The organism is Aeribacillus sp. FSL K6-3256 (assembly GCF_037965805.1).
Lineage (GTDB): Bacteria > Bacillota > Bacilli > Bacillales > Aeribacillaceae > Aeribacillus > Aeribacillus composti.
In genome coordinates, this window is record NZ_CP150188.1 from 37,501 (window position 1) to 92,500 (window position 55,000).

The 55,000-nt window shown below is 40.0% G+C and carries 54 protein-coding genes, 2 tRNA genes and 2 rRNA genes (2 of these 58 running past the window's edge); 57 read left to right on the top strand and 1 reads right to left on the bottom strand.

Annotated features, from left to right (window positions below; all coding sequences use genetic code 11):
* The 9 genes from NSQ84_RS00165 to rsmI all read left to right on the top strand — a co-directional run.
* Window positions 1-214, top strand: the end of a protein-coding gene (locus NSQ84_RS00165; protein ID WP_339212151.1) for an aminotransferase class I/II-fold pyridoxal phosphate-dependent enzyme. It extends 1,226 nt beyond the left edge of the window; the window shows 214 of its 1,440 coding nt (coding positions 1,227-1,440); its start codon lies beyond the left edge, outside the window; it ends in the stop codon at window positions 212-214.
* Window positions 215-219: 5 nt separating this feature from the next.
* Window positions 220-855, top strand: coding sequence for a dTMP kinase (gene tmk, locus NSQ84_RS00170; protein ID WP_063387600.1), 636 nt, complete (start codon window positions 220-222; stop codon window positions 853-855).
* 109 nt (window positions 856-964) lie between these two features.
* Window positions 965-1,294, top strand: a complete 330-nt coding sequence (locus NSQ84_RS00175) for a cyclic-di-AMP receptor (RefSeq protein ID WP_339212152.1) — start codon at window positions 965-967, stop codon at window positions 1,292-1,294.
* Window positions 1,295-1,306: 12 nt separating this feature from the next.
* A complete protein-coding gene (locus NSQ84_RS00180; RefSeq protein WP_327848307.1) occupies window positions 1,307-1,747 on the top strand; it encodes a YaaR family protein in 441 nt (146 codons plus the stop codon).
* A gap of 16 nt (window positions 1,748-1,763) precedes the next feature.
* Window positions 1,764-2,756, top strand: a complete 993-nt coding sequence (holB, locus tag NSQ84_RS00185) for a DNA polymerase III subunit delta' (protein ID WP_063387597.1) — start codon at window positions 1,764-1,766, stop codon at window positions 2,754-2,756.
* 2 nt (window positions 2,757-2,758) lie between these two features.
* A complete protein-coding gene (locus tag NSQ84_RS00190; RefSeq protein ID WP_063387596.1) occupies window positions 2,759-3,586 on the top strand; it encodes a stage 0 sporulation family protein in 828 nt (275 codons plus the stop codon).
* Window positions 3,587-3,599: 13 nt separating this feature from the next.
* Complete coding sequence (gene yabA, locus NSQ84_RS00195; protein WP_063387595.1) at window positions 3,600-3,965, top strand: DNA replication initiation control protein YabA; 366 nt, start codon at window positions 3,600-3,602, stop codon at window positions 3,963-3,965.
* 72 nt (window positions 3,966-4,037) lie between these two features.
* Window positions 4,038-4,775 (top strand): tRNA1(Val) (adenine(37)-N6)-methyltransferase, encoded by a 738-nt coding sequence (locus tag NSQ84_RS00200; RefSeq protein ID WP_066247199.1) that lies wholly within the window; start codon window positions 4,038-4,040, stop codon window positions 4,773-4,775.
* Between the two features lie 48 nt (window positions 4,776-4,823).
* Window positions 4,824-5,699 (top strand): 16S rRNA (cytidine(1402)-2'-O)-methyltransferase, encoded by an 876-nt coding sequence (gene rsmI / locus NSQ84_RS00205; protein WP_094244832.1) that lies wholly within the window; start codon window positions 4,824-4,826, stop codon window positions 5,697-5,699.
* Between the two features lie 31 nt (window positions 5,700-5,730).
* On the opposite strand, the gene NSQ84_RS00210 is transcribed toward rsmI, so the two are convergent.
* Complete coding sequence (locus NSQ84_RS00210) at window positions 5,731-6,015, bottom strand: AbrB/MazE/SpoVT family DNA-binding domain-containing protein (protein WP_063387592.1); 285 nt, start codon at window positions 6,013-6,015, stop codon at window positions 5,731-5,733.
* Between the two features lie 315 nt (window positions 6,016-6,330).
* Here NSQ84_RS00210 and metG point away from each other — a divergent pair, with 315 nt between their 5' ends.
* The 48 genes from metG to NSQ84_RS00450 form a co-directional block, all read left to right on the top strand.
* Window positions 6,331-8,274, top strand: coding sequence for a methionine--tRNA ligase (metG, locus tag NSQ84_RS00215; protein ID WP_339212153.1), 1,944 nt, complete (start codon window positions 6,331-6,333; stop codon window positions 8,272-8,274).
* Between the two features lie 96 nt (window positions 8,275-8,370).
* Entirely contained in the window at window positions 8,371-9,138 is a 768-nt protein-coding gene (locus tag NSQ84_RS00220; RefSeq protein WP_311066713.1) for a TatD family hydrolase, read from the top strand.
* A 223-nt stretch (window positions 9,139-9,361) separates the two neighbouring features.
* A complete protein-coding gene (locus tag NSQ84_RS00225; RefSeq protein ID WP_339212154.1) occupies window positions 9,362-10,561 on the top strand; it encodes a ubiquitin-like domain-containing protein in 1,200 nt (399 codons plus the stop codon).
* A gap of 129 nt (window positions 10,562-10,690) precedes the next feature.
* A complete protein-coding gene (gene rnmV / locus NSQ84_RS00230; protein WP_186439261.1) occupies window positions 10,691-11,299 on the top strand; it encodes a ribonuclease M5 in 609 nt (202 codons plus the stop codon).
* Complete coding sequence (gene rsmA / locus NSQ84_RS00235; RefSeq protein ID WP_327848306.1) at window positions 11,253-12,131, top strand: 16S rRNA (adenine(1518)-N(6)/adenine(1519)-N(6))-dimethyltransferase RsmA; 879 nt, start codon at window positions 11,253-11,255, stop codon at window positions 12,129-12,131. Before rnmV ends, rsmA begins: the two co-directional genes overlap by 47 nt.
* A 75-nt stretch (window positions 12,132-12,206) precedes the next feature.
* On the top strand, window positions 12,207-13,103 hold the full coding sequence (yabG, locus tag NSQ84_RS00240) for a sporulation peptidase YabG (protein ID WP_063387588.1): 897 nt from the start codon (window positions 12,207-12,209) through the stop codon (window positions 13,101-13,103).
* 191 nt (window positions 13,104-13,294) lie between these two features.
* Window positions 13,295-13,561, top strand: coding sequence for a Veg family protein (locus NSQ84_RS00245; RefSeq protein WP_063387587.1), 267 nt, complete (start codon window positions 13,295-13,297; stop codon window positions 13,559-13,561).
* Between the two features lie 136 nt (window positions 13,562-13,697).
* On the top strand, window positions 13,698-13,886 hold the full coding sequence (locus NSQ84_RS00250) for a small, acid-soluble spore protein, alpha/beta type (RefSeq protein WP_063387586.1): 189 nt from the start codon (window positions 13,698-13,700) through the stop codon (window positions 13,884-13,886).
* A 149-nt stretch (window positions 13,887-14,035) separates the two neighbouring features.
* Window positions 14,036-14,905 carry a 4-(cytidine 5'-diphospho)-2-C-methyl-D-erythritol kinase gene (ispE, locus tag NSQ84_RS00255; protein ID WP_063387585.1) on the top strand — a complete coding sequence of 290 codons (870 nt, stop codon included), beginning with the start codon at window positions 14,036-14,038 and terminating at the stop codon, window positions 14,903-14,905.
* Window positions 14,906-14,961: 56 nt separating this feature from the next.
* Window positions 14,962-15,783: a pur operon repressor gene (purR, locus tag NSQ84_RS00260; RefSeq protein WP_063387584.1), complete on the top strand. Its 822-nt coding sequence runs from the start codon at window positions 14,962-14,964 to the stop codon at window positions 15,781-15,783.
* Between the two features lie 35 nt (window positions 15,784-15,818).
* Window positions 15,819-16,193 carry a 2-iminobutanoate/2-iminopropanoate deaminase gene (gene ridA, locus NSQ84_RS00265; protein ID WP_063387583.1) on the top strand — a complete coding sequence of 125 codons (375 nt, stop codon included), beginning with the start codon at window positions 15,819-15,821 and terminating at the stop codon, window positions 16,191-16,193.
* Between the two features lie 152 nt (window positions 16,194-16,345).
* Window positions 16,346-16,639 (top strand): septation regulator SpoVG, encoded by a 294-nt coding sequence (spoVG, locus tag NSQ84_RS00270; protein ID WP_063387582.1) that lies wholly within the window; start codon window positions 16,346-16,348, stop codon window positions 16,637-16,639.
* Between the two features lie 663 nt (window positions 16,640-17,302).
* The gene (gene glmU, locus NSQ84_RS00275) at window positions 17,303-18,682 is read left to right on the top strand and encodes a bifunctional UDP-N-acetylglucosamine diphosphorylase/glucosamine-1-phosphate N-acetyltransferase GlmU (RefSeq protein WP_066247215.1); all 1,380 of its coding nucleotides are present in this window, start codon (window positions 17,303-17,305) and stop codon (window positions 18,680-18,682) included.
* A 19-nt stretch (window positions 18,683-18,701) separates the two neighbouring features.
* The gene (locus NSQ84_RS00280) at window positions 18,702-19,658 is read left to right on the top strand and encodes a ribose-phosphate diphosphokinase (protein ID WP_063387580.1); all 957 of its coding nucleotides are present in this window, start codon (window positions 18,702-18,704) and stop codon (window positions 19,656-19,658) included.
* A gap of 190 nt (window positions 19,659-19,848) precedes the next feature.
* A complete protein-coding gene (locus NSQ84_RS00285) occupies window positions 19,849-20,463 on the top strand; it encodes a 50S ribosomal protein L25/general stress protein Ctc (protein WP_339212155.1) in 615 nt (204 codons plus the stop codon).
* An 80-nt stretch (window positions 20,464-20,543) separates the two neighbouring features.
* Window positions 20,544-21,101: an aminoacyl-tRNA hydrolase gene (pth, locus tag NSQ84_RS00290; RefSeq protein ID WP_063387578.1), complete on the top strand. Its 558-nt coding sequence runs from the start codon at window positions 20,544-20,546 to the stop codon at window positions 21,099-21,101.
* Window positions 21,102-21,177: 76 nt separating this feature from the next.
* Window positions 21,178-21,405: an anti-sigma-F factor Fin family protein gene (locus NSQ84_RS00295; RefSeq protein ID WP_063387577.1), complete on the top strand. Its 228-nt coding sequence runs from the start codon at window positions 21,178-21,180 to the stop codon at window positions 21,403-21,405.
* A gap of 66 nt (window positions 21,406-21,471) precedes the next feature.
* Entirely contained in the window at window positions 21,472-24,999 is a 3,528-nt protein-coding gene (gene mfd, locus NSQ84_RS00300; protein ID WP_339212156.1) for a transcription-repair coupling factor, read from the top strand.
* A 191-nt stretch (window positions 25,000-25,190) separates the two neighbouring features.
* Window positions 25,191-25,727, top strand: coding sequence for a stage V sporulation protein T (spoVT, locus tag NSQ84_RS00305; protein ID WP_063387575.1), 537 nt, complete (start codon window positions 25,191-25,193; stop codon window positions 25,725-25,727).
* A gap of 700 nt (window positions 25,728-26,427) precedes the next feature.
* Window positions 26,428-28,047: a polysaccharide biosynthesis protein gene (locus tag NSQ84_RS00310; RefSeq protein WP_339212157.1), complete on the top strand. Its 1,620-nt coding sequence runs from the start codon at window positions 26,428-26,430 to the stop codon at window positions 28,045-28,047.
* Window positions 28,040-29,518, top strand: coding sequence for a nucleoside triphosphate pyrophosphohydrolase (gene mazG / locus NSQ84_RS00315; RefSeq protein ID WP_063387574.1), 1,479 nt, complete (start codon window positions 28,040-28,042; stop codon window positions 29,516-29,518). The genes NSQ84_RS00310 and mazG overlap by 8 nt, the downstream gene beginning before the upstream one ends.
* The gene (locus NSQ84_RS00320) at window positions 29,515-29,778 is read left to right on the top strand and encodes an RNA-binding S4 domain-containing protein (protein ID WP_063387573.1); all 264 of its coding nucleotides are present in this window, start codon (window positions 29,515-29,517) and stop codon (window positions 29,776-29,778) included. The genes mazG and NSQ84_RS00320 overlap by 4 nt, the downstream gene beginning before the upstream one ends.
* Window positions 29,779-29,889: 111 nt before the next feature.
* The gene (gene yabP / locus NSQ84_RS00325; RefSeq protein WP_063387572.1) at window positions 29,890-30,195 is read left to right on the top strand and encodes a sporulation protein YabP; all 306 of its coding nucleotides are present in this window, start codon (window positions 29,890-29,892) and stop codon (window positions 30,193-30,195) included.
* A 637-nt stretch (window positions 30,196-30,832) separates the two neighbouring features.
* Window positions 30,833-31,210, top strand: a complete 378-nt coding sequence (locus tag NSQ84_RS00330; protein WP_339212158.1) for a septum formation initiator family protein — start codon at window positions 30,833-30,835, stop codon at window positions 31,208-31,210.
* Window positions 31,211-31,292: 82 nt separating this feature from the next.
* On the top strand, window positions 31,293-31,670 hold the full coding sequence (locus tag NSQ84_RS00335) for a S1 domain-containing RNA-binding protein (RefSeq protein WP_063387569.1): 378 nt from the start codon (window positions 31,293-31,295) through the stop codon (window positions 31,668-31,670).
* 170 nt (window positions 31,671-31,840) lie between these two features.
* A tRNA-Met gene (locus NSQ84_RS00340) sits at window positions 31,841-31,917 on the top strand.
* A gap of 10 nt (window positions 31,918-31,927) precedes the next feature.
* Window positions 31,928-31,999 (top strand) — tRNA-Glu (locus tag NSQ84_RS00345).
* Window positions 32,000-32,348: 349 nt separating this feature from the next.
* Complete coding sequence (spoIIE, locus tag NSQ84_RS00350; protein ID WP_311066716.1) at window positions 32,349-34,832, top strand: stage II sporulation protein E; 2,484 nt, start codon at window positions 32,349-32,351, stop codon at window positions 34,830-34,832.
* A 76-nt stretch (window positions 34,833-34,908) separates the two neighbouring features.
* A complete protein-coding gene (locus tag NSQ84_RS00355) occupies window positions 34,909-35,640 on the top strand; it encodes a VWA domain-containing protein (RefSeq protein WP_339212159.1) in 732 nt (243 codons plus the stop codon).
* A complete protein-coding gene (locus tag NSQ84_RS00360) occupies window positions 35,609-36,583 on the top strand; it encodes a serine/threonine protein kinase (RefSeq protein WP_063387566.1) in 975 nt (324 codons plus the stop codon). The genes NSQ84_RS00355 and NSQ84_RS00360 overlap by 32 nt, the downstream gene beginning before the upstream one ends.
* Window positions 36,584-36,790: 207 nt before the next feature.
* Complete coding sequence (tilS, locus tag NSQ84_RS00365; protein WP_311067311.1) at window positions 36,791-38,167, top strand: tRNA lysidine(34) synthetase TilS; 1,377 nt, start codon at window positions 36,791-36,793, stop codon at window positions 38,165-38,167.
* Window positions 38,168-38,187: 20 nt separating this feature from the next.
* Window positions 38,188-38,730, top strand: a complete 543-nt coding sequence (gene hpt / locus NSQ84_RS00370) for a hypoxanthine phosphoribosyltransferase (RefSeq protein WP_066247237.1) — start codon at window positions 38,188-38,190, stop codon at window positions 38,728-38,730.
* Between the two features lie 93 nt (window positions 38,731-38,823).
* A complete protein-coding gene (ftsH, locus tag NSQ84_RS00375) occupies window positions 38,824-40,785 on the top strand; it encodes an ATP-dependent zinc metalloprotease FtsH (RefSeq protein ID WP_066247240.1) in 1,962 nt (653 codons plus the stop codon).
* 128 nt (window positions 40,786-40,913) lie between these two features.
* On the top strand, window positions 40,914-41,687 hold the full coding sequence (locus NSQ84_RS00380; protein ID WP_063387562.1) for a type III pantothenate kinase: 774 nt from the start codon (window positions 40,914-40,916) through the stop codon (window positions 41,685-41,687).
* Window positions 41,688-41,694: 7 nt separating this feature from the next.
* Window positions 41,695-42,579: an Hsp33 family molecular chaperone HslO gene (gene hslO / locus NSQ84_RS00385; protein WP_066247243.1), complete on the top strand. Its 885-nt coding sequence runs from the start codon at window positions 41,695-41,697 to the stop codon at window positions 42,577-42,579.
* A gap of 22 nt (window positions 42,580-42,601) precedes the next feature.
* Complete coding sequence (locus tag NSQ84_RS00390) at window positions 42,602-43,483, top strand: peptidyl-prolyl cis-trans isomerase (RefSeq protein WP_311066717.1); 882 nt, start codon at window positions 42,602-42,604, stop codon at window positions 43,481-43,483.
* An 85-nt stretch (window positions 43,484-43,568) separates the two neighbouring features.
* The gene (cysK, locus tag NSQ84_RS00395; protein ID WP_066247248.1) at window positions 43,569-44,498 is read left to right on the top strand and encodes a cysteine synthase A; all 930 of its coding nucleotides are present in this window, start codon (window positions 43,569-43,571) and stop codon (window positions 44,496-44,498) included.
* Between the two features lie 142 nt (window positions 44,499-44,640).
* The gene (pabB, locus tag NSQ84_RS00400) at window positions 44,641-46,071 is read left to right on the top strand and encodes an aminodeoxychorismate synthase component I (protein ID WP_311066718.1); all 1,431 of its coding nucleotides are present in this window, start codon (window positions 44,641-44,643) and stop codon (window positions 46,069-46,071) included.
* Window positions 46,068-46,655, top strand: coding sequence for an aminodeoxychorismate/anthranilate synthase component II (pabA, locus tag NSQ84_RS00405; protein WP_066247253.1), 588 nt, complete (start codon window positions 46,068-46,070; stop codon window positions 46,653-46,655). The genes pabB and pabA overlap by 4 nt, the downstream gene beginning before the upstream one ends.
* 2 nt (window positions 46,656-46,657) lie before the next feature.
* Entirely contained in the window at window positions 46,658-47,536 is an 879-nt protein-coding gene (gene pabC / locus NSQ84_RS00410) for an aminodeoxychorismate lyase (protein WP_066247256.1), read from the top strand.
* A complete protein-coding gene (gene folP / locus NSQ84_RS00415; protein ID WP_063387555.1) occupies window positions 47,527-48,375 on the top strand; it encodes a dihydropteroate synthase in 849 nt (282 codons plus the stop codon). The genes pabC and folP overlap by 10 nt, the downstream gene beginning before the upstream one ends.
* Window positions 48,371-48,733: a dihydroneopterin aldolase gene (folB, locus tag NSQ84_RS00420; protein ID WP_063387603.1), complete on the top strand. Its 363-nt coding sequence runs from the start codon at window positions 48,371-48,373 to the stop codon at window positions 48,731-48,733. The genes folP and folB overlap by 5 nt, the downstream gene beginning before the upstream one ends.
* Complete coding sequence (gene folK / locus NSQ84_RS00425; protein ID WP_066247258.1) at window positions 48,730-49,257, top strand: 2-amino-4-hydroxy-6-hydroxymethyldihydropteridine diphosphokinase; 528 nt, start codon at window positions 48,730-48,732, stop codon at window positions 49,255-49,257. The genes folB and folK overlap by 4 nt, the downstream gene beginning before the upstream one ends.
* Window positions 49,209-49,424: a helix-turn-helix transcriptional regulator gene (locus NSQ84_RS00430; protein WP_063387553.1), complete on the top strand. Its 216-nt coding sequence runs from the start codon at window positions 49,209-49,211 to the stop codon at window positions 49,422-49,424. Before folK ends, NSQ84_RS00430 begins: the two co-directional genes overlap by 49 nt.
* Before the next feature lie 15 nt (window positions 49,425-49,439).
* Entirely contained in the window at window positions 49,440-50,432 is a 993-nt protein-coding gene (gene dusB / locus NSQ84_RS00435; RefSeq protein ID WP_063387552.1) for a tRNA dihydrouridine synthase DusB, read from the top strand.
* 89 nt (window positions 50,433-50,521) lie between these two features.
* Window positions 50,522-52,024, top strand: coding sequence for a lysine--tRNA ligase (lysS, locus tag NSQ84_RS00440; protein ID WP_063387551.1), 1,503 nt, complete (start codon window positions 50,522-50,524; stop codon window positions 52,022-52,024).
* 296 nt (window positions 52,025-52,320) lie between these two features.
* Window positions 52,321-53,874, top strand: a 16S ribosomal RNA gene (locus NSQ84_RS00445).
* Window positions 53,875-54,012: 138 nt separating this feature from the next.
* Window positions 54,013-55,000: ribosomal RNA gene (locus NSQ84_RS00450) — 23S ribosomal RNA — on the top strand (it continues 1,944 nt past the right edge of the window).
* The 16S and 23S rRNA genes sit together here, the layout of an rRNA operon.

The following is a 55,000-nucleotide window of genomic DNA, read 5'->3' on the forward strand; positions in this document are numbered from 1 at the left end:
TACAAAAACATTTGTATCATTAGAAGAAGCGATAGGAGAGATCTCTGCTGAAATGATTATTCCTTATCCGCCGGGAATACCGTTTTTGATGAGGGGAGAAAAAATTACAAAAAATCAAATTGAAGCGTTGAAAAGGTTAATGAAGCTGCGTGCTAATTTTCAAGGAGGAAAGAAATTAGCAGAAGGCCTTATTTCTATTTTCAAGAAAAGGTGATCTTAATGAAAGGAATTTTTATTACGTTTGAAGGACCTGAAGGAGCGGGGAAAACGACAATTATTAAAAAGCTTGAAAAAAAGTTAGAAAAAGAAGGAAAAGACGTTGTCGTGACGCGCGAGCCAGGCGGTATTGTCATCAGCGAGAAAATTCGGGAAATTATTCTTCATAAAGAACATACAGAGATGGATGCAAGGACCGAGGCGCTTCTTTATGCTGCCGCGAGAAGACAGCATTTAGTCGAAAAAGTAATTCCCGCTCTTCATAAAGGAAAAATTGTACTTTGCGATCGATTCGTTGACAGTTCTTTAGCCTATCAAGGGTATGCAAGAGGTCTCGGGATTCAAGAGGTGCTTGAAATAAATCAATTTGCAATAACCGGCATGATGCCCAATCTTACGCTGTTTTTTGATATTTTGCCGGAAAAAGGATTAGCAAGAATAACTAGCAATCAAAATCGAGAAATCAATCGACTTGACTTGGAAAAATTGGATTTCCATCAAAAGGTTTATGAAGGATACAAGAAAATCATTGAAATGTTTCCGAATAGAATAAAAGTGATCAATGCAGATCAGCCTTTAGAAAAAGTTTTTTTTGAAGCGGAGAGTGCATTGGACTTATTTTGGAAGGAAACATTGTAGTCATATCGTTCTCAAGCTTGATATAATGAAGAAAAATTGATATTCGCTGCAAAATGTCCTGGCAAGATGTCCTGCTTTTCCGTTTTTATTAATAAGGAGGCTTTTCCGTATGAAATTGATTATGGCTGTTGTCCAGGATCAAGATAGCAACCGCTTATTAAAAGCCCTGACGGAACATAACTTTCGTGTGACAAAGCTTGCAAGCACCGGGGGATTTTTAAAGTCCGGCAACACTACTTTTATTATTGGAACAGAAGACATTCGTGTGCAAAAAGCGCTCGATATCATTAAAGCGAACTGCCAATCTCGCCAACAGCTTGTTGCTCCAGTTTCACCGATAGGCGGGAATACCGACTCTTACGTTCCCTATCCGCTTGAAATTGAGGTTGGCGGTGCAACTGTTTTTGTCCTTCCAGTTGAACAATTTCATCAATTTTAAAGGTGAGAGCAAATGAAAGTAAATGAAGATTTAAGAACAATACTGCCTAAACAAACAATTGAACAGAACGGAACACAAAACAGATCTAAAATATTTTCTCAAATGGTTGAAAAGCATGAATCCAAGCTCCATGAAGAACAATGGAAACAGCTTTTAAATGAACTGGAGGAAGCCGGAGAACGTCTAAGTAAATCGAGAAATATGTATGATTTGTCTAAGTTTAAAAGATTAGTAAAGCGGCTTATTCGTGAAACGATTGAATTCGGAATGGGTGTCAAAGAATCAAAGAGCTGGGATTTTTATGGGAACAGACGGAATTTAAAAATCGTTTCCCAAATTGACCAAAAGCTGGTGGAATTGACCGAAGAAATTTTAAATAAAGAAAAAGATGCCGTAAACATTTTAGGGAAAATAGGGGAAATAAAAGGGCTGATCGTGAATTTATATACGTAAGTGAGTGGTACAATAAATGAAAACATGGGAAGAACTCGAAAAACTTCAGCCAAAAGTATTGAAAATAATACAAAATTCTTTTAAGAAAAATAGATTGGCCCACGCCTATTTATTTCAAGGGAAAAAGGGCACAGGAAAAAAGGATGCTGCTTTTTTAACTGCAAAAAGTTATTTTTGCGAGCATTTGGAGAAAAATTATAAACCGTGCGGACAATGTTCAAACTGCAAGAGAGTTGAGAGCGGAAATCATCCTGATCTTCACTTTATAGAGCCTGATGGCTTATCAATCAAAAAAGAACAAATAGAAGCATTGCAGAAGGAATTTGCAAAAACGGGCGTTGAATCGAACCGGAAGCTTTATATCATATCTGGATGCGACCAGATGACTGTCAATGCGGCCAACAGTTTATTGAAATTTTTGGAGGAACCGACGGAAGGAACAATGGCAATATTAATAACAAATCAAGTTCATCGAGTGTTGCCGACAATTCTTTCTAGATGCCAAATATTAACCTTCCAACCCATTCCCCCAAAAATGATTCAGCAGGAACTTGAGAAAAAAGGAACTCCAAGTCATATAGCTGCCCTCGTCAGTCAAGTTACCAATAATATTGAAGAAGCATTTTCACTTAGCCGTGATGATTGGTTTGCGGAAGCAAGAACCAAAGTGATAAAATTATATGAAGTATTGGACTCCCGTCCCGACCATGCATTGCTTTTTATTCATAATCATTGGGTGCCTTTTTTTGCAGATAAAGAGCAAATGGAAATGGGACTGGATTTTCTCCTATTTTTATATAAAGATTTATTATCAATTCAAATCGGAAATGAAGATGACGTTGTTTATTTAGATATATTGCCAATGTTAAAACAGCAAGGGCTAAAGCTTGGCCAACGAACTGTTTTACACCAAATCGTCTCCATTTTGAATGCAAAAAAACGGTTAAATTTCAATGTTAATCCGCAGCTTCTTATGGAAGATTTGGTTTTAACATTGCAGGAGGGATAAGCTTGTATGATGTTGTAGGAGTTCGCTTTAAAAAGGCGGGAAAAATTTATTATTTTGATCCAAATGGTTTTGATATACAGCTTGATGATTATGTCATTGTTGAAACAATCAGAGGGATTGAATATGGAAAAGTAGTAGTCAGCAAAAAACAAGTGGAAGAGCATGATATTGTGCTTCCATTAAAGAAAGTCATTCGGAAAGCTGATGAAAAGGATCGGATGATTGTCCAGGAAAACAACAGGGCAGCAAAAGAAGCGATGGATATTTGTTTAAAAAAAGTAGAAGAACACGGTTTAGAGATGAAGCTTGTCGATGTAGAGTATACATTTGACCGCAACAAAGTCATTTTTTACTTTACTGCTGACGGGCGTATTGATTTTCGCGAGCTTGTAAAAGATTTGGCCTCTATTTTTAAAACGAGAATTGAACTTCGACAAATCGGGGTGCGAGACGAAGCGAAAATGCTTGGCGGAATCGGCCCCTGTGGAAGAATGCTATGCTGCTCCACATTTTTAGGGGATTTTGAGCCTGTTTCGATTAAGATGGCGAAAGATCAAAATTTGTCTTTGAATCCTACAAAGATTTCGGGGTTATGCGGAAGATTAATGTGCTGTTTAAAATATGAGAATGATGAATATGAAACAGCAAAAGAGCAACTTCCGGATATTGGAGATACTATAGAAACTCCGAATGGAACAGGAAAGGTTGTCGGACTAAATATTTTAGAACGTGTGCTGCAAGTCGAACTGATCAATCGCGATCGCGTCGTTGAATACACATGGGAAGAATTAATACAAGACGATGCTGTTTCTATGGAGTTCACAGATTAGAGGTGGAAAACCAGTGAACAAAAAAGAAATTTTTGATGCTGTGACATTGCTGGAGGAACAAATTGGTTATTTGTACCGCCAATTAGGAGAATTAAAGCAGCATATAGGAGAATTAATTGAAGAAAACCAACATTTAAAATTGGAAAACGACCACTTGCGCAAACGAATGTCTTCTTTTGATCAAATGAATTTGAAACAAGAAGAATTGAAAAGCGCTAAGAAGAAGGAAAAAAAGCTTGGACATATAGATATTGGCGAAGGGTATGATAACCTGGCAAGACTTTATCAGGAAGGATTTCATATTTGTAATCTGCATTATGGCAGTGTAAGGAAAGATGGAGATTGCCTGTTCTGCCTCTCATTTTTAAATAAAAAGTAAGTGCAGCTTCCTTTTCAGGAGGCTTTTCTTATGACTAGGACGAGTAAGTAATCTCAAGAAAGGGAAATTTACATGGTATATTTGCACGATGATGAAAGGCTGGATTATTTGTTAGCGGAAGATTTGCGCATCATTCAAAGTCCTTCAGTTTTTGCATTTTCTCTCGATGCAGTTCTTCTCGCAAAATTTGTGTATGTCCCGATCCAAAAAGGGAATTTGATTGACCTTTGTACAGGAAACGGGGTGATTCCACTTTTATTAAGCACAAGAACAAAAGGAACGATCACAGGAGTGGAAATACAGAAGCGGCTGTTTGATATGGCTGTCAGATCTGTCCAATATAATCACCTTGAACATCAAATAAAGATCATTCACGGCGACATTTTGGACATGCCGAAACAGCTTGGGTATGGGAAGTTCGATGTTGTAACATGCAATCCCCCTTATTTCAAAACGCCGGGACAAGAAGAGTTAAATAAAAACGAATATTTTGCGATTGCAAGGCATGAAATATTATGCACTCTTGAAGATGCTATACGTGTAAGCAGCCAATTGGTAAGGCCGGGGGGAAAAGTTGCCTTTGTCCATCGTCCAGGACGATTTTTAGAAATGATCGAACTCATGAAAAAATATCGAGTGGAACCGAAAAGAATTCGCTTTGTATATCCAAAGCTTGGAAAGGAAGCAAATACTTTATTAGTAGAAGGAATAAAAGATGGGAATCCTGATTTAAAAATTCTACCCCCATTGATCGTTTACGATGATCAAAACAATTATACGGATGAAGTTCAAAAAATATTGTACGGGTAAATAAAATGTGACCAAAGCGGAATGTATACATTATGGTGGTGAATAGGGATGTGGCAGCAAAAAAGCTATGCGGAAGATGTAGAGAAGGGCGCACTATATTTAGTGCCGACGCCGATCGGAAATTTAGAAGATATGACGTTCCGTTCAATCCGTGTGTTAAAAGAGTGTGACGTCATTGCAGCGGAGGACACGAGACAAACGAAAAAATTATGTCATTATTATCATATTGATACAAACATCATCAGCTATCATGAACATAATAAAAATTCGAGTGGAAGACAGATCATGAAAATGATTGAAGAAGGGAAAAAAGTTGCACTTGTCAGCGATGCCGGCATGCCAACCATTTCTGATCCAGGAAGTGAGCTTGTTCAGCTAGTTTTAGACCATCGTTATCCGGTTATACCGCTTCCGGGGGCTAATGCTGCATTAACGGCATTGATCGCTTCAGGAATTGCGCCTCAGCCTTTTTATTTTTTTGGATTTTTACATCACAAGAAAAAAGAAAAGAAAAAACAATTGGAGCAATTAAAAAATAAGAAAGAAACCATTATCCTTTATGAATCTCCTCATCGACTCGTTGAAACGTTAAAGGATATTCATGAATTTTTTGGCAATAGGAAAATAGCTGTTGCTCGAGAGTTAACAAAAATGTATGAGGAGTTTGTGAGGGGGACAGTTGATGAACTATTAGATTGGGCGGAAAATCATGAAATCAAAGGGGAGTTTTGTTTAATCATTGAAGGCAGTCAAGAAAATACTCCCGATGATAACAAAGAAACATGGTGGAGTAAATGGACGATTAAAGAACATGTTGAACATTATATAGAAAAAGGCTATCCATCAAAAGAAGCGATCAAATTGGCCGCATTGGATCGAAATTTGCCAAAACGGGAAGTGTATCAGGAGTATCATTTGAAATAAAAGTCCCTGAATAGTAGGGACTTTTAACTTTTTATTTAGAAGATTCCAAAATGGTTTGGATTTCTTTTAAAATTTGCTCTGCACCTTCGCGGCTAAGAACAATTTTTCCTCCTGCAAGCTGGAAGTTATCATCAGAAACTTCTCCAGTTACTTGACAAGTCATGCTAGGCTTATATTTTTTCAAAATGATGCGGTCGTCATCCACATAAATTTCTAAAGCATCTTTTTCAGCAATTCCTAATGTTCTGCGCAATTCAATCGGAATAACTACGCGTCCCAACTCATCAACTTTACGAACAATTCCAGTAGATTTCATAAAATTTGTCTCCTCCCATTTGTAAAATAAAGATTTATCACCTATATACTCCCTTTTTCGTCATTATTCGACATTTGCGATTGTCAATTAATAGAATAACAGTTTTTCCAATAAACGTCAATCCTTTTGATTCGAAATACTGTTCAATTTAAATAACTGTTCAAATCTTATAAGATGATGAAAGATTATGTATATTTTCTTGATAAAACAGGCTATGATGGTATCATAGAATATGTAATCAATGCTTGGTTTTGTCGCTCTCGTCCAACTGACGAGAGCTTTTCTGTAATGTAGTGGCAAAGGAGGATTAATATTGTGGAAAACAGAAAAAAAACATTTTATTTAACGACGCCCATTTACTATCCGAGCGATAAATTACATATCGGTCATGCGTATACAACGGTAGCCGGCGATGCCATGTCAAGATATAAACGCCTTCGCGGTTACGATGTCATGTATTTAACGGGAACTGACGAGCATGGGCAAAAAATCCAGCGAAAAGCGGAAGAAAAAGGAGTATCTCCTAAAAAGTATGTTGATGATATTGTTTCAGGGATTAAAGAATTATGGAAAAAATTAGATATTTCCTATGATGATTTTATAAGAACGACTGAAGAGCGACATAAGAAGGTAGTAGAAAAAATTTTCGACCGTCTAGTAAAGCAGGGAGATATTTATTTAGATGAGTATGAAGGATGGTACTGTACGCCTTGTGAATCGTTTTTTACAGAAAGACAGCTAGTGGACGGAAATTGCCCTGATTGCGGCCGCCCTGTTGAGAAGGTAAAAGAAGAGTCTTATTTCTTTAAAATGAGCAAATATGTCGACAGGCTTCTGCAATTTTATGAAGAAAATCCAGAGTTTATTCAGCCGGAATCAAGAAAAAACGAAATGATCAATAACTTTATAAAGCCTGGGCTGGAAGATTTGGCGGTATCCCGGACGACTTTTGACTGGGGCATTAAAGTTCCTGGTAATCCAAAACATGTTATTTATGTTTGGATTGACGCATTGACAAACTATATTACGGCGCTCGGCTACGGAACCGAGAATGAAGAAAAATTTAAAAAATATTGGCCTGCAGATGTTCATTTAGTAGGGAAAGAGATTGTCCGCTTTCACACGATATACTGGCCGATTATGCTCATGGCGCTTGATCTGCCTCTTCCTAAAAAAGTGTTTGGACATGGATGGCTGTTAATGAAGGACGGAAAAATGTCTAAATCAAAAGGAAATGTTGTGGATCCAGTTACATTGATTGACCGTTATGGGCTTGATGCTTTGCGCTATTATTTGCTGCGTGAAGTTCCGTTTGGAGCGGACGGAGTATTTACTCCTGAAGGCTTTGTGGAGCGCATTAACTATGATTTAGCTAATGACTTAGGAAACTTACTAAACCGAACGGTGGCCATGATCGATAAATATTTTGACGGCATTGTAAAAAAAGAACAAGCGGATGAAACCCCTTACGATGAGGCTCTTCGCTCATTCAGAACCGAAACAGTTAAAAAGTACGAAGAAGCCATGGATAAAATGGAGTTTTCCGTTGCGCTGACAGCCCTATGGCAATTTATTGGCCGGACAAATAAATACATTGATGAGACGGAGCCTTGGGTACTGGCAAAAGACGAGTCAAAAAGAAATCAGCTTGCATCCGTCATGTATCATTTGGCTGAGTCGCTTCGACATATAGCCGTTTTATTAAAACCATTTTTAACAAAAACACCGGATAAAATTTTTGCGCAAATAGGTGTAGAGGACGATCATTTGAAAAATTGGGAATCCATTCATAAGTTTGGACAGCTGGAAGAGGTTCGGGTGCAAAAAGGAGAGCCGCTGTTTCCGCGTTTAGATATCGAACAGGAAGTGAACTATATAAAAGAGCAGATGAAAGGAGCGGCACCTGAGGCTAAAAAAGAAACAGCAGATGATGAGAATGAAATTACAATTGATGATTTTATGAAAGTGGATTTACGCGTGGCGGAGGTTATTCAAGCGGAGAGAGTAGAAAAAGCAGACAAGCTGTTAAAACTTCAGTTGGATTTAGGATCTGAAAAACGCCAAGTTGTTTCTGGAATTGCTAAATATTATCAGCCTGAACAATTAATCGGCAAAAAAGTTATTTGTGCAATAAATTTAAAACCGGTAAAATTGCGTGGAGAATTGTCGCAAGGAATGATTTTGGCAGGGGAAGAAAACGGAACCTTGTCGCTTGCTACCGTCGATTCAGATTTACCGAATGGAACGAAAATCAAATAAATTTGTCGAAGAATGTTTTTTTGGGGTGTTTCACGTGGAACACCTCTTTCCCTTTTATCGAAAAAGGGAAAAAATGATTGGAAAGGATGTCAAAATATGCTGTTTGATACTCATGCACATTTAAATGCGGTGCAATTTGAGGAGGATTTAAACGAAGTAATTGACCGGGCACTTCAAGAAAAAGTGGAAACTATCGTTGTTGTCGGCTTTGACCGCGAAACAATTCCAAAGGCTATAGAGCTTTCTGAAAGGTATGACTTTATATATGCAGCTGTCGGCTGGCATCCGGTTGATGCCATTGATATGACGGATCACGATTTAGATTGGTTAAGAGAGCTTTCCAGCCATCCGAAAGTTGTCGCACTAGGTGAAATGGGCCTGGATTATCATTGGGATAAATCGCCTAAGGATGTGCAAAAAGAAGTGTTTCGCAAGCAAATTGCATTAGCAAAGGAAGTACAGCTGCCGATCATTATTCATAACAGAGAAGCAACTGCAGACATTGTTCAAATATTAAAAGAGGAAAATGCGAAGGAAGTAGGCGGAGTCATGCATTGCTTTTCCGGAAGCTTAGAGGTTGCCATGCAATGTATGGACATGAATTTCTATATTTCGTTCGGCGGTCCTGTTACATTTAAAAATGCAAAAAAACCAAAAGAAGTAGCTGCGGAAATTCCATTGGACCGATTATTAATTGAAACCGATTGTCCTTATTTAACCCCTCATCCATTCCGTGGCAAACGGAATGAACCAAGCTATGTCAAATATATCGCAGAAAAAATTGCAGAGCTGAAAGGACTCACCTTTGAAGAAATAGCAAAAATTACAACCAGAAATGGAAAAAAATTATTCGGCATTTCATGATAAAGATTTCTGTCGAAGCTTGTACAAGCTTGTCTGAAAAAAGAATGATTCAAAAAAGTTCTACACGTCTTCTTTTCCTCATAGGATAAACGTGTCGAGAAGTCTTTCTTCACTTTTTGTTCAAACTTCAAGATAATAGTTACAAAAAACGAGAAAAGTGCAGGAGGGTTGACAGGTTTAAAAATACTCTATATAATCTCACGGAGGAGAAGGAGGCGTTTTCGTGATTGAAAACATGAAAAATATGGTATCCAACCTTTCCAAGAGAAAAAAGTATGTCCTTTCTGCAGTCGGTGTATGTTTAATTGGCACAGGAGCAACGTATGGGGGCTATGAAGGAACAAAAGATACTGTTAGAGTCACTATTGATGGGAAAACAGAGGAAGTAAGGACCCATGCAGACCAAGTCAGTGATCTTTTGAAAGAATTAGATATAAAATTACAAGCTAATGATTATATTTCTCATGCGAAACATCGGGACATTCAAGATAACATGAATATAGTGATAAAATATGCCAAACCTGTCCAGCTGATTGTAGACAATGAGCGAAGGAAGATTTTCACAACTGCTGATACGGTAGAAGATGTTTTAAGGCAGCAAAAAATTTCCATTACCGAAAAAGATGAAGTTCTACCAGCATTAGATGCAAAAATTGAAAAAAACATGGAACTAAAGTTGAATAAAGCGCATCTTATCACTTTAAATATTGGTGGGAAAAACCAACAGATTTGGTCTACTTCGACTACTGTCGCTGACTTTTTAAAGGAACATAACGTAAAATTGAATCCAATGGATAAAGTAAAGCCTGGGCTAACAACAGTGTTAAATAAAAACACAAATGTAGAAATTACCAGAGTAGAAAAAGTCACCGATGTAGTGGAAGAACCAATTGTATTTAAAATCGTTCAACGTACAGATAAAAATTTAGCTGAAGGAACGAAAAAAGTGATTCAAGAAGGCGAAAAAGGAACACGCCAAAAACAGTTTGAAGTCATTTTGGAAAATGGAAAAGAAATTTCCCGTAAGCTTATAAAAACTGTAACAACGAAGGAAAGCAAAGATAAAATTGTTGTTGTCGGGACAAAAGCTTCTTCGCAGCCTGCACTAGCTTCAAGAGGAACTGGCAGCAAGTCTAAAGAATTTTATGTGACGGCTACTGCATATACAGCATCCTGCAATGGCTGTTCAGGCACAACAGCAACGGGGTACAATTTGCGCTCAAATCCAAATGCAAAGGTAATCGCAGTTGATCCGTCTGTCATTCCGCTCGGATCAAAGGTGTATGTTGAAGGATACGGATATGCAGTTGCCGCCGATACTGGTTCAGCAATTTCCGGAAATAAAATTGACGTATTTTTCCCAAATAAGTCTCAAGCATATCAATGGGGTCGAAAAAAGGTCAAAATAAGGGTTTTACGTTAATTTTATCGAGTGCTGTTTTGACAGAGGGTTTCGACCCTCTGTTTTTTTACGTTATAATTGGAAATCAGTAGCCTTTTATACAATTTGACGACAAATATTACAAAAAGGTTTCAAGTTTTGGAGGAAAAAATGAAAAAAAAAATAAAAGAAATTATTATCGTTGAAGGTAAAGATGATACGCTGGCAATAAAAAGAGCAGTGGATGCCGATACGATTGAAACGAACGGCTCTGCCATTAATCAATCGATTATTGAACAAATACGCCTTGCCCAAAACACGCGGGGAGTTATTATTTTTACGGATCCTGACGCTCCGGGAGAAAAAATTCGCAAAACAATAGCTGAACATGTTCCTGGATGCAAACATGCCTTTTTGCCACGCAATGAGGCCAGAGCAAAAAACGGGAGAGGAATTGGCGTTGAGCATGCCAGCGCAGAATCTATTCGGAAAGCGCTGCGTTCGGTGAGAGAGGAAATGAACGAATGGAAAAGCAGCATTTCCATGTTAGATTTGATTTTTTATGGTTTAATTGGCGGTCCAACGGCAAAAAAGCGGAGGGAAAAGCTTGGAGAGCGGCTAAAAATCGGCTATGCTAACGGAAAACAGCTAATGAAACGCTTGGCAATGTTTCATATAACGAAAGAAGCGTTTTTGGAGGCAATTGAGGCGATCTTAAAGGAGGAAGAGGCAGATGGAAAAAGAAATAGCAACGTTAAGCCGAACGAAACAAATTCTTGAAAAATACAGCTTTTCTTTTAAAAAAAGCTTAGGGCAAAACTTTATTGTGGAACCGAACATATTGCATCGAATGATTGAGCGTGCAGGTGTAACAGAAGAAACAGGAGTCATCGAAATAGGTCCAGGGATCGGCGCATTAACAGAACAATTAGCAAAAAATGCTAAGAAAGTTGTTGCCTTTGAAGTCGATGGCAGACTGCTTCCGATTCTTGAAGAAAATTTAGCTCCATATTCAAATATCGAAATCATTTATCAAGATGTATTAAAGACAAATCTCCACGAAATCATTGAAAAAAAATTGAACAATTGCCGTGAAGTCATGGTAGTCGCCAATTTGCCATACTATATCACCACGCCGATCATTATGAAGCTTTTGGAAAACCGTTTGCCACTAAAAGCGATCGTCGTCATGCTTCAAAAAGAGGTGGCAGAACGAATGACAGCCAAACCGTCAACAAAAGATTACGGCTCATTATCCATTGCCGTCCAATATTACACTGAAGCGAAAACGGTTATGTCGGTGCCGAAGACAGTATTCATCCCTCAGCCAAACGTGGATTCGTCTGTCATTCGCCTCGATTTGCGTCCAGAACCGCTTATTCATGTCAAAAATGAAGCATTTTTCTTTCAAGTAGTAAAAGCAAGTTTTGCTCAAAGAAGAAAAACGTTATTGAACAATTTACTCAACAACTTACCCAATGGGAAGGCGAATAAAAACATAATTGAAGAATGTTTGACATCAGCAGGAATCGATGGAAAGCGCAGGGGGGAATCATTGACCATTGAAGAATTTGCTTTATTGAGCGACAGACTTTACGAAATATTTAAATAGGGTAAATCACCATTTTGAAAAGCAAGACATACGTTAAAGAAGAAAAGAAAACTATTCCCGTTCGGAGTGAACATTATGCTAATAAAGCCGGGGATGATAGTGGCCAGAAAGTCTTATCAGTGCGATTTACTTTTTCGGATCTTAGAAATAAAAAAGGATCATACTGGCCGTCTGATTGCCCTTATTTCAGGACAGGACGTCCGTTTAATTGCTGATGCCCCGTATGACGACTTAGTCATCATGAATAAAGAAGAACAAAAAATACGTGAAAAACAAGAAAGGGAAAAAATAGAAAATACGCTTTATCTCCTGAAGCAAGATTATGATCTATCTCGTGAAAAACAAGAATTTTACGCTTCGTCCGAATTTGAATATCAAAATGAATGTTTTCATATTCCAGGCAGAGTATTACATGTAGATGGCGACCCCAATTATTTGGAAAAATGCTTAAATTTATACGAAAAAATTGGTGTTCCTGTTCACGGCATACATTTAAAAGAAAACGAAATGGCTGATCATATTGATGAGCTTTTAGAAAAATATCGGCCGGATATACTAGTCATTACTGGACATGATTCTTATTCGAAGCATAAAGGGACAATATTGGATTTGAATGCTTACCGACACTCGAAGGATTTTATTAAAACGGTCAGGAAGGCACGGAAAAAAATTCCCGGGCTTGATCAGCTGATTATTTTTGCCGGTGCATGCCAATCTCATTTTGAGTCATTAATAAGAGCTGGGGCCAATTTTGCAAGTTCACCGTCAAGAGTGAACATTCATGCTTTAGATCCTGTGTATATTGTTTCTAAAATCAGCTTTACTCCTTTTGTAGAACGTATTAATGTTTGGGATGTACTTCGAAACACCTTGTCGCGGGAAAAAGGATTAGGAGGCATTGAAACAAAGGGCGTCATGCGGTCAGGTTTACCATTTAACCGATATATTGAGGAAGCAGGTCAAAACGAATAAACGTTTGGACTGCTTTTTTTTTTTTGGATAAATCCATATAATTTTTGCAAAAACGGGAAAACTATGACAAGTATTAGAGAAATTTGTTGAAAAGAAAACGTTGACACAGATGTTTAAAGGCTGTTATAATAAAAAATTTATTTGACTTATTAGTCGATTCTGTGTATAATGAACTTTGTGAGGTGGTTCCAATGGCAAAAACGTTATCCGATATTAAACAAGCTCTCGATTCTAATCTAGGCCGTCGATTAACATTAAAAGCGAATGGCGGACGTAGAAAAACAATTGAACGTTCAGGCGTTTTAGCCGAGACGTATCCATCGGTTTTTGTGATTGAACTTGACCAGGAAGAAAATGCTTTTGAACGCGTTTCATACAGCTATGCAGATGTGTTAACGGAAACAGTCCAAATTACTTTTATAGATGAAAACAACAATGTTGCAATGGGCGGGCAGTAAACGAAATTTGTTTGCTGCTTTTATTTTTTTCTCTGGCATTTTTTTAAAAGCATAAATCAAGCTTTTCGCTTGAAACTAACAGTAAGCGGATAAAATCCGCGGGAATGTCTGTTTTTATTTAAGGGGGAGTCAAAGAATGGCTAGACGCCGAGGCATTATGTCAGAAAGCTTTAAGTATGAATTGGCTAAGGAATTGGGCTTTTATGAAACGGTCAAAAATGAAGGATGGGGAGCCATTCGGGCTCGTGATGCCGGAAACATGGTAAAACGGGCGATCGAGATTGCAGAAGAGCAATTGGCTAAGCAAAACGGCAAAACTTTTTAAAAGCAGACATTCGGGTGGCCGGCTCATAGTTTGGGCCGGCATTTTTTTATGTTTTCAATGGACGGATTTTGTCGAATTATGCTATTATATCCCTATTTATGGTACAATGTGAATACATTTTGTCAGAACGAAAAAGTAGGTGAATGTATTTGCGAGTATTGGAAAAAGCTCCGGCAAAAATTAATTTATCTTTAGATGTTTTACATAAAAGATCTGACGGATACCATGAAGTGAATATGGTCATGACGACCATAGATCTAGCTGATCGAATCGAGCTGAAGCTTCTTGATGAAAATAAAATACGTATCATATCGCATAATCGATTTGTGCCAGATGATGATCGGAATTTAGCTTACCAAGCGGCACAGCTTTTAAAGGACCGTTTCGGGATTCAAAAGGGTGTGGCAATCACGATTTCAAAGTGCATCCCTGTTGCTGCGGGCCTTGCAGGAGGGAGCAGTGATGCAGCAGCAACGTTAAGGGGATTAAATAAACTATGGAATTTGGATCTTTCCCTTGATGATCTTGCGAAACTTGGAGCAGAAATTGGTTCAGATGTTTCTTTTTGTGTTTACGGAGGCACAGCTGTGGCGACCGGAAGAGGCGAAAAAATTGAGCTGATTGATCCTCCTCCGCATTGCTGGGTCGTATTGGCGAAGCCTGATATCGGTGTGTCCACTGCTGAAATTTACCGACATTTGAAGATAAATGACATTGAGCATCCTGATGTTAGTGGAATGGTCAAAGCGATAAAGGATCAAAATTATCAAGAAATCTGTGCGAAGCTTGGAAATGTCCTTGAGTCGGTCACAATGAAGATGTATCCGGAAGTTGCTTTGATTAAAGAACAAATGAAACGTTTTGGAGCTGATGCTGTTTTAATGAGCGGAAGCGGACCGACAGTATATGGACTTGTTCAACACGAGTCGAGGCTTCATCGTGTTTATAACGGCTTGAGGGGATTTTGCGATCAAGTGTATGCAGTCAGAATGCTTGGGGATCGGATAGCCCTTGATTAAATGCGAATATTAAGTTATATTTACTTTAAAAACATTCGGGATTTGGAGGTTCGTCTATGAAATTTAGACGCAGTGGGAGACTTGTCGATATGACACACTATTTGCTTCATCATCCACATGCGCTCATCCCATTAACTTTTTTCTCTGAACGGTACGAATCAGCTAAATCCTCCATTAGCGAGGATTTAGTGATCATAAAGCAAACCTTTGAGCAACAAGGGATCGGAACTTTAATCACAACCCCAGGCGCAGCTGGCGGTGTCAAATTTATTCCGAAGGTGACGAGGGACGAAGCAAATGGAATTATTCAAAGACTGTGCGAGAAAGTCTCAGACCCCAGCCGGCTTTTACCTGGAGGTTATTTATATTTAACAGATTTACTGGGAAATCCAAAAATGATGAATCAAATCGGGCGTTTATTTGCTTCGGTTTTTGCGAATCGTACAATTGATGTCGTCATGACTGTAGCTACGAAAGGGATCCCAATTGCTTATGCAGTTGCCAGCTATTTGGATGTTCCCTTTGTCATCGTTCGCCGTGACAATAAAGTGACAGAAGGGCCGATGGTAAGCATTAATTATGTTTCAGGCTCTTCGAAAAGAATCCAAACTATGACGCTTGCAAAGAGGAGCTTAAAAGAAGGATCGAATGTGTTAATTGTTGACGACTTTATGAAGGCCGGAGGAACGATCAACGGCATGATCAGCATGCTGTCTGAATTTGGCGCAAATGTTTCAGGAATTGGGGTTCTTGTGGAATCAGAAAGCGTGGATGAACGGCTTGTAAATGAATATATTTCCATTTTAAAACTTTCCGATATGAATGAAAAGGAACGATCCATACAAGTTAGTAAAGGAAATTATTTCGATTTCCTCTAGCATAAAAATAATGAATCGTAAGGGAGTGTTTCAAAATGAAAGTCGTTTCAACAAAAAAGGCTCCGGCTGCAATCGGACCATACTCTCAAGGAATTATTGTGAATAACATGTTTTATAGCTCTGGACAAATTCCTTTAACCCCTGAAGGAAACTTGGTACAAGGAGATATTAAAGAACAGACTCACCAAGTTTTCGCAAATTTAAAGGGTGTATTGGAAGAAGCAGGCGCTTCGTTGGAAACTGTTGTCAAAGTAACCGCATTTTTAAAAGATATGAACGATTTCGCTGCTTTTAATGAAGTATATGGGGAATATTTTCAAACGCATAAGCCTGCTCGGTCATGTGTGGAAGTTGCAAGACTTCCGAAAGATGTCCTCGTTGAAATTGAAGTGATTGCTTTAGTTAAATAAAAGGTTGATTGTTCAGGATCCGTTTTGCGAATCGGATCCTTTTTTATTTTTCCCAAAAATTTTTTGTGTGAAAAGAAGGAAAATTTAAAAATCCGTTGAATTGTTGAATTATGGTTACTAAAGTTTTTGCGAAGAAAAAGGTGGTGAACAGGATGGAAGTGACAGATGTAAGATTGCGCCGCGTCAATACAGAAGGTCGGATGAGAGCGATTGCGTCCATAACATTGGATAATGAATTTGTCGTCCACGATATACGTGTAATTGACGGAAATAACGGCCTTTTTGTAGCAATGCCTAGTAAACGTACACCGGATGGAGAGTTTCGAGACATTGCACATCCTATTAATTCAAATACTCGCGGTAAAATTCAAGACGCTGTTCTAGCTGAATATCACCGTTTAGGTGAGACGGAAGATTTTGAATATGAAGAAGCAGGGGCTTCATAAAAATATGATGTAAAAGAAGGGGCTTAAAGCATTCAGCTTAAGACCCTTTCTTTTTTAAAGGATCTGTTCACTAATACGATTTAGTAAACGTTTGCAAAAGAATAGATGGCCTCCTTTGTTTTTCTTACATACTCAATTGTTATGCAGCTATTGATCATCAAGTCTGATGGTTGTATAGGAAATGGTATTTGTTTCAAAAATTAATGTTCATACATCGGCATTTGAAAAAACGAAGAAATGCAGAGCTGTAAATCGTAAATCAACTTCGTTGAACAACAATGCATCCAAGTATAACCTTCTACGTTCAGCCACCGTCAGAAAATCTGGTTCATCGAAAGGAAGCAATCGAATGAATCAAAAAAACTTTAGGCAATGTTGTTCTGCTGAAATGAATTTTTTTTTGTGTTAAGGCCTCCAATCAGGCGTTCTTTTCCTTCTTGTTTTTTCGTCAAAGTATCAAAACCGGCCTTTAGAGAAGAGGGAAGAAGCATAAAATTTAGGGCTTCCTCGTAGATTTTTAATAAAATTCCTATCCTATTTCTGTACCTTTTTCGAGAAAAATAGAGTGAAACGGAAATTTACGGAATCACACAAGATTTCTTGAAATAGAACATTATTTAAGATAAGATTTTTATGGATAAAAAGGGTATTGGAGGCCTATAAATGGAGAAATGTTTTGCAGTCATCTTAGCAGCCGGGCAAGGAACAAGAATGAAATCAAAGCTCTATAAAGTGCTGCATCCTGTTTGCGGTAAACCTATGGTACAGCATGTGATAGACAATGTTTCCAAGCTTCAAGTTGACGAAATCATTACCGTCGTCGGTCATGGTGCGGAAAAAGTAAAATCAGAGCTCGGCGAACAGACATTGTATGTTTTGCAGGAGCAGCAGCTTGGAACTGCTCACGCTGTTTTGCAGGCGGCTCAATATCTTGAGGGGAAAGAAGGAACGACAATTGTTGTTTGTGGCGATACGCCGCTGATCACCAGCGAGACGTTTGAAAAATTGTTAAAGCATCATCTGGAAACGAAAGCAAAAGCCACCATTCTGACAGCAGAAGCGGATGATCCGACTGGATATGGACGAGTGATCCGCAATGAAGAAGGGCTGGTTGAAAAAATAGTTGAGCATAAAGATGCTACAGAAAGTGAACGTCTTGTGACAGAAATTAATACGGGAACTTATTGCTTTGATAACGCTTCCTTATTTGAAGCTTTAAAGCATGTCAATAATGACAATGCGCAAGGCGAATATTATTTGCCGGATGTAATTGAGATTTTGAAGGAAAAAGGCGAAATCATTTCAGCGTTTCAAACAGATTCTTTTGAAGAAACGTTAGGGGTAAACGACCGCATAGCGCTTTCGCAAGCGGAGCTTATTATGAAAAGGCGAATCAATCAAAAGCATATGAAAAACGGAGTTACAATTGTCGATCCTGATAATACATATATATCAGCAGATGCAGAGATCGGACAAGATACTGTCATTTATCCGGGTACAGTCATTATCGGTAAAACGGTCATCGGAGAGGAATGTGAAATCGGTCCCAACTCCGAAATTAAAGATTGCCAAATTGGCCATAATACGAACATCCGTCATTCTGTTGTTCATGACAGTCAGATCGGAAATCAGGTTAACATCGGTCCGTTCGCACACATTCGCCCAGCCTCCGTTATTGACGATGGAGTAAAAATTGGGAATTTTGTCGAAGTCAAAAAATCTAAAATTGGAAAAGAATCGAAAGCATCCCATTTAAGCTATATTGGAGATGCAGAAGTTGGGAATGGGGTGAATCTTGGCTGCGGTTCGATAACAGTTAACTATGACGGGAAAAATAAATATTTAACGAAAATCGAAGACGGAGCCTTTATTGGATGTAATTCAAACCTTATTGCGCCGGTTACGATTGGCGAAGGAGCATATGTAGCAGCCGGATCAACTATTACAGATGACGTCCCTGGCAGCGCATTATCGATCGCAAGGGCTCGTCAAGTGAATAAAGAGAGATACGTCATCGAAAAAATGAATGGTAAAAAATCGTAATTTGGAGGGTCCCTTTACAATGACAAAAAATCGTTATAAAGACGAAAATTTAAAAATCTTTTCTTTAAACTCAAACGCAGCCCTTGCCAGGGAGATCGCGGATATAGTAGGAGTCGATTTGGGAAAAAGTTCGGTTACGAGATTTAGTGACGGGGAGATTCAAATTAATATTGAAGAAAGCATTCGCGGCTGCGATGTATACGTGATCCAATCGACAAGTGATCCAGTCAATGAGCATTTAATGGAATTGCTCATTATGATTGATGCGCTTAAACGTGCATCTGCCAAAACCATTAATATTGTTATGCCATACTATGGTTATGCGCGGCAGGATCGGAAAGCACGTGCAAGAGAACCTATTACTGCTAAGCTTGTTGCGAATTTATTGGAAACTGCAGGCGCGACAAGGATGATTACTCTTGATTTGCATGCTCCGCAAATCCAAGGTTTCTTTGACATTCCTATCGATCACTTAATGGGAGTGCCGATTTTAGCAGATTATTTCTTGGAAAAACGCTTTGATGATATTGTCATTGTTTCTCCTGATCATGGCGGTGTGACGAGAACACGAAAAATGGCAGATCGGCTGAAGGCGCCAATTGCCATAATCGATAAGCGCCGTCCTAAGCCAAATATGGTTGAAGTTATGAACATTGTTGGGAATGTCGAAGGCAAAACAGCCATTTTAATTGATGATATCATCGATACAGCAGGAACGATTACGCTTGCGGCAAATGCTCTAGTAGAGCATGGGGCAAGGGAAGTTTATGCCTGCTGTACACATCCGGTGTTGTCTGGACCTGCGATAGAACGAATTCAAAACTCGAAGATTAAAGAGTTAGTCGTAACGAATTCAATCGCTTTGCCGGAAGAGAAAAAAATTGAAAAGCTGATTCAGCTTTCTGTCGCTCCATTGCTAAGTGAAGCGATCATCCGTGTTCATGAAAAACAATCGGTCAGCGTGCTTTTTGACTAATATTTTGTCTTTGACTTTTAAACGATTTTAGCAGATTATAATATTATAGGGATCTTCCTTGCGAGTTGTGAGTTGATTATTTCTTTCATTAGCATGTTTAGACTTTGTGATGATGGGAAACCAATAGTAGTAAGAAGGCTTTTTTCGAATTGAGTTGTTAGAAAAAAAGTCTGAAAGAAAGGGGATTACCATGACAGCAGTCATACATGCAAAAGAAAGAAAATCATTTACCAATTCGTCAAGAAGAAAAGCTAGAAAGCAAGGACAAATTCCTGCCGTAATTTACGGAAAAAAACAAGAGAACAAAGCGATTTTAGTGAGCGAATCGGAATTGTTAAAAATTTTGCGCGAACAAGGGCGCAATGCGATGTTGAACATTCAGCTTGACGGCGAAAACCATCAAGCCCTCCTGTACGAACTGCAGCATGACCCAATGAAAAACACGATTATACATGCGGATTTTTATGTTGTCGATATGGATGATGAAGTAGATATCGAAGTACCAATTGTCTTAATTGGAGAAGCAAAAGGAGTAAGAGAGGGCGGTGTGCTGCAGCAGACAACACATGAGGTGGAAGTGAGAGCGAAACCTGCTCATATTCCTTCGGCGATTGAAGTCGATGTAACAAACTTAGAAATAGATGATACAATCCATGTACAAGATATTCAAACAGATGGACAGTTTAAAATTTTAGATGAGCCTGAAAGGGTTGTGGCAACCATCCTGCCGCCGGAAAATGAAGACTTGGATACGGCTGATGAGCAAAAAAGTGAAGAGAAGGAAGACGGAGCTGTAGAAGAATAAATTAGGCGTAACCTATTTTGGTTACGTCTTTTATGCTATTAATTGTCATCTCACTATCATAAAAAATTGGGGGACATTTCATGAAAGTAATAGCAGGGCTTGGCAATCCTGGAAAAAAATATGAACAAACTAGACATAACGTTGGGTTTATGGTAATTGATGAATTATCAAAGCGTTTAAACATATCTTTAAATGAAAGCAAATTTAACGGGATATACGGTATCGGTCATTTTTCAAATGAAAAGATATTATTGATAAAACCGCTTACATTTATGAATTTATCGGGTGAATGCATTCGTCCTTTACTGAATTATTACAATGTCCCAACTGAACAGTTGGTTGTAATATATGACGATTTAGATTTGCCTGTAGGCAAGATTCGCCTTAGAATGAAAGGGAGTGCTGGTGGTCACAACGGAATGAAATCTATCATTCAGCATTTAGGTTCGGAAGATTTTAAACGGATTCGAATTGGGATTGGCCGTCCGAAACACGCGATGGATATCGTCGACTATGTATTAGGAAAATTTACAGAAGAAGAAATGCACCATATTCAACATTCCGTTGATCGATCGGCTAGTGCATGTGAAAAATGGATACACACGCCATTCTTAGAAGTCATGAACGAATACAATTAACAAACGTATAAAAATGGCTCCTGCCGTTCATAATAATCATAAAACCTTTCATTCCACAAGTGCAGGAGGTTGGAGGATGCCGCTTCATTATTATTGCCGCCATTGCGGCGTCAAAATTGGTAGCATTGAAAAATCTGTTTTTAGCGTCGATTTAGGATTTCATCATTTAACGAACGAAGAGCGGAAAGAAATGATCGAGTATCTTCCAAACGGTGATATTCATGTCAAAAGTATTTGTGAAGATTGTCAGGAGGCGCTAGAGCGAAATCCCGATTTTCATCAATATGAAAATTTTATACAGTAAAAGCTTTGGAAACTTGATTTCAAAATTTCCAAAGCATTTTTATATTTGTCGAGAGGAGGCTGGAGATTGGAAAGCCTGTATCAATTTTTTTATGCGCAAAACGACTTTCAAGCAGTTGTAGACGGTATAAAAGAAGGTTTGAAAGAACAAATGGTAGCCGGACTTTCTGGCTCAGCAAGGTCTGTATTTATTTCCGCTTTTTACAAAGATATCAAACAACCGATGCTGGTTGTGACTCATAACCTTTATCAAGCTCAGATCATTTATGAAGATTTAAATAATTTACTAGGCGATTCCGTCTATTTGTATCCTGTAAATGAATTGATCGCATCTGAGATCGCAGTCGCAAGTCCAGAGCTAAAAGCACAAAGGATGGAAGTGTTGAATCGTTTATGTAAAGGTGAAAAAAGCATCGTTGTAGCCCCCGTTGCTGCATTAAGACGAATGCTCCCACCGAAAGAGTTATGGAAAAGCCATCAGCTTTCTATTTCTGTTGGAGGAACATTTGAATTAAACGAGAAGCTTCCGCATCTTCACTCAATGGGATATGAACGTGTTTCCATGGTGTCTGCTCCTGGGGAATTCAGCGTGCGCGGTGGAATTATTGATATTTATCCTTTAACGGAGGAACATCCTATTCGCATCGAACTATTTGATACGGAAGTAGATTCAATCCGAACGTTCAGTCTTGAAGACCAAAGATCGATTGAAATGATTCAAGAAGTGACAATCGGACCGGCAGAGGAAATCATTTTAACGGACAGCCATTATGAAAAAGGAATGAAGCAGTTAGAAACGGCTTTATCAAACAGCTTAAAGAAATTGAAAAAAGATGAGCACAAAAATTTATTTATAGAAAATATCCGCTATGATCTGGAAAAATTGCAAAATAGGCAGAAGGATCAGGAGTTCTTTAAATATTTTTCATTCTTTTATGACAAACCTGCTAGTTTGCTAGATTATTTCCCTGCGGATACGGTTATTGTCATTGATGAAGTAAGCCGTGTGCATGAAATGGTTGATCATCTTGAGAATGAAGAAGGAGAATGGTTTACTTCTTTACTGGAACAAGGGAAAATTGTCCATGATGCGAAAGTGTCCCATAAATACTACCAGCTTATACGTGACACATCTTATCCAATTGTTTATTTATCACTGTTTTTGCGGCACGTCCCCTATACAAACCCACAAAATTTGATGAACGTGTCTTGCAAGCAGATGCAAAATTTCCATGGACAAATGCACTTGTTGAAATCAGAAGTTGATCGCTGGATCAAGGCAAATTACACCGTAGTTTTTCTCGGTGCAAATGATGAACGGGCCAAAAGACTTGAACGGGTGCTTGGAGACTATGAGATTGAAGCGGTCATTTCTGATTCAAACCACATTCTGTCAAAGGGGCTGCACATTTTAAAAGGAGATTTACAGACAGGCTTTGAACTTCCTTTAGGACGACTTGCGGTCATAACGGAAGAAGAACTTTTCAAAAAGAGGGTTAAACGAAGACAACAAAGGCAGAAGCTTTCAAATGCAGAAAGAATTAAAAGCTATTCTGAGCTTGAAGTGGGAGATTATGTCGTACATGTTAATCATGGAATTGGAAAATATCTTGGAATTGAAACTTTAGAAATTAACGGTATACACAAAGACTACCTGCACATTCGTTACCAAGGAAATGACAAACTGTATGTTCCAGTTGAACAAATTGATCAAGTTCAAAAATATGTGGGCACAGAAGGAAAAGAGCCGAAAATTTACAAATTAGGCGGAAACGAATGGAAAAGAGTCAAGAAAAAAGTGGAATCGTCTGTTCAAGATATTGCTGACGATTTAATTAAACTGTATGCTGAGCGGGAAGCAAGCAAAGGCTATGCGTTCAGCCCTGATTCGGAGATGCAAAGGGAGTTTGAAGCAACATTCCCTTATAAAGAAACAGAAGATCAGCTTCGTTCCATTCAAGAGGTGAAAAAGGATATGGAACGGGAGCGGCCGATGGATCGACTTCTTTGCGGAGATGTCGGATATGGGAAAACCGAGGTGGCGATTCGGGCTGCCTTCAAAGCGATTATGGATCAAAAACAAGTTGCCTTTCTTGTTCCGACAACCATTTTAGCGCAGCAGCATTACGAAACGATCAGGGATCGTTTTCAAGATTACCCAATTAGCATTGGTGTATTAAGCCGCTTCCGGACGAGAAAAGAGCAGAATGAAACGATTAAAGGCTTGAAAAATGGAACGATCGATTTAGTCATTGGAACACATCGTTTGCTTTCCAAAGATGTTCAATTTAAAGATTTAGGCTTGTTGATTATTGATGAGGAGCAGCGATTTGGAGTTACACATAAAGAAAAAATAAAACAAATGAAAGCAAACATTGATGTGTTAACTTTAACGGCAACTCCGATTCCAAGAACACTCCACATGTCCATGATCGGCGTGCGTGATCTATCAATCATTGAAACTCCTCCAGAAAATCGCTTTCCTGTTCAAACATATGTAGCGGAATATAACCCAATGCTTGTGAAAGAGGCGATCGAACGTGAATTAGCGCGAGGAGGTCAAGTATACGTTTTATATAACCGGGTTGAGGATATCGACCGGAAAGCCAATGAAATCTCTATGCTTGTTCCAGATGCAAGAGTAACCTTTGCGCATGGAAAAATGTCTGAAAATGAGCTTGAATCGGTAATATTAAACTTTTTGGATGGCCAATATGACGTGCTTGTCAGCACAACTATTATTGAAACAGGTGTGGACATTCCGAATGTAAATACATTGATTGTTTATGACGCCGATAAAATGGGGCTTTCTCAGCTCTATCAATTGCGCGGGCGTGTCGGTCGTTCCAATCGTGTCGCTTACGCATATTTTACTTACCGGAAGGACAAAGTTTTATCAGAAGTTGCTGAAAAACGATTGCAGGCCATTAAAGAATTTACTGAATTAGGTTCAGGTTTTAAAATTGCGATGCGTGATTTGGCCATTCGGGGAGCCGGTAATTTGTTAGGTCCTCAACAGCATGGCTTCATTGATTCGGTAGGTTTTGATTTATATTCCCAAATGCTGAAGGAAGCGATCGAACAACGGAAAGGTGAACGGCCAAAAGAGACAAAAAGGGAAGTTGAAATTGAGCTTGAATTAGATGCCTACATTCCGCAGTCTTACATTGATGATGGAAAACAAAAGATTGACATGTACAAAAGGTTTAGAGGCATCGAAACGTTTGATGATTTACAGGAATTGCATGAAGAATTATTGGACAGATTTGGCGAGTATCCAAAGGAAGTAGACTTTTTGTTTAAAGTAGCGAAGCTAAAGTTATATGCACGGCAAGAAAAAGTCGAAGTCATTAAACAAACGAAAGATCTTATCACGATTCTTATTTCAGAGGAAGCAAGCAGCTCCTTTGACGGACAAAAGTTGTTCGAGCTAACGGATGAATTCGGTCGCATAGTCGGGTTTGGCATGGAAGGAAAAAGGCTGAAATTAACATTGCAAATTCATAATTTAGAAACTGAAAAATGGCTGTCTATTTTAATGAAGCTGTTGGCAGGCTTAAAAGACGCAAAGAAAGAAGAAGTTTCTGCCGGCTAATATTGAAAGCAGGGTTAAAATGGAAATGCTGGCAATGGGTTTTTAAGCAGTGTTTGGAAAAAATTCGCTTTCATCATGTATATTACGTGGTTAGTGAAGGATACTAATTTCAACGATGGTGATTGTTCCAAAAATGGAAAAAGGGCAATCGCTACTTTACTAATCTTTAGATGAAAGTGAGGCAGCATAAGATGAAAGCAACTGGTATCGTTCGACGGATTGATGATTTAGGCCGTGTAGTCATTCCTAAAGAAATTCGAAGAACATTGCGTATCCGTGAAGGCGACCCATTAGAAATTTTCGTTGACCGAGATGGTGAAGTAATACTGAAAAAATACTCCCCAATCAGTGAATTGAGTGATTTTGCGAAAGAATATGCTGAAGCGTTATTCGATAGCTTAAACAGCCCCGTTCTCATATGTGATCGTGATGCTATTATTGCTGTTTCCGGAGTTTCGAAAAAAGAGTATTTGAATAAAAATATAAGCGAGCTGCTGGAACGGGTGATGGATGAACGGCAATCGGTTTTCATTTCAGAAGAAGAAGAAATTGAAATCGCTGATGGTGTAACAGAACAAGTAAAATCTTATTGCATTGGACCGATCATTGCAAACGGTGATCCTATCGGGGCTGTTGTCATATTTTCGAAAGAGCAGCCTTTAACAGAAGTAGAAAGTAAGGCAGTTGAGACAGCCGCTAGTTTTTTGGCAAGACAAATGGAACAATAAAGGGAATAATTACTTTTTTACTTCTTCCACAAGCAGACTGTCTCCAACACCACGTTAATAAAAGAGACCACAGAATTCACAACAGTTTCTGTGGTCTCTTCTTTATTTCCACTCTTCACGTATTTAACGAACGACGGCGCTACCTGTTTAAAACATCTTTCGGATGGAAAGCTACAACGTAAAACATGATTGTGTTGGATGGATTTATTTCCATCATTTTCAAAGTTCATCTATATGATATTTCGACACGGTTTGTTGAAGTTTTGTTTTTCCTCTTTAGGAACAGACTAAAACCTTTTGTTCCTCTAATTCACCTTCTTATTTTGGGGAATTTTTCTAAAATCCTGCCGATGAATTTGCCAAGAAAGCTCATCACTTCGAAGGGCGGACAGCCAATTCCCTTCACAATAGTCAACAGGATAGCAGGCATTTCATCGCTGTTAAATTTTATTGAGCGTGGCAAGGAGCAGAAAATAAACCTTTCAGGAAAGGTGTCTCTAGGTTTGCGATAACCACGAAGGTTAAAAATGGGGTATGTGTTAGATTTTTTTTATTTACGGAACTTATGCCGGAATTTGGACTTAAAAGCCGTGAAGTTTAGCCGAGCGCTCTAAAGATTCTCTTTCGGCCGAATGTGGACGAGATTATGTTATAATATGCTGGAAAAAGATGAAGCATGAATTTTGGAAGGAGTAAACGTGTGATTCAAAATGTGCCTCAAGCAAGAACGAACAAATTTTTGCAAGGTGCGGTTTTATTGACGGCTGCTGGAATCATTACGAAAGGATTAAGTGCTATCTACCGAGTTCCTTATCAAAATATTGTAGGGGATATCGGCTTTTATATTTATCAGCAAATATATCCGTTTTTAGCAATTGTCATGGTTTTATCGACAACGGGATTTCCGGTTATTCTGTCAAAGCTGCTGAATGAGTATAGCGATGGCAGCAATTTTAAAAATTTCCGGAAAATATTGGTCGTCTGTTTTTCTTTTTTTGCTTTGATCAGTCTGTTTTCGTTCACGAGCTTGTTTTTAGGAGCTGACAAGCTTGCCCGTTGGATGGGTGATCCGAAACTGGCGCTTTTATTAAAAGCGGCTGCATGTTCGTTTCTGTTTTTTCCATTTATTTCAATGCTAAGAGGCGTTTTTCAAAGCTGCCATGAAATGCTGCCGGTATCTTTGTCGCAAATCGTTGAACAAGCTATACGGGTCGGTGCTTTTTTATCGATCACTTGCTATTTCGTTTATAAAGGATTCGATCTTTATGAAACAGCTGCCGGCGCCATTTTTAGCTCCCTCATTGGGTATATCGGGGCGTTTATGCTTTTGCTTGTATATTGGAAAAAAAGAGTGCCGTTACCGCTTTCCCGATCATCGAAAGAAGCGGCTGTATCTGTGAAAAAGATCTTAACCAAATTGCTGATTTATACTGTGACCTTTTGTTTGACGAGCATGCTGATGATTTTTATGCAATTGGCAGATTCATTTCAGCTGTATAAACTGATGGTCAACAGCGGTGCAGATCCTGAAGCAGCGAAAATAGCAAAAGGCATATATGATCGGGGACAACCGCTATTGCAGGTAGGAACGGTTGCAGCTACATCTCTTGCATTGTCTCTTGTTCCGCTTATTTCATCGTTTCGGCATAAAGCATTTCAATATATTCAGCAGCATGTCGCCTTATCTTTTAAAATTTGTTTGATTGTCGCCATCGGGGCTACGGCAGGTTTAATTTCCATCATCGAGCAAGTTGATTTCATGCTGTTTGCCGATACAAAAGGGGCGGGCGTATTATCGGTGTTCAGCATTTCGATTTTATTTAGCTCGGTTGCGATAACGTCTGCCGGCATTTTGCAAGGAGTCAATGAAACCGTCTGGCCGGCTTTATCTGTTTTAGCCGGAGTAGCCGTGAAAATCTTACTCAATGAATGCTTCATTCCGTTTTTCCATACATACGGGGCGGCATTGGCGACTGTTTGCGGATATGGAGTCGTGTGCTTGTTGAATCTAGCGGTTTTAAATCGGAAAAAATATAAGTTAGCTTCTTTCAAGGCTGTATGGAAAATGATTGGCTCTGCTGTTGTCATGTTTTTATCGATCAAGCTTTACTTTTTTCTATTTGATTTTTTTATATCAGACGAAACGCGTATGAGCGCTTCCATTCAATCATTGACAGCTGTCGTTTTCGGAGCGGCTGTGTATATGTTTTTCATCATCCAATCAGCCATTTTTACAGGGAAGGAAATAGAGAGCTTGCCTTTTAAAAATAAACTGGTTTGTTTGATCAGTGCATGGAAAGAGAGGAAGGAAAATGGATAAGCAAATTACGATTGTTGGCCTGGGTGCGGGGGATGTCGATCAGCTGCCGCTAGGGGTTTTTAAAATTTTGACCTCCAGTCTGCCGCTATTTGTAAGAACAGAGGATCATCCTGTTTTAAGTGAAATTAAAGACGAAATTGGCTCGTTTCAGTCTTTCGATTCCGTTTATGAAATGTTTGATCAATTTGAAGATGTTTATGCGGAAATTGCAAAAAAACTATTGGAGGAAGCAGAAAAATATCAGCATATCGTATATGCGGTACCTGGACATCCGCTTGTAGCAGAAAAAACCGTTCAGCTTTTGCTGAAGGAAATGGAGCAAGGAAAAGTAAATGTGTCGATACAGGGCGGACAATCGTTTTTGGATGCAATGTTTCAAGCTCTGCGCATCGATCCTGTCGAAGGCTTGCAATTCATTGATGCGCAGGATATGAAGCGGGAAGAGCTTTCCTTTCGGCAGCATTTGATTATTTGCCAAGTTTATGACAAGATGATTGCATCGGATGTGAAATTGACGTTAATGGAAGACTTGCCGTTCGATTATGAAGTTTACCTCGTAACGGCTGCAGGGAGCAAATACGAGGACATTAAAAAAGTTCGATTATATGAAATGGATAGATGTGTAGAACTGAGCAATTTAACATCGTTATACATCCCGCCGGTCAAGGATGAACAATTGCTGTATCATCGCTTTTCAGCGTTGCGAAACGTCATTCGAACACTTCGCGGGCCAAACGGCTGTCCGTGGGATCGAAAGCAAACCCATCAATCATTAAAGCGGTACTTAATTGAAGAATGCTACGAGCTGATTGAAGCTATTGATGAAAATGATATTGATCATATGATTGAAGAGCTCGGAGACGTTTTGCTTCAGGTGGTGCTTCATGCCCAAATTGGAGATGACGAAGGATTTTTTACCATTGATGATGTGATTCGCATGTTAACAGATAAAATGATCCGCCGCCATCCCCATGTTTTTGGCAATGTCGAGGCACAAAATGCAGAAGAAGCTGTAAAGAGCTGGGAGGAAGCAAAAAAATCTGAAAACAGGAATGAGAGCGAATCACTTTTAGATTCTGTTTCAAAGGCGCTCCCAGCTCTGTCAAAAGCTTATCAATATCAAAGAAAGGCGGCGAAAGTCGGTTTCGATTGGCCTGATGTACTGGATGCTTGGGAGAAGGTGTCAGAAGAACTGCAGGAGTTTAAAAAGGAAATCGATAATGGAGATGGCGGAACGGAAAAAGCAAAAGAAGAGTTCGGCGATATTCTGTTTGCTCTTATTAATGTTGGAAGATTTTACGAAATTGAGCCTGAAGAAGCATTAGTCATGACAAACGAAAAGTTTTCGCGGAGATTTCGGTTTATAGAACAAAAGGCCCGTGATGCTGGGAAAAATTTAAAAAGTATGTCTTTGGCAGAAATGGATCAATATTGGGAAGAGGCTAAAATGAAAGAGGGGGATCGGACATGAGATTAGATAAATTTTTAAAAGTATCGAGGCTGGTGAAAAGACGCACGCTTGCCAAGGAAGTGGCAGATCAAGGAAGAGTGACAATCAACGGGCATCCAGCAAAAGCGAGCTCCAATGTGAAGGTTGGCGACGAGCTGTCCATTCAATTTGGACATAAGGTAGTGACAATAAAAATCGAATCTATAAATGAAACAGTAAAGAAGGAAGAGGCAAAAAATCTTTATACCATTTTGAAGGAAGAACAAAGGACAGATTTATAAAACGCTCCCTGTATTGTACAAGGAAACAACAAGGCTTGTTCTAAACCCTGCACATCTTACATAAAAATGTAAAAGGAAAGCATCCATTAATTAGAGTGCGGGGGGATGATAATGAGCCAGTATTATGGCGGTAACCATTCACATAAAGAAACCGTGCAGGAGCATAATGTAGTCATGAAGGACCGGAAGCTGTTAGATATTTCTGGCGTGAAGCAGGTGGAAAGCTTTGATAATGAGGAATTTTTGCTTGAGACGGTAATGGGTCCGCTCGCGGTTCGGGGAGAACATTTACAAATGAAAAACTTGGATGTCGATAAAGGCGTCGTATCCATAAAAGGAAAAATTTATGAAGTTTCTTATTTAGATGATTTCAGCTCGGAGAAGGCTAAAGGCATTTTTAGCAAGTTGTTTAAATGACCCTTACCACTCAATTTTACACCATGATTGCGATGATCGGCATGGGCAGTTTTCTAGGCGCCGCACTTGATACTTACAATTTTTTTTTAAAAAGATGGGATCGAAAAAGGTGGGTTGTTTTTTTAAACGATTTAGTATTTTGGGCGGTTCAAGGACTTTTAACTTTTTATGTTCTATTGTATGTAAATCAAGGGGAATTAAGATTTTATGTATTTTTAGCACTTTTATGCGGTTTTGCCGCCTATCAAAGCCTCCTACGGAACGGATACATGACCTGTTTGCGGATTATGATAAAAATCGCTGTTTCTATATACCAATTTTTTGTAAAAATCGTTTTACTGCTTCTTATCAATCCTATTAAATGGATAGTTCATATGGCGATAGCATGTTCTATGTCTCTTTTACTATTTTTATGGAAGGTTATCAAATGGTCTTCACAACTCTTATTCAAGTTATGTAAAATATTATTAGCGCCATTACTATGGGGATTGAACATACTTTGGGGAAAAGCTCCTCAACCAATAAAGCAAAAGATGCTGCATTCGAAACAAATCATAGAAGGAATATTCATAAATATAAAGAATATGTTACGTAAGCTGTATCGTCGGTTCCGCTAAATTTAGGAGGGATTGCAGGAATGAGAGAGAAACGAGAGTTGAATGTAGCTATGCTGCAGCAAACAAATGAACCTGGACAAGAAGTTAAAGCTGAGATGAGACAAAGAAAAAAACGAGGGCTAATTCGACGGTTAGCTGCATTTGGTATAATGGCTGTTACTTGTATTGCGATTATGGCGTCAACGCTCGTTTCTCAATCAATTGCTATCAATAAGAAGCTTGAAGAAAAAAAACAGCTTGAAACAAAACTGGAGAATTTAAAAGAAGAGGAAAAAGATTTGAAGGCGGAAATCATCAAGCTGAAGGATGAAGAATATATCACAAAGCTTGCAAGAAAAGATTATTTTTTATCTGATGAAGGAGAAGTCATTTTTAATATTCCGGGGAATGAACAGTAATATTGACCCCGTTTTTTTATTTTTGTATAATTAAATAAATTATTTTTAATTTTTTTATGATTTAAGGAGGAGCATTTTTTTTATGTCAATTGAAGTTGGCAGCAAGTTACAAGGTAAAGTAACTGGCATTACGAATTTTGGAGCATTTGTGGAGCTGCCAGGAGGCTCAACAGGACTTGTTCATATTAGTGAAGTTGCTGACAATTACGTGAAAGACATTCATGATCATTTAAAAGTCGGCGATGAGGTTGAAGTCAAGGTTATTAATGTAGAAGAAGACGGAAAAATCGGATTGTCCATCAAAAAGGCAAAAGATCGTCCAAAAAAACATGATCATCGTTCCAAAGAAAGTTTTGAGCAAAAAATGAGCCGCTTTTTAAAAGAGAGCGAGGACCGTCTTGCTTCACTTCGGCGTCACACTGAATCAAGACGAGGAGGGAGAGGAGCAAGAAGGGGGTAACTTGCTGCTGTTAATGTTATAGATGATCGCAGACCGCCACCTGAAGATTCAGGTGGTGTATTTAAATTGTCCGAAAATTATTTTTTTATTTTATTGTTGACGGCTCTCATGTTCATATGTATTATAGAACATGTGCGTATTTTACATGAACATAAAGATGCAGTTGATTTGGCGGCGTAGCTCAGCTGGCTAGAGCGTACGGTTCATACCCGTGAGGTCGGGGGTTCGATTCCCTCCGCCGCTACCAATTGAATATTGGCCCGTTGGTCAAGTGGTTAAGACACCGCCCTTTCACGGCGGTAACACGGGTTCGAATCCCGTACGGGTCATGAGAAGAGGCTCTTTCTTTAAAAGAAAGAGTCTTTTTTTATGGAAAAGTTTAAAATTTTGTATTTATATAGGATAGATAAATTTAATTTTTCACCGATTTCAACAAGTTCCGACTCATGTTTTTCGGCTTTTGCTTTTAAAACGGACCAACACGCTGTTACAATCATCTCTTTGAAATGACGCGACTCAATGTCTCAATGGGCTGCTCTGTTCCTTTTAAAAGATTTGTCGTCTATAACAGAAATCGTCGAAATATTCTTATAAACAATTTCCTCCTTTTGACAAATTCCTTTATGAAAAGCTTGTATAATGACTATCAATTACGGTAGTAGGAGGAGTGTCGCTATAATGGAAAAAGTTGAGAGAAGATTTCTGATACCTTTTGCCAATGTCCAATTGGAAAGAACACAATCACTTCTATGGAGATCTTGGAAAAGAGCGGGGCTGCATTTGCATTCTTTTCTGTTTCACAAAGGGTTTGTTTATGTATTGGTCGGGTTTTTGCTGGGGAGAGCTTTTATTTTATCTGAAATTATTCCGTTCGCCCTTCCTTTTTTTGGAGCTGTATGGCTTTTAAAAAGGGACAAGGCATTGCTTGCTGCACTATCACTAATTGCAGGGGCATTCACCATCTCATTGGAATTATGTTTGTTAGTGCTTTCTTCTATATGTATATTTCTTTTGCTTCATAAAATGACTAGTTTTTTCATTAAAACAGATGAAATAAAAATATTGCCTTTTACGATTTTTTCGGGACTTGCTGCCAGCCGCCTTTTATATTCAAAGTTAACTGCAGGATTTATCAGCACGTACGATCTTTTAATGACAGGGGTTGAGGCAGGTCTGTCGATCATCCTGACGTTGATTTTTTTGCAGAGCATCCCGCTTCTTTCAGTGCGGAAATATAAACAAACTTTACGAGTCGAAGAGATTATCTGCTTGATGATTTTGCTTGCGTCCGTCATGACGGGCTTAGTTGGAATCAGTTACCAAAATATACAGGCGGAACACGTTCTTTCACGATATATTGTCCTATTGCTCGCTTTTACCGGAGGTGCAGGCATCGGATGTACAGTTGGTGCTGTAACAGGTTTGGTGCTTAGCCTGGCGAATGTCTCCAATTTGTATCATATGAGCCTACTTGCATTTTCAGGTTTATTGGGAGGTCTGCTAAAGGAAGGACAAAAAGCAGGAGCGTCAGTTGGCCTGATCATTGGCTCACTTTTAATCACGCTATATGGAGAAGGATCGGCTGATGTTTGGACAACCTTATGGGAATCGGGCGCCGCGGTTTTGCTGTTTTTACTGACCCCGAAAAGCTTTACAGAACAGTTGGCAAAGCATATTCCTGGAACAAACGAGCATGTTTTGGAGCAGCAAAAGTATGTTCGAAATATACGTGATATAACTGCTCGGCGGGTTGATCAATTTTCTAACGTTTTTCGGGCATTATCTGAGAGCTTTTCGACTTTTTACCCGGAGGATGGAGAGGATGTAGAAAGAGAAACGGATTTATTTTTAAGCAAGATCACCGGACAGACATGCCAAACTTGTTTTAAGAAGGAGAAATGCTGGGTCAACAATTTTGACCAGACATATCAATTAATGAAGCAAGTGATGAATGAAACGAAAGAAAAGACGTATGCAAATAATCGCAGATTGCAGAAAAAGCTTCACAGGCATTGTTCGAAAGCTAATCTAGTGGTCGGGACGATTGAGCAGGAAATGCACTTTTTAGAAGCGAATCGGAAATTAAAAAAGCAAGTGCAAGAAAGCAGAAGATTGGTAGCTGAACAGCTGCTAGGAGTTGCTCAAGTAATGTCCGACTTTTCTCGGGAAATGAAAAAGGAACGGGAACATCATTTTCTGCAGGAAGAGCAAATTTTCTATGCTCTTCAAAACTTCGGTTTAGAAATTGGCCATATTGATATATACAGCCTTGAAAAAGGGAACGTCGATATAGAAATGAGCATTCCGTATTGCGGCGGCCATGGAGAATGTGAAAAAATTATTGCTCCGATGCTTTCCGATATATTAAACGAAATGATCATCGTGAAAAATGAAGAATGTGCAGGTTATCCAAATGGATTTTGCCACGTTGTGTTCGGTTCTGCAAAAGCATACAAAGTAGAAACGGGTGTTGCTCATGCTGCAAAAGGAGGAGGTCTTGTTTCAGGCGACAGCCATTCCATGATTGAATTGGGCGTCGGAAAATTTGCCATAGCCATTAGCGATGGAATGGGGAACGGGGAAAGGGCTCATTTTGAAAGCAATGAAACGATTAAATTGTTGGAAAAAATTCTTCAATCAGGCATTGATGAAAAAATTGCTATCAAAACCATCAACTCTATATTGTCGCTGAGAACGACAGATGAAATTTATGCAACATTAGATTTGTCTATCATTGATTTACAAAGCGCCAATTGCAAATTTATGAAAATCGGATCTACTCCGAGTTTTATTAAACGAGGAAATAAAATTATCAAAATCGAGTCTAGTAATTTGCCGATCGGCATTATCGATGATTTTGAGGTGGACATTGTAGACGAACAGCTAAAAGCAGGAGATTTATTAATTATGATGAGTGACGGAATATTTGAGGGACCAAGGCATGTAGAAAATTATGATTTATGGATGAAAAGAAAAATAAAAGAAATAGAGACTGATGATCCACAAGAAATAGCCGATTTAATTATGGAGGAGGTGATCCGCTCCAGATCGGGGGCAATCGATGACGATATGACGGTTGTGGTGGCTCGAATTAATCATAATACACCGAAATGGGCGGCGATCCCTGTTTCAAATTTTTATAAATCGAAAAAGATAAGCTGATTTTCTGCCATGCTTAGTATAAAACGTTTTCCTTCTGGTGAGGATGGTAATAAATCATTGACCAGGAGGAGGAAAAATGAGAAAAGGGACATTAAAACAAATTTTGTTGTTAACTGACGGATGCTCAAATCATGGTGAAGATCCAATTGCTATGGCGGCTTTAGCTAAGGAGCATGGGATTACTGTCAACGTAATTGGGATTTTAGAAGAGAATGTGATAGATCAAGATGCAATGCAGGAAATAGAAGGAATTGCTGAGGCAGGGGGAGGAGTGAGCCAGGTAGTTTATGCCCATCAGCTTTCACAAACAGTACAGATGGTCACTAGAAAAGCGATGACACAAACATTGCAGGGAGTTGTTAATCGTGAATTAAAGCATATTTTAGGAAAATCAACTTCTATTGAAGAGCTGCCGCCTGAACAGCGTGGTGAAGTTATAGAGGTTGTGGAAGAGCTTGGTGAAACGGTCAATTTAGAAATTTTAATTCTCGTAGATACGAGTGCAAGCATGGGGCCAAAGCTTCCAACGGTAAAAGAAGCGCTTTTTGATTTATCCATTAGCCTAAATTCAAGAATAGGCAATAATCAATATTCGCTGTTTATATTTCCTGGGAAAAGATCAGAAACAGAAATTTTATTGGATTGGACTCCGAAACTGGATTCTTTATCAACCATTTTTCCGAAATTAACGACAGAAGGATTGACACCAACTGGTCCGGCGATAAAAGGAGCTATACAACATTTTAAACAAAAACGCTCATTGAGGGGAATGCTCGATGATGAATACCTCGATGAACAAAGCATGTAAAGTTCTTCCCGGTACCATTATTAAAGGAAAATGGCATGGAAACACGTATCGGATATTAAAAATGCTGGGGTGCGGAGCAACAGGGTCGGTTTACCTTATTGAATCCAGTAAAGGGTATGCAGCATTAAAAATAAGTGAAAATAGCATGGGAATCACTTCAGAAGTAAACGTGTTAAAGAGACTGGCCAAGGTCCAAGGTTCGTGCCTTGGGCCTTCTTTGATCGATGTGGACGATTGGTTTAACACAGCTAGCGGAAAGATGCTTCCGTTTTATGTTATGGAGTATGTTAAAGGTGAACATTTTATCCAGTTTATTAAAAATAATGGTGCGATTTGGATTGACGTGCTAATCTTGCAGCTTTTGTCCAATTTGGAGGAGCTTCATCAGTCAGGCTGGGTTTTTGGTGATTTAAAGCCTGACAATCTAATTGTTACAGGACCTCCTCCTAAAATTCGCTGTATTGATGTAGGTGGCACAACGATAAACGGAAGATCCATTAAAGAATTTACAGAGTTTTTTGACAGGGGATACTGGGAATTGGGGACGAGAAAAGCTGAACCGAAATATGATCTTTTTGCAGTCGGTATGATTATTATCAATGCTGTTTTTCAAAAACGCTTTTCAAAAAAAGGAAACAGTAAGGAGCAATTGATGCAAATCATTAACTCCCATCCTTTTTTAAACGAAAGAAAACAAGTGTTGACGAAAGCTTTATTTGGCTCCTATTCATCCGCTTTGGAAATGAAGCAGGATCTTTTGCATCATGTTTCAAACGCTAATTTGCAAAGAAAGAGAAATGTACAAGCACAATCTAAACCGAAAAGGACAGCTAACAATCGAAAAAGAAAGAAAAAGAAAAGCAAAGGGCTGATCGAAACATTGGTGATTATGGTTTGCCTGGCATTTCTATATTCTTTATATATTTTTGCGACACTTCTGTAAATGGCTGCTGCTTGTTTAAAGCGGCAGTGCTTTTCCCCCTTCTCATGCTTCCGCGAGTGCCCCGACTATTTCAAAAAATGTCCGATCTGAACTGCTTCCCTTTTAGGAAAATAACAGTAAAATGCAAAAGGCTTTGTCTTTGCAGAAGGCAGGCAAATAATGATAGGATAAAGATAACTAGAGAAATATTGGATGTGACGGTCTTTGATTCAAAATGTATGTGCGTTTATTGAAAAACATCAATTGCTCCAAAAAAATAGTACGGTCATAGTAGGTGTGTCCGGCGGCCCGGATTCACTGGCACTTCTACATTTTTTAAATACATTTAAAGATCAATTTGGCATCACTGTTATAGCAGCACATGTTGATCATATGTTCCGAGGCATAGAATCACAAAAAGAGATGGAATTTGTCATCAATTTTTGCCGGGAATTAAACATACCTTGTTACGCTAAGCAAATCAATGCGGCCCGTTATGCTGAGAAACACCGGTTGAATGCCCAGCAGGCTGCTAGAGAATGCCGCTACCAATTTTTCTTAGAGTTGATGGATCAGCTTCAGGCGGATGCTTTGGCTCTAGCTCATCATGGAGATGACCAAATTGAAACGATTTTAATGAATCTTGTTCGCGGAACAATAGGGAAGGGACTAGCGGGAATTCCTGTCATACGGCCTTTCGGCAGAGGGAGAATCATACGCCCCTTTTTAGCCGCAACAAAGGATGAAATTTTAAAGTATTGTGAAGAATTTCAGCTGGCGCCCCGATTTGATCCAAGCAATGAAAAAGATACGTATACACGGAACAGGTTTCGCAAATATGTTTTGCCGTTTTTGAAAAAGGAGAACAAAAGGCTGCATGAACATTTTCAATATTTCAGTGAGGTCTTTTTGGATGATGAGCGATTTTTGGAGGAATTAACGAAGGAAAAATTAAATAAAGTAGTGATAAGAAAAACGAATTCTTCCGTTACTATTCATAAACAAGAATATAAAAAGCTTCCTGATCCGATCAAAAGGAGAGCGGTTTATCAAATATTGAATGATCTGATAAAAAGCGGCTCCTTCTCGGCTGTTCATATTGAAAATGTAAACGAATTTTTGATGAAAGCGCACCCTTCGGGGATGCTTCATTTGCCTATGGGGCTCAAAGTCATAAAATCTTATGATGAATGCACCTTTACGTTTCAATCGCCAAATAGTGAATCTTTCTGCTACACGGTACCGGTACCGGGAAAAATACATTTGCCGAACGGAAAAATATTTTTTACTGAAACCTTTTTTGGGATTCCTTCGTATAAAGGTGATGACGTTTTCTATCTTCCAAAAAAATGGTACGTTCCGCCTTTAATTATTCGGAGCAGAAAAAAAGGAGACAAAATGACAATTAAAGGCATGAACGGCACGAAAAAGGTAAAAGATATTTTTATTGATAAAAAAATACCGAGGGAAGAGCGCAACCTTCTCCCAATCGTTGAAAATGGCAACGGCCAAATCATATGGATTCCGCTTGTAAAAAAATCAAATTTAGAGGAAATTAGCATTACCAATGAATCTTATATTGTATTACAATATAAAGAGCAGTGATCTCATCAGGAGGAAAGAAAATGATCGAGGATATTGAAAAAGTCTTAATTTCAGAAGAAGAAATCAAAGAAAAAGTGAAAGAATTAGGGGCGATATTAACGGAGGAATATAAAAATAAGTTTCCCCTCGCTATCGGGGTTTTAAAAGGCGCTATGCCGTTTATGGCGGATTTAATAAAGCATATTAATACATATTTGGAAATTGATTTTATGGACGTTTCCAGTTATGGAAACAAAACCGTTTCATCGGGTGAGGTGAAAATAATTAAGGATTTAGACACTTCCGTCGAAGGCCGGGATCTTTTAATCATTGAAGATATAATCGATAGCGGATTGACATTAAGCTATTTAGTCGATCTTTTCCGGTACCGGAAAGCAGCATCCGTTAAAATTGTAACCCTTTTGGACAAACCGAGCGGGCGAAAGGCAAATATTGAGGCAGATTATGTATGTTTTGAAGTTCCGGATGCGTTCGTTGTCGGTTATGGTCTGGACTATGCGGAAAAATACCGCAATCTTCCGTTTATAGGGATATTAAAGCCTGAAGTTTATCAAAATAAATAATGATCGTTGAAAGGATAGCGTATCAGTTGTGCTGGGATGATTTTCTATGATACTATTGAATATAGTTTGTTTCATTGTGGGAGGAGGTAAGGAATGAATCGGATTTTCCGAAACACCATATTTTATTTGCTGATTTTTTTAGTGGTTATCGGCGTTGTGAATTTTTTTCAGGGCGGTAACCAAAAAACTGAACAAATGACATATAGTACCTTCATCTCCAATTTGGAAAACGGAGATGTTGAAAATATAACGTTAAAACCAGTAAGAGGAGTATATGAAGTCAGAGGACAGCTGAAGGGATATGAAGAAAATCAATACTTTATCACCTATTTATCAGGCGATGACGCATTAAACCTCATCAATACGGCTGCTTCAAAAAATCAAACGGAAGTTAAATGGTCCCCAGCAGATGATACAAACGGATGGGTGCAATTTTTCACATCCCTCATCCCATTTATTATAATCTTTATTTTGTTCTTCTTTGTGCTCAATCAGGCTCAAGGCGGCGGAAGCCGAGTTATGAACTTCGGGAAGAGCAAGGCAAAGCTGTATAACGACGACAAGAAAAAAGTAAAATTTAAAGATGTTGCAGGAGCCGATGAGGAAAAGGCTGAACTAGTGGAAGTTGTTGAATTTTTAAAGGATCCCCGCAAGTTTTCTGAACTTGGAGCGCGCATACCGAAAGGAGTCCTTTTAGTAGGCCCTCCGGGAACTGGTAAAACATTGCTGGCCCGCGCGGTGGCTGGAGAAGCAGGTGTGCCGTTTTTCTCCATAAGTGGATCTGATTTTGTTGAGATGTTTGTCGGTGTAGGTGCTTCTCGTGTTCGGGATTTGTTTGAGACGGCTAAGAAAAATGCCCCATGTATCATTTTTATTGATGAAATTGATGCTGTTGGACGCCAAAGAGGAGCGGGATTAGGCGGCGGTCACGATGAACGTGAACAAACGTTAAATCAGCTTCTCGTTGAGATGGATGGATTTAGCTCCAACGAAGGAATCATTATTATTGCGGCGACAAACCGTCCGGATATTTTAGACCCAGCCCTTCTCCGCCCTGGTCGATTTGACCGTCAAATTACGGTTGATCGTCCGGATGTGAAGGGGCGCGAAGCAGTGCTCAAAGTACATGCACGCAATAAACCGTTGGATGAATCGGTGAATTTGCGGAACATTGCGATGAGAACGCCGGGCTTTTCTGGAGCTGACTTGGAAAACCTATTGAATGAGGCTGCTCTCGTTGCTGCTCGCCAAAATAAAAAGAAAATCGATATGGCGGATATAGATGAGGCAACCGATCGTGTAATTGCGGGACCTGCGAAAAAAAGCAGGGTTATTTCGGAAAAGGAGCGCCGTATTGTTGCCTATCATGAAGGCGGACATACCGTTATCGGTCTCGTTTTAGATGAGGCGGAAATGGTGCATAAAGTAACGATTGTTCCTCGGGGTCAAGCTGGAGGATATGCTGTCATGCTGCCAAAAGAAGACCGCTATTTCATGACAAAACCTGAGCTCCTTGACAAAATAACAGGATTGCTTGGCGGTCGGGTTGCGGAAGAAATTGTTTTCGGTGAAGTTAGCACCGGTGCCCACAACGACTTCCAGCGTGCGACAAATATTGCGCGCAGAATGGTTACAGAATTTGGAATGTCAGAAAAATTGGGTCCATTGCAATTTGGAAGCTCTCAAGGCCAGGTCTTTTTAGGGCGTGACATCCAAAGTGAGCAAAATTATAGTGATGCGATTGCTTATGAAATTGACTTAGAAATTCAGCGCATCATTAAAGAATGTTATGAAAAAGCAAAACGAATTTTGACAGAAAATCGCGATAAACTTGAACTAATTGCAAAAACGTTATTAGAAGTGGAAACACTTGATGCAGAACAAATTAAACATCTGGTGGAACACGGTTCATTGCCTGATAAGTCTGAACAAAAAGCAGCTTCAGAAAATGTGAAAAAAGAAGAGAACAACCAAAAAGATGAAGCTGTAAAAGTCAATATTCAGACAAAGAAAGATGAGGCTCCCTCTATCAAACCGGAGCTTAAAGAAGAATAAGTAATAAAGCCGTCAACTATACAAAGTTGGCGGTTTTCTATTGCCTTCGTGCCCGATAGCAGCCTACTGCGATCAATATGTGATATGATGATGAGGGAATGTTTGAACGAAGGGAAAAGGTGATGGACATGATTTTAGCTTTAGATGTTGGGAATACAAACACCGTGATTGGAGTATACGAAAAAGAACAATTGCTTTACCATTGGCGAATTGAAACCAATCGACATAAAACCGAAGATGAATACGGAATGATGTTTAAATCATTGTTTGAATACGTAGGATTAAAATTTTCGGACATAACGGGAATCATTATTTCTTCTGTCGTTCCACCGATTATGTATGCCATGGAAAAAATGTGCGAGAAATATTTTCATGTAGATCCGCTTATTGTCGGCCCAGGAATTAAAACAGGCCTTAATATAAAGTATGATAATCCGCGTGAAGTTGGGGCGGACAGGATCGTCAATGCAGTTGCCGGTGTTCATTTATATGGCTGTCCGCTTATTATTGTTGATTTCGGCACAGCAACAACTTATTGCTACATTAATGAAAAAGGACAATATGAAGGCGGTGCCATTGCACCAGGGATTAACATTTCCACCGAAGCTTTATACTCAAAAGCCGCGAAGCTTCCTAGAATCGAAATCGCCAAACCCGATCATATTATTGGGAAAAATACAGTAGCCGCCATGCAATCAGGAATTTTATTCGGCTATGTTGGCCAAGTAGAAGGAATTGTCAGAAGGATGAAAGCGCAAGCTAAAAAAGAACCGAAAGTTATTGCAACAGGCGGTCTAGCTGGGTTAATCGCCAATGAATCTGACATGATCGAAATCGTTGATCCATTGTTAACATTAACAGGCTTGCGGTTAATTTACGAACGAAATCTCGGAAGGGAGTAGGAAACAAATGAACGATTATTTAGTCAAATCTTTGGCCTATGACGGAGGAGTGCGTGCATATGCAGTGAAGACGACTGATACAGTGAGTGAAGCTCAACGTCGCCACCAAACATGGCCGACTGCTACCGCTGCTCTTGGAAGAGCAATGACAGCCGGCGTGATGATGAGTTCGATGCTGAAAGGTGATGAGAAGCTGACGATAAAAATAGAAGGCGGCGGTCCAATAGGAGCCATTGTTATTGACAGTAATTCAAAAGGTCAAGTGAGAGGTTATGTATCCAATCCTAAGACCCATTTTGAATTAAATAAACATGGAAAACTGGATGTAGCCCGCGCAGTCGGGAAAAACGGTACATTGTCGATTGTTAAGGATTTAGGATTAAGGGAGCATTTTTCCGGTAAAGTCCCTATTATTTCCGGGGAGCTGGGAGAAGATTTTGCCTATTATTTAGTGACGTCAGAGCAAGTCCCGTCTTCAGTAGGAGTGGGAGTTTTAGTCAATCCTGATAACTCTGTTCTGGCTGCTGGCGGATTTATTATTCAGCTTATGCCGGGAACTGAAGAATCAATCATTACGGAAATTGAGACGCGGTTAAAAACAATAGAGCCGATCTCTAAGCAAATTCAAAAAGGGCTGACTCCTGAAGAAATATTGGAAGGTGTTCTGGGCGAAGGGAATATGAAAGTGATCGATCGCATGCCTGTCAGCTTCCACTGCAGCTGTTCTAAAGATAGGTTTGCAAATGCCATTATTAGTCTAGGAGAAGAGGAAATTCAACAAATCATCGATGAGGATGAAAAAGCTGAAGCTCAATGCCATTTTTGTAATGAGATATATGTGTTTTCAAAAGAAGAGTTGCAGGAATTAAAAGAAGCGGCATCTAGAAAATAGCTTATGGCAGGGAGCTGGAGGAATGAGTAAAAAAGCGCTTTTGGTCATAATTTTCAGTCTTGTATTAACGAACTGCGTGACGATTGCCTTTTTGGTAAGTGCTTATACAAGAGAAGCGCAAAAAGAGAAAAATGATGAAATTGTTGCCAAAATCGGCGATAGCCGCATTACGAGGCAGGAATGGTTAAGTGAACTGGAAAAACGATTTGGGAAAACAACACTTGAGGAAATGATCAATATTCAAGTTGTGGACGAGCTTGCAAAAAAGAATCATATTGATGTAGATGAAAAAACAGTTGAACGTGAAATACAAATGTATAAAATATCGTCTCAATCATACGGCGATAGCGTGCTTAACGACAAAGAACTGAGAAAACAAATTCGCTATAGTATTTTATTAGAAGAGCTTTTAACGCAAGATGTTAACATTAGTGAGAATGAATTGAAGAAATTTTATGAAGAAAATAAACATCAATATATTATGAATGACACGTATCATCTTTCCCATATCGTGGTTGATTCAAAAAAAGAAGTCCAACAAATTATAAATGAATTAAAAGGCGGATCAAGCTTTGAAGGGATTGCAGCTGAACGGTCCAAGGATCAGTTGACGGCGAAGGAAGGCGGAGACCTCGGTTATGTTTCCGAAGGTTCCAGCGATGTACCGCCGGAATATATTGAACAAGCTAAAACAATGAAGGTCAATGAGTGGTCGGAACCAATACCGCTGGAAAGAGGATATGCGATTATATTTTTGCATGAGAAAATAAAAGGAGAACAGCTGGAGTTTGACGAAGTAAAGGATCAGATTCGCAGGCAAATCGCTTTGGAACAGATGGAAGGAAATGTATCAGCAATGCAGCTGTGGGATGACATCGGCGTAACATGGTTTTATGAAAAATGAAGAAAAAGATTGACAATTCATAAATTTATTGGTATATTATTTTCAATAAAACCAATATAATTACTCGGAAATAGAGGTGTATAAGATGGCAGTTGTTGCAAACTCTATATTAGATCTAATTGGAAAGACTCCTGTTGTAAAATTAGGAAAAATTGTAGAAGAGGACAGTGCAGACGTTTATTTAAAGCTTGAATTTTTTAACCCTGGATCAAGTGTAAAGGACCGTATTGCATTAGCAATGATTGAAGCGGCAGAAAAAGAAGGCAAACTAAAACCAGGAGACACAATTATCGAACCGACAAGCGGAAACACAGGGATCGGTTTAGCAATGGTGGCAGCTGCAAAAGGTTTACATGCTATTTTAGTTATGCCAGAAACAATGAGTTTAGAGCGCCGTAATTTATTGCGTGCATATGGAGCAGAGCTTGTTTTAACTCCTGGTCCAGAAGGCATGAAAGGGGCTATTAAAAAAGCAGAAGAGCTTGCGGAAAAACACGGCTATTTCATGCCGCAGCAATTTAAAAACCGTGCAAATGTAGAAATTCACCGTTTAACAACTGGCCCGGAAATCGTTGAGCAAATGGGTGATCAATTGGATGCATTTGTCGCCGGAATCGGTACTGGAGGTACGATTACTGGTGCTGGTCAAGTATTAAGAGAAAAATATCCGAACATAAAAATTTATGCTGTTGAGCCGGCTGATTCACCTGTATTATCGGGCGGAAAACCAGGTCCGCATAAAATTCAAGGTATTGGAGCAGGATTTGTTCCGGATATTTTAAATACAGAGATTTATGATGAAGTCATTACTGTTACAACTGAGCAAGCTTTTGAAACCGCTAGAAAAGCTGCGAGAGAAGAAGGAGTATTAGGCGGAATTTCTTCAGGTGCTGCCATTTTCTCTGCATTGAAAGTGGCGAAAGAGCTAGGAAAAGGCAAAAAGGTACTAGCAGTCATCCCAAGTAATGGAGAAAGATATTTAAGTACTCCATTATATAAGTTTGACGAAGAATAATAGAATGAATAATAGTTTAAAGGCTGTCGACGAAATTTGTCGGCAGCCTTTTGGATTTTATGTGAAGGGGAAAAATAATACTGTTGATGCCAAGCTCTCCTTCTTGTTGTAAAATAAGTTTATGGGTGAAGGAGAGTGAACGATGGAATCTGTGAGAAAACTGCTGGCAGTCCAAATACCTTTTGAAAAAGAACGATTTTTCAATCGCTTTGAAACGCTGGCAAAACAACAACAACATTACGCTCTTCTCGAAAGCGGAAGAGGCGGCCGCTACAGCATAGCTGGTTTAAACCCTTTTGCCGTCATACAAGGAAAAAACGGGGCAATTACGATCTATAGCGAAAACAAAAAAGAAGTAAAGGAAGGAAATCCGCTCTTGCTCTTTGAAGGATGGATGAAACAGTTTAAATGTGAAAGCGATCCTTCCCTTCCCGACTTTCAAGGAGGCGCTATCGGCTTTATTAGCTATGATGCAGTTCGTTATTTCGAAAAATTACCCAATATAGCTGTGGACGATTTACACGTGCCCGACATTTATTTTATCGTTTTTCAAGATATCGCCGTTTTTGATCATACTGAAAAAACACTTTGGCTGATAACGTATCATAAACATGGGGAAAAAGATGCTGCACAAAAGCGGCTGGAAGAAATGAAAGCTTTATGGTGTAAGCAAAGTGAGGAAACGATTTTCAGCTATACGAATTCAGCTGATCTCAGCTATGAGCCGATAATGTTTATGGAACAGCCGTTTAAAAAAGCTGTTGAAAGAGTAAAGGATTATATTGCAAGCGGTGATGTATTTCAAGTCAACTTATCCGTCAGACAAGCAAAACCGCTTTCGACGCATCCGTTTGAAATTTATAAAGCATTACGGAAAATTAACCCATCCCCATATATGGCCTATATTCATACTCCTGAGTTTCAAATTGCCAGTGGATCTCCAGAGCTGCTCATAAAAAAGAGGGGAAATGTACTGAATACCCGTCCGATTGCTGGAACGAGATCAAGAGGAAGAAGCGATGAAGAAGACCGCCAGCTTTCTGAGGAATTAATCACCAATGAAAAAGAACGTGCAGAACATATCATGCTTGTAGATTTAGAACGAAATGATCTAGGGCGGGTATGTAAATATGGCAGTGTTGAAGTTAACGAACTGATGGCTATTGAGAAATATTCACATGTCATTCATATCGTGTCAAATGTTCGCGGAGAGCTGCAAGAAGGAAAAGGATTTTACGACATTATGCGTGCTGTATTTCCGGGCGGCACAATCACGGGAGCACCGAAGGTTCGAACAATGGAAATAATTGAAGAGCTGGAGCCGACTAGAAGAGGGTTATATACTGGTTCGATCGGCTGGCTCGGCTTTAATGGAGATTTAGAATTTAATATTGTAATACGGACGCTACTGGCTAAAAACGGTTGGGGTTATGTGCAAGCAGGTGCTGGAATCGTCATTGATTCTGTTGCAGAATATGAATATAAAGAGTGTTTGAAAAAAGCAAAAGCGTTATGGAAAGCAAAAGATTTGAGCGAAGATGAGAATAAGTTAGTTAGAGGTGAGAAGAGATGATTTTAATGATTGATAACTATGATTCTTTTACGTACAATTTAGTTCAATACCTTGGTGAGCTCGGCGAAGAGCTTGTTGTCAGACGAAATGATGAAATTACGATTGAGGAAATTGAACAGCTCAATCCAGCCTATTTGATGATTTCTCCCGGTCCGTGTACGCCGAATGAGGCGGGGATCAGCATGGAGGCAATTAAGTATTTCGCAGGGAAAATTCCGATTTTTGGCGTATGCTTAGGTCATCAATCAATAGCTCAAGTGTTCGGTGGGGATGTTGTTCGCGCAGACAAATTAATGCACGGGAAAACATCGCAAATTTATCATGACGGAAAAACTATTTTCGACGGCTTAGACAACCCGTTCACCGCTACAAGGTACCACTCTTTAATTGTCAAAAAAGAAACGCTTCCGGATTGCTTTGAAATTTCAGCATGGACGAATGACGGAGAGATTATGGGAATCCGCCATAAATCTTTGCCGGTTGAAGGCGTGCAGTTTCATCCGGAATCAATTATGACTGAACATGGAAAACTGATGTTAAAGCATTTCCTTTCCTATTATCGTACGGAAGAAAAGAGTGTATAAAAGTGTACTTATATGTAAATGGTGAATATAAAAAGCAGGATGAGCTGCATATTTCTCCGTTCGATCATGGATTTTTATACGGAATCGGCGCTTTTGAAACATTAAGGACTTATAACGGTCATCCATTTTTACTGTATGATCATATCGATCGCTTAAATGCAGCGGTTCGCGAGCTTGGCATAGATTTTTCTCTTTCTTACTCGGAAGCAGAACAAATTATTAAAAGACTGCTTGAATTAAATCATTTAAATAATGCATATATCCGGATAAATGTTTCAGCGGGTGCAGAGGAGCTGGGGTTGTCGGCGGCTCCTTATAAAAATCCGGTGTTAATCTTTTTTATAAAAGAGTTAAATTTGCCGGAAAGATTGACAAAACAGGGGGTCATTCTTTCGGTTCGACGAAATACGCCGGAAGGATCATTTCGCATAAAATCGCACCATTTTTTAAATAATGTGCTGGCAAAGAGAGAAATTGGAGATCATCCGAAAACGGAAGGTATATTTTTAACACATTCAGGATATGTCGCAGAAGGGATTGTTTCCAACATTTTTTGGGTAAAAAACAACACTGTCTATACACCGGCTGTCAGCACAGGAATATTAAACGGAATTACTAGACAGTTCGTGTTAACCATCCTTGAAAAACATCGCATCCCTTATGAAGAAGGATTGTATCCATTGGATCATCTGTTATCTGCACAAGAAGCTTTTATCACAAATTCCTTGCAGGAGATTGTCCCAATTACACATATTGGTCAGACTGCATTTGCAGGTGAACAGGGAATTTTGACCAATCGATTAATCACCATTTATAAGAAGGTGCGGCAGCATATTTTGACAAGATCTGAATTCGAAGTGGGTGATGAACAATGGGTGTAATAGAGAAAGAAAAAATATTACAGTGCGGACCGTATCAATTACACTACGAAGATAAAACCCAAGTAATGGGAATATTAAACGTTACGCCTGATTCTTTTTCGGACGGCGGAAAATTTAATGATATCGAGAAAGCTTTAAAGCATGCAAAAGAAATGGTGGAAAATGGCGCCGATATCATTGATGTCGGGGGTGAATCAACCCGTCCGGGCCATGAACCCGTTTCAGAAGAGGAGGAGCTGGCCAGAGTTCTTCCAGTCATTGAAAAATTATCAAAAGAAATTCATGTTCCTATTTCCATTGATACGTACAAAGCGAATGTGGCAAAAAAAGCGGTGGAAGCTGGAGCAACCATCATCAATGATGTTTGGGGGGCGAAAAAGGAGCCGGACATCGCTCGCGTGGCAGCAGAATATAACGTCCCAATCATTCTAATGCACAATCGAGAAAAAGAAGGGTATAACGATCTGATTAAAGACATGATTTCCGATTTAATGGAAAGTGTCGAGATCGCCAAAAAAGCAGGCGTTCGGGACGAACAAATCATCCTTGATCCAGGAATCGGTTTTGCCAAAACTTTTGAAGATAATCTCTACGTCATGCGTCATCTGGAGGAATTTACAAACCTTGGTTTCCCTGTTTTGCTGGGTACGTCGAGAAAAAGATTTATCGGACGAGTTCTCGATCTACCGGTAGAGGAGCGTATGGAAGGCACAGCGGCTACCGTATGCTTAGGAGTGCAAAAGGGCTGTCAATTCGTTCGGGTTCATGACGTTAAACCGATTGCGCGGATGGTGAAAATGATGGATGCGATGCTCGGAAAGGGGCGCGATCACGATTGATAAGATCTATGTAACGGGAATGGAGTTTTGGGGCTATCATGGCGTTTATCCTGAAGAGAATAAACTTGGACAGCGATTTCGAGTTGATGTTATTTTAGAGACGGATCTAAAGCAAGCAGGAAAAACGGATGAACTAGATGATACAGTGAATTATGCGAAAGTGTACACGGTTTGCAAGGAAATTGTGGAAGGCAAGCCCTATAAGCTTATTGAAGCCGTTGCAGAAAATTTAGCATCTGAACTGTTAAAAGAGTTTTCGACTGTTTTGTATTGCACAGTAAAAGTGGTAAAGCCGGATCCGCCAATCCCGGGTCATTACAAGTCTGTAGCAGTAGAAATCAAAAGGGGAAGAACATGAAAAACTATGCATATATTTCTTTAGGATCGAATATCGGCGATCGGGAATATTATTTGGAAGAAAGCATCAATCAATTGAACAGGCATCCAGATGTTGAGGTTATCAAAATGTCTTCTATTTATGAAACCGATCCGGTTGGTTATATTGACCAAGAATTGTTTTTGAACATGGTCATTAAAATCGCGACGAATTTCACGCCGTATGAGCTGCTGGCATTTACGCAAAAAATCGAATATGATTTAGGAAGATCAAGGGAAGTTAAATGGGGGCCTAGAACGATAGACCTTGACATTTTATTATATAATAACGAAAATATTGAAACAGAACAGCTTACCATACCTCATCCGAGAATGTTTGAACGATCTTTCGTATTGATTCCTTTGTTTGAAATTGATCAAGATGTACAATGGCCTAATCAGCATCGTTCTTTACTGGTTTTAATAGATCAATTAAAAGATAAAAAAGGAGTGCGAATATGGAAGCAGAAAAATGGGGAAGAAGGATTCGCGCTTTTAGAAAGCTAAAAGGCTATACACAAGAAAGCCTTGCAAAAGACTTAGGCGTTTCTGTATCGGTTCTTGGTGAAGTTGAAAGGGGCAACAGACTTCCCAGCAAGGAATTAGTAGAGATTATTGCTGCTAAGCTGAATGTAAGCGTGAACGAGCTGATGCCTGAGGATACTGAAAAATAAAGGAGGCAGGTGAAATTGTTTAAAATAGGAGATATTCAATTGAAAAACCGTGTTGTGCTTGCTCCGATGGCCGGCGTATGCAATTCGGCTTTTCGGCTGACGGTCAAAGAATTTGGAGCGGGTTTAGTTTGTGCTGAAATGGTCAGCGATAAAGCCATTTTATATAAAAATGCGAAAACAATGGACATGCTCTATATTGATGAACGGGAAAAACCATTAAGCTTGCAAATTTTTGGCGGTGAAAAAGAAACATTAGTGGAAGCGGCAAAATTTGTCGATAACAATACAACAGCAGATATCATCGATATTAACATGGGCTGTCCTGTACCGAAAATTACGAAATGTGATGCCGGAGCAAAATGGCTTCTTGATCCCAATAAAATTTATGACATGGTTGCCGCTGTTGTGGATGCAGTGAAAAAACCGGTAACTGTCAAAATGCGCATGGGTTGGGATGAAGAACATATTTATGCGGTGGAAAATGCCCAAGCCGTTGAGCGGGCAGGGGGCAAGGCTGTTGCATTGCATGGACGGACCCGTGTTCAAATGTATGAGGGAGAAGCCAACTGGGACATTATTAGAGAAGTTAAGCAGGCTGTGAATATTCCGGTGATTGGCAACGGGGATGTCAAAACCCCTCAAGATGCAAAGAGAATGCTGGACGAGACGGGTGCAGACGGGGTTATGATCGGCCGTGCTGCATTAGGCAACCCATGGATGATCTATCGCACTGTTAAATATTTAGAAACGGGAGAATTAATTGAAGAGCCGACAGTTCGGGAAAAGATTGATGTATGCAAACTGCATTTAGAACGTTTAATCAATTTAAAAGGTGAGCACATCGCTGTTAGAGAGATGCGTAAACATGCCGCTTGGTATTTAAAAGGTATTCGAGGCAATGCAAAAGTGAGAAATGCTATTAATAACTGTGAAACAAAAGAAGAACTGGTCTCCCTTCTTGAACGTTTTGCAAGTGAAGTGGAAGAGAAAGAGCGTCAATCCGCATAAAGACAATCTGCTTTCTCTTATACTTTGACGGCTGCCAGTAATCTGGCAGTTTTCTATGTTAAATTTTAAGATTATTGGAGTGGATACGTATGAGCAAAGAAGGTTTGCATAACCAAGAAGAGTTGAATGATCAATTGCAGGTTCGCAGGGAAAAGCTTCATGCATTAAAAGATAAAGGAATCGACCCTTTCGGAAAAAAATTTGAACGCTCGCATCAGGCGATTGAACTAAAAGAGCAGTACGGCGAGTTTACAAAGGAAGAACTTGAGGAAAAAAATATTTTTGTTTCTATAGCTGGCAGAATTATGACAAAACGTGGAAAAGGGAAAGCAGGTTTCGCCCATATCCAAGATTTGTCGGGCCAAATTCAAATTTATGTTCGGAAGGACAGCGTCGGCGAGGATCAGTATGAAATTTTTGATATGGCTGACTTAGGTGATCTTATTGGCGTGAAGGGAACGGTTTTTAAAACAAAAGTAGGCGAGCTCTCGGTAAAAGCAACGGAATTTGTGCTGCTCACGAAAGCTTTGCGCCCTCTTCCTGATAAATACCATGGCCTTAAAGATATTGAACAGCGCTACCGCCAGCGTTATTTAGATCTTATTATGAACCCTGACAGCAAAAACACATTTATAACAAGAAGCAAAATCATCCAATCCATGCGCCGTTATTTAGACAGTCACGGGTATTTGGAAGTAGAAACACCAATGATGCACTCCATTGCTGGAGGAGCGGCAGCACGTCCGTTTATCACTCATCATAATGCTTTGGATATGCCTTTGTACATGAGAATTGCTATTGAGCTTCATTTGAAAAGGCTGATTGTCGGCGGTTTAGAAAAAGTTTATGAAATCGGCCGCGTTTTCCGCAACGAAGGCGTTTCAACAAGACATAATCCCGAGTTTACCATGCTCGAACTGTACGAGGCATATGCAGATTTCCATGATATTATGGAATTGACAGAAAACATGATTGCTCATATTGCACAAGAAGTATTAGGTACAACGACAATCCAATACGATGAATATCAAGTGGACTTGAAACCAAAATGGAAGAGACTTCACATGGTAGATGCGATTAAAGAATATACAAATGTTGATTTTTGGAATGTTACATCTACCGAAGAAGCGCGGGCATTAGCTAAAGAACACGGAGTAGAAATTAACGAAAATATGCAATACGGCCATATTGTCAATGAGTTCTTCGAGCAAAAAGTCGAGGATAAACTAATTCAGCCGACATTTATTTACGGTCACCCTGTTGAAATTTCTCCGCTCGCCAAAAAGAATGAAGCGGATCCAAGATTCACAGATCGCTTTGAATTGTTTATTGTCGGCCGCGAGCATGCAAATGCCTTTACGGAATTAAACGATCCTATTGATCAACGTGAACGCTTTGAAGCTCAATTAAAAGAAAGAGAGCAGGGAAATGACGAGGCGCATATGATGGACGAAGATTTCATTGAAGCTCTTGAATATGGCATGCCTCCAACAGGTGGGCTTGGCATTGGCATTGACAGATTAGTCATGCTTTTAACCAATTCTCCGTCTATTCGCGATGTTCTTTTATTCCCGCAGATGAGAAACAAATGATGATTTTCAAAAGGGAGACGGCTGTCTCCCTTTTGTCTTCCTGCTGGAAATGGAATAATTTTTTTATATAAAATAAATTTTTTTATGCAAAACTATTGATTTGTTATGAAAATGGTGTTATATTAATACCCGTCCTTATTGATGACCAATGATACAATGATAAAAAAATCTGTTGACAAAATAAAAATTTAAGGATATTATAAAAAAGTCGTCTTTTTTTCAACATGATCTTTGAAAACTGAACAAAACGAAAAGCGTGCCTGTTGATTCTGACAAGAGCATTTGGTGACAAACTTTTTTTGGAGAGTTTGATCCTGGCTCAGGACGAACGCTGGCGGCGTGCCTAATACATGCAAGTCGAGCGGACCGAAGGGAGCTTGCTCCTTTAGGTTAGCGGCGGACGGGTGAGTAACACGTGGGCAACCTGCCCTGCAGACTGGGATAACTTCGGGAAACCGGAGCTAATACCGGATAACACCGAAAACCGCATGGTTTTCGGTTGAAAGGCGGCTTTTAGCTGTCACTGCAGGATGGGCCCGCGGCGCATTAGCTAGTTGGTGAGGTAACGGCTCACCAAGGCGACGATGCGTAGCCGACCTGAGAGGGTGACCGGCCACACTGGGACTGAGACACGGCCCAGACTCCTACGGGAGGCAGCAGTAGGGAATCTTCCGCAATGGACGAAAGTCTGACGGAGCAACGCCGCGTGAGCGAAGAAGGTCTTCGGATCGTAAAGCTCTGTTGTCAGGGAAGAACAAGTACCGTTCGAACAGGGCGGTACCTTGACGGTACCTGACGAGGAAGCCACGGCTAACTACGTGCCAGCAGCCGCGGTAATACGTAGGTGGCAAGCGTTGTCCGGAATTATTGGGCGTAAAGCGCGCGCAGGCGGTTCCTTAAGTCTGATGTGAAATCTCGCGGCTCAACCGCGAGCGGCCATTGGAAACTGGGGAACTTGAGTGCAGGAGAGGGGAGCGGAATTCCACGTGTAGCGGTGAAATGCGTAGAGATGTGGAGGAACACCAGTGGCGAAGGCGGCTCTCTGGCCTGTAACTGACGCTGAGGCGCGAAAGCGTGGGGAGCGAACAGGATTAGATACCCTGGTAGTCCACGCCGTAAACGATGAGTGCTAAGTGTTAGAGGGTATCCACCCTTTAGTGCTGCAGCAAACGCATTAAGCACTCCGCCTGGGGAGTACGGCCGCAAGGCTGAAACTCAAAGGAATTGACGGGGACCCGCACAAGCGGTGGAGCATGTGGTTTAATTCGAAGCAACGCGAAGAACCTTACCAGGTCTTGACATCCCCTGACAACCCTAGAGATAGGGCGTTCCCCTTTCGGGGACAGGGTGACAGGTGGTGCATGGTTGTCGTCAGCTCGTGTCGTGAGATGTTGGGTTAAGTCCCGCAACGAGCGCAACCCTTGACCTTAGTTGCCAGCATTCAGTTGGGCACTCTAAGGTGACTGCCGGCTAAAAGTCGGAGGAAGGTGGGGATGACGTCAAATCATCATGCCCCTTATGACCTGGGCTACACACGTGCTACAATGGGTGGTACAAAGGGCAGCGAAACCGCGAGGTGGAGCGAATCCCAAAAAACCACTCTCAGTTCGGATTGCAGGCTGCAACTCGCCTGCATGAAGCCGGAATCGCTAGTAATCGCGGATCAGCATGCCGCGGTGAATACGTTCCCGGGTCTTGTACACACCGCCCGTCACACCACGAGAGTTTGTAACACCCGAAGTCGGTGGGGTAACCCTTACGGGAGCCAGCCGCCGAAGGTGGGACAAATGATTGGGGTGAAGTCGTAACAAGGTAGCCGTATCGGAAGGTGCGGCTGGATCACCTCCTTTCTAAGGATATATACATTGAAATAGGGTGCGCTTTTCCGTTTTGTTTAGTTTTGAAGGATCATATCCTTCTTGATTGTTCTTTGAAAACTGGATAACGGAAAGACATTCACGAATAGATCGCTCATGTTAGGAAGAAACGGTTAAGTTAGAAAGGGCGCACGGTGGATGCCTTGGCACTAGGAGCCGATGAAGGACGGGACAAACACCGAAATGCTTCGGGGAGCTGTAAGTAAGCGTCGATCCGGAGATGTCCGAATGGGGGAACCCACTGCCCGTAATGGGGCAGTATCCATACCTGAATCCATAGGGTATGGAGGGCAACCCGGGGAACTGAAACATCTAAGTACCCGGAGGAAGAGAAAGCAACAGCGATTCCCTGAGTAGCGGCGAGCGAAACGGGAACAGCCCAAACCAAGAGGCGTGCCTCTTGGGGTTGTAGGACACTCGATTAAGGAGTGACAAAGGAACGGGGTAGACGAAGAGGTCTGGAAAGGCCCGTCAGAGAAGGTAACAACCCTGTAGTCGAAACTCCGTTCCCTCCCGAGTGGATCCTGAGTACGGCGGGACACGTGAAATCCCGTCGGAAGCAGGGAGGACCATCTCCCAAGGCTAAATACTCCCTAGTGACCGATAGTGAACCAGTACCGTGAGGGAAAGGTGAAAAGCACCCCGGGAGGGGAGTGAAAGAGAACCTGAAACCGTGTGCCTACAAGTAGTCAGAGCCCATTAACGGGTGATGGCGTGCCTTTTGTAGAATGAACCGGCGAGTTGCGATTTCGTGCAAGGTTAAGCCGAAAGGCGGAGCCGCAGCGAAAGCGAGTCTGAAGAGGGCGAAATAGTACGAGGTCGCAGACCCGAAACCAGGTGATCTACCCATGTCCAGGGTGAAGGCAAGGTAACACTTGCTGGAGGCCCGAACCCACGCACGTTGAAAAGTGCGGGGATGAGGTGTGGGTAGGGGTGAAATGCCAATCGAACTTGGAGATAGCTGGTTCTCTCCGAAATAGCTTTAGGGCTAGCCTCAAGGGAAGAGTCTTGGAGGTAGAGCACTGATTGGACGAGGGGCCCCCATCGGGTTACCGAATTCAGTCAAACTCCGAATGCCAATGACTTATCCTTGGGAGTC

What these genes read in the sequence shown, in the direction of transcription:
- NSQ84_RS00295 (WP_063387577.1), top strand. Translation starts at nt 21,178, where the DNA reads ATGCCGCTTCATTATTATTGCCGCCATTGCGGCGTCAAAATTGGTAGC.
- spoVT (WP_063387575.1), top strand. Translation starts at nt 25,191, where the DNA reads ATGAAAGCAACTGGTATCGTTCGACGGATTGATGATTTAGGCCGTGTA.
- NSQ84_RS00335 (WP_063387569.1), top strand. Translation starts at nt 31,293, where the DNA reads ATGTCAATTGAAGTTGGCAGCAAGTTACAAGGTAAAGTAACTGGCATT.
- holB (WP_063387597.1), top strand. Translation starts at nt 1,764, where the DNA reads ATGAAAACATGGGAAGAACTCGAAAAACTTCAGCCAAAAGTATTGAAA.
- pabA (WP_066247253.1), top strand. Translation starts at nt 46,068, where the DNA reads ATGATTTTAATGATTGATAACTATGATTCTTTTACGTACAATTTAGTT.
- NSQ84_RS00355 (WP_339212159.1), top strand. Translation starts at nt 34,909, where the DNA reads ATGAGAAAAGGGACATTAAAACAAATTTTGTTGTTAACTGACGGATGC.
- spoVG (WP_063387582.1), top strand. Translation starts at nt 16,346, where the DNA reads ATGGAAGTGACAGATGTAAGATTGCGCCGCGTCAATACAGAAGGTCGG.
- hpt (WP_066247237.1), top strand. Translation starts at nt 38,188, where the DNA reads ATGATCGAGGATATTGAAAAAGTCTTAATTTCAGAAGAAGAAATCAAA.
- NSQ84_RS00220 (WP_311066713.1), top strand. Translation starts at nt 8,371, where the DNA reads ATGCTGTTTGATACTCATGCACATTTAAATGCGGTGCAATTTGAGGAG.
- folP (WP_063387555.1), top strand. Translation starts at nt 47,527, where the DNA reads ATGGGTGTAATAGAGAAAGAAAAAATATTACAGTGCGGACCGTATCAA.
- NSQ84_RS00180 (WP_327848307.1), top strand. Translation starts at nt 1,307, where the DNA reads ATGAAAGTAAATGAAGATTTAAGAACAATACTGCCTAAACAAACAATT.
- rsmA (WP_327848306.1), top strand. Translation starts at nt 11,253, where the DNA reads ATGGAAAAAGAAATAGCAACGTTAAGCCGAACGAAACAAATTCTTGAA.
- purR (WP_063387584.1), top strand. Translation starts at nt 14,962, where the DNA reads ATGAAATTTAGACGCAGTGGGAGACTTGTCGATATGACACACTATTTG.
- NSQ84_RS00380 (WP_063387562.1), top strand. Translation starts at nt 40,914, where the DNA reads ATGATTTTAGCTTTAGATGTTGGGAATACAAACACCGTGATTGGAGTA.
- NSQ84_RS00210 (WP_063387592.1), bottom strand. Translation starts at nt 6,015, where the DNA reads ATGAAATCTACTGGAATTGTTCGTAAAGTTGATGAGTTGGGACGCGTA.
- spoIIE (WP_311066716.1), top strand. Translation starts at nt 32,349, where the DNA reads ATGGAAAAAGTTGAGAGAAGATTTCTGATACCTTTTGCCAATGTCCAA.
- NSQ84_RS00250 (WP_063387586.1), top strand. Translation starts at nt 13,698, where the DNA reads ATGGCTAGACGCCGAGGCATTATGTCAGAAAGCTTTAAGTATGAATTG.
- pabB (WP_311066718.1), top strand. Translation starts at nt 44,641, where the DNA reads ATGGAATCTGTGAGAAAACTGCTGGCAGTCCAAATACCTTTTGAAAAA.
- hslO (WP_066247243.1), top strand. Translation starts at nt 41,695, where the DNA reads ATGAACGATTATTTAGTCAAATCTTTGGCCTATGACGGAGGAGTGCGT.
- NSQ84_RS00430 (WP_063387553.1), top strand. Translation starts at nt 49,209, where the DNA reads ATGGAAGCAGAAAAATGGGGAAGAAGGATTCGCGCTTTTAGAAAGCTA.
- NSQ84_RS00320 (WP_063387573.1), top strand. Translation starts at nt 29,515, where the DNA reads ATGAGATTAGATAAATTTTTAAAAGTATCGAGGCTGGTGAAAAGACGC.
- NSQ84_RS00285 (WP_339212155.1), top strand. Translation starts at nt 19,849, where the DNA reads ATGACAGCAGTCATACATGCAAAAGAAAGAAAATCATTTACCAATTCG.
- tmk (WP_063387600.1), top strand. Translation starts at nt 220, where the DNA reads ATGAAAGGAATTTTTATTACGTTTGAAGGACCTGAAGGAGCGGGGAAA.
- NSQ84_RS00175 (WP_339212152.1), top strand. Translation starts at nt 965, where the DNA reads ATGAAATTGATTATGGCTGTTGTCCAGGATCAAGATAGCAACCGCTTA.
- NSQ84_RS00330 (WP_339212158.1), top strand. Translation starts at nt 30,833, where the DNA reads ATGAGAGAGAAACGAGAGTTGAATGTAGCTATGCTGCAGCAAACAAAT.
- NSQ84_RS00200 (WP_066247199.1), top strand. Translation starts at nt 4,038, where the DNA reads ATGGTATATTTGCACGATGATGAAAGGCTGGATTATTTGTTAGCGGAA.
- NSQ84_RS00390 (WP_311066717.1), top strand. Translation starts at nt 42,602, where the DNA reads ATGAGTAAAAAAGCGCTTTTGGTCATAATTTTCAGTCTTGTATTAACG.
- mazG (WP_063387574.1), top strand. Translation starts at nt 28,040, where the DNA reads ATGGATAAGCAAATTACGATTGTTGGCCTGGGTGCGGGGGATGTCGAT.
- ftsH (WP_066247240.1), top strand. Translation starts at nt 38,824, where the DNA reads ATGAATCGGATTTTCCGAAACACCATATTTTATTTGCTGATTTTTTTA.
- glmU (WP_066247215.1), top strand. Translation starts at nt 17,303, where the DNA reads ATGGAGAAATGTTTTGCAGTCATCTTAGCAGCCGGGCAAGGAACAAGA.
- NSQ84_RS00360 (WP_063387566.1), top strand. Translation starts at nt 35,609, where the DNA reads ATGATGAATACCTCGATGAACAAAGCATGTAAAGTTCTTCCCGGTACC.
- rsmI (WP_094244832.1), top strand. Translation starts at nt 4,824, where the DNA reads ATGTGGCAGCAAAAAAGCTATGCGGAAGATGTAGAGAAGGGCGCACTA.
- pth (WP_063387578.1), top strand. Translation starts at nt 20,544, where the DNA reads ATGAAAGTAATAGCAGGGCTTGGCAATCCTGGAAAAAAATATGAACAA.
- cysK (WP_066247248.1), top strand. Translation starts at nt 43,569, where the DNA reads ATGGCAGTTGTTGCAAACTCTATATTAGATCTAATTGGAAAGACTCCT.
- NSQ84_RS00245 (WP_063387587.1), top strand. Translation starts at nt 13,295, where the DNA reads ATGGCAAAAACGTTATCCGATATTAAACAAGCTCTCGATTCTAATCTA.
- folK (WP_066247258.1), top strand. Translation starts at nt 48,730, where the DNA reads ATGAAAAACTATGCATATATTTCTTTAGGATCGAATATCGGCGATCGG.
- yabP (WP_063387572.1), top strand. Translation starts at nt 29,890, where the DNA reads ATGAGCCAGTATTATGGCGGTAACCATTCACATAAAGAAACCGTGCAG.
- lysS (WP_063387551.1), top strand. Translation starts at nt 50,522, where the DNA reads ATGAGCAAAGAAGGTTTGCATAACCAAGAAGAGTTGAATGATCAATTG.
- rnmV (WP_186439261.1), top strand. Translation starts at nt 10,691, where the DNA reads ATGAAAAAAAAAATAAAAGAAATTATTATCGTTGAAGGTAAAGATGAT.
- ridA (WP_063387583.1), top strand. Translation starts at nt 15,819, where the DNA reads ATGAAAGTCGTTTCAACAAAAAAGGCTCCGGCTGCAATCGGACCATAC.
- yabG (WP_063387588.1), top strand. Translation starts at nt 12,207, where the DNA reads ATGCTAATAAAGCCGGGGATGATAGTGGCCAGAAAGTCTTATCAGTGC.
- NSQ84_RS00280 (WP_063387580.1), top strand. Translation starts at nt 18,702, where the DNA reads ATGACAAAAAATCGTTATAAAGACGAAAATTTAAAAATCTTTTCTTTA.